The 56,888-nt window shown below is 63.2% G+C and carries 55 protein-coding genes and 2 pseudogenes (1 of these 57 running past the window's edge); 32 read left to right on the forward strand and 25 right to left on the reverse strand.

What is annotated here, in order from left to right:
• The first annotated feature begins 290 nt into the window (after positions 1-290).
• Positions 291-527 carry a DUF6894 family protein gene (locus IVB27_RS30335; protein ID WP_247446548.1) on the forward strand — a complete coding sequence of 79 codons (237 nt, stop codon included), beginning with the start codon at positions 291-293 and terminating at the stop codon, positions 525-527.
• Between the two features lie 51 nt (positions 528-578).
• Here the strand turns inward: IVB27_RS30335 and IVB27_RS30340 are convergent, their stop codons facing one another.
• From IVB27_RS30340 to IVB27_RS30365, 6 genes are all read right to left on the reverse strand, one after another.
• Positions 579-2,051: a DUF8370 family protein gene (locus IVB27_RS30340; RefSeq protein WP_247446549.1), complete on the reverse strand. Its 1,473-nt coding sequence runs from the start codon at positions 2,049-2,051 to the stop codon at positions 579-581.
• Between the two features lie 97 nt (positions 2,052-2,148).
• A complete protein-coding gene (locus IVB27_RS30345; protein ID WP_247446550.1) occupies positions 2,149-2,556 on the reverse strand; it encodes a hypothetical protein in 408 nt (135 codons plus the stop codon).
• Between the two features lie 169 nt (positions 2,557-2,725).
• Positions 2,726-3,073 (reverse strand): hypothetical protein, encoded by a 348-nt coding sequence (locus IVB27_RS30350; RefSeq protein ID WP_247446551.1) that lies wholly within the window; start codon positions 3,071-3,073, stop codon positions 2,726-2,728.
• 6 nt (positions 3,074-3,079) lie between these two features.
• Positions 3,080-3,325, reverse strand: coding sequence for a winged helix-turn-helix domain-containing protein (locus IVB27_RS30355; protein ID WP_247446552.1), 246 nt, complete (start codon positions 3,323-3,325; stop codon positions 3,080-3,082).
• Complete coding sequence (locus IVB27_RS30360) at positions 3,322-3,807, reverse strand: hypothetical protein (protein WP_247446553.1); 486 nt, start codon at positions 3,805-3,807, stop codon at positions 3,322-3,324. The genes IVB27_RS30355 and IVB27_RS30360 overlap by 4 nt, the downstream gene beginning before the upstream one ends.
• A 56-nt stretch (positions 3,808-3,863) precedes the next feature.
• On the reverse strand, positions 3,864-4,151 hold the full coding sequence (locus tag IVB27_RS30365; protein ID WP_247446554.1) for a pyocin activator PrtN family protein: 288 nt from the start codon (positions 4,149-4,151) through the stop codon (positions 3,864-3,866).
• 410 nt (positions 4,152-4,561) lie between these two features.
• On the opposite strand from IVB27_RS30365, the gene IVB27_RS30370 reads away from it, so the two are divergent.
• From IVB27_RS30370 to IVB27_RS30380, 4 genes and pseudogenes are all read left to right on the forward strand, one after another.
• Positions 4,562-4,915 carry a hypothetical protein gene (locus IVB27_RS30370; protein ID WP_247446555.1) on the forward strand — a complete coding sequence of 118 codons (354 nt, stop codon included), beginning with the start codon at positions 4,562-4,564 and terminating at the stop codon, positions 4,913-4,915.
• Positions 4,916-5,178: 263 nt separating this feature from the next.
• A pseudogene (locus tag IVB27_RS43835) lies at positions 5,179-5,334 on the forward strand (excisionase family DNA-binding protein); the annotation flags it as partial.
• 26 nt (positions 5,335-5,360) lie between these two features.
• Positions 5,361-6,494: a tyrosine-type recombinase/integrase gene (locus IVB27_RS43410; RefSeq protein WP_247446557.1), complete on the forward strand. Its 1,134-nt coding sequence runs from the start codon at positions 5,361-5,363 to the stop codon at positions 6,492-6,494.
• A gap of 29 nt (positions 6,495-6,523) precedes the next feature.
• Positions 6,524-7,603, forward strand: a pseudogene (locus IVB27_RS30380) (ComEC/Rec2 family competence protein); the annotation flags it as partial.
• 138 nt (positions 7,604-7,741) lie between these two features.
• Here IVB27_RS30380 and IVB27_RS30385 read toward each other — a convergent pair.
• The 6 genes from IVB27_RS30385 to IVB27_RS30410 form a co-directional block, all read right to left on the reverse strand.
• Positions 7,742-8,176, reverse strand: coding sequence for a hypothetical protein (locus IVB27_RS30385; RefSeq protein WP_247349230.1), 435 nt, complete (start codon positions 8,174-8,176; stop codon positions 7,742-7,744).
• A gap of 390 nt (positions 8,177-8,566) precedes the next feature.
• Positions 8,567-9,268, reverse strand: coding sequence for a transcriptional repressor LexA (gene lexA, locus IVB27_RS30390; RefSeq protein WP_247349229.1), 702 nt, complete (start codon positions 9,266-9,268; stop codon positions 8,567-8,569).
• 176 nt (positions 9,269-9,444) lie between these two features.
• Complete coding sequence (locus IVB27_RS30395; RefSeq protein WP_247446559.1) at positions 9,445-10,656, reverse strand: molybdopterin molybdotransferase MoeA; 1,212 nt, start codon at positions 10,654-10,656, stop codon at positions 9,445-9,447.
• 225 nt (positions 10,657-10,881) lie between these two features.
• Positions 10,882-11,073, reverse strand: a complete 192-nt coding sequence (locus tag IVB27_RS30400; RefSeq protein ID WP_247446561.1) for a hypothetical protein — start codon at positions 11,071-11,073, stop codon at positions 10,882-10,884.
• Positions 11,074-11,242: 169 nt separating this feature from the next.
• A complete protein-coding gene (locus IVB27_RS30405) occupies positions 11,243-11,869 on the reverse strand; it encodes an HAD family hydrolase (RefSeq protein ID WP_247446562.1) in 627 nt (208 codons plus the stop codon).
• Between the two features lie 13 nt (positions 11,870-11,882).
• On the reverse strand, positions 11,883-13,016 hold the full coding sequence (locus tag IVB27_RS30410) for an alpha-hydroxy acid oxidase (protein WP_247446564.1): 1,134 nt from the start codon (positions 13,014-13,016) through the stop codon (positions 11,883-11,885).
• Between the two features lie 299 nt (positions 13,017-13,315).
• Here IVB27_RS30410 and IVB27_RS30415 point away from each other — a divergent pair, with 299 nt between their 5' ends.
• Positions 13,316-14,653, forward strand: a complete 1,338-nt coding sequence (locus tag IVB27_RS30415; protein WP_247446565.1) for a S41 family peptidase — start codon at positions 13,316-13,318, stop codon at positions 14,651-14,653.
• Between the two features lie 100 nt (positions 14,654-14,753).
• On the opposite strand, the gene IVB27_RS30420 is transcribed toward IVB27_RS30415, so the two are convergent.
• The 5 genes from IVB27_RS30420 to IVB27_RS30440 form a co-directional block, all read right to left on the reverse strand.
• Positions 14,754-15,605: a DMT family transporter gene (locus IVB27_RS30420; protein WP_247446566.1), complete on the reverse strand. Its 852-nt coding sequence runs from the start codon at positions 15,603-15,605 to the stop codon at positions 14,754-14,756.
• Between the two features lie 87 nt (positions 15,606-15,692).
• Complete coding sequence (locus tag IVB27_RS30425) at positions 15,693-16,229, reverse strand: TetR/AcrR family transcriptional regulator (RefSeq protein WP_247446567.1); 537 nt, start codon at positions 16,227-16,229, stop codon at positions 15,693-15,695.
• A 150-nt stretch (positions 16,230-16,379) separates the two neighbouring features.
• Positions 16,380-19,100, reverse strand: a complete 2,721-nt coding sequence (locus IVB27_RS30430; RefSeq protein WP_247446568.1) for a bifunctional diguanylate cyclase/phosphodiesterase — start codon at positions 19,098-19,100, stop codon at positions 16,380-16,382.
• Between the two features lie 179 nt (positions 19,101-19,279).
• Positions 19,280-20,536, reverse strand: a complete 1,257-nt coding sequence (locus tag IVB27_RS30435) for an MFS transporter (protein WP_247446569.1) — start codon at positions 20,534-20,536, stop codon at positions 19,280-19,282.
• The gene (locus tag IVB27_RS30440) at positions 20,533-21,948 is read right to left on the reverse strand and encodes an amidase (RefSeq protein WP_247446570.1); all 1,416 of its coding nucleotides are present in this window, start codon (positions 21,946-21,948) and stop codon (positions 20,533-20,535) included. The genes IVB27_RS30435 and IVB27_RS30440 overlap by 4 nt, the downstream gene beginning before the upstream one ends.
• A gap of 138 nt (positions 21,949-22,086) precedes the next feature.
• Between IVB27_RS30440 and IVB27_RS30445 the strand changes: the two genes are divergently transcribed.
• The gene (locus tag IVB27_RS30445) at positions 22,087-22,677 is read left to right on the forward strand and encodes a CGNR zinc finger domain-containing protein (protein WP_247446571.1); all 591 of its coding nucleotides are present in this window, start codon (positions 22,087-22,089) and stop codon (positions 22,675-22,677) included.
• 11 nt (positions 22,678-22,688) lie between these two features.
• Here the strand turns inward: IVB27_RS30445 and moaC are convergent, their stop codons facing one another.
• The 4 genes from moaC to IVB27_RS30465 are packed head-to-tail and all read right to left on the reverse strand — an operon-like array spanning position 22,689 to position 26,957.
• Positions 22,689-23,201, reverse strand: coding sequence for a cyclic pyranopterin monophosphate synthase MoaC (gene moaC / locus IVB27_RS30450; RefSeq protein ID WP_247446572.1), 513 nt, complete (start codon positions 23,199-23,201; stop codon positions 22,689-22,691).
• A complete protein-coding gene (gene trpC, locus IVB27_RS30455) occupies positions 23,201-24,019 on the reverse strand; it encodes an indole-3-glycerol phosphate synthase TrpC (protein ID WP_247446573.1) in 819 nt (272 codons plus the stop codon). Before trpC ends, moaC begins: the two co-directional genes overlap by 1 nt.
• Positions 24,020-24,026: 7 nt before the next feature.
• Positions 24,027-25,040, reverse strand: coding sequence for an anthranilate phosphoribosyltransferase (trpD, locus tag IVB27_RS30460; protein WP_247349214.1), 1,014 nt, complete (start codon positions 25,038-25,040; stop codon positions 24,027-24,029).
• A gap of 18 nt (positions 25,041-25,058) precedes the next feature.
• Positions 25,059-26,957, reverse strand: a complete 1,899-nt coding sequence (locus IVB27_RS30465; RefSeq protein ID WP_247446574.1) for a peptidylprolyl isomerase — start codon at positions 26,955-26,957, stop codon at positions 25,059-25,061.
• A 223-nt stretch (positions 26,958-27,180) separates the two neighbouring features.
• Between IVB27_RS30465 and tpiA the strand changes: the two genes are divergently transcribed.
• The 3 genes from tpiA to pyrG all read left to right on the forward strand — a co-directional run bounded on the left by tpiA (position 27,181) and on the right by pyrG (position 30,309).
• The gene (tpiA, locus tag IVB27_RS30470) at positions 27,181-27,939 is read left to right on the forward strand and encodes a triose-phosphate isomerase (RefSeq protein WP_247446575.1); all 759 of its coding nucleotides are present in this window, start codon (positions 27,181-27,183) and stop codon (positions 27,937-27,939) included.
• Positions 27,940-28,123: 184 nt separating this feature from the next.
• A complete protein-coding gene (gene secG, locus IVB27_RS30475; protein ID WP_247349211.1) occupies positions 28,124-28,510 on the forward strand; it encodes a preprotein translocase subunit SecG in 387 nt (128 codons plus the stop codon).
• Between the two features lie 167 nt (positions 28,511-28,677).
• A complete protein-coding gene (gene pyrG / locus IVB27_RS30480) occupies positions 28,678-30,309 on the forward strand; it encodes a CTP synthase (RefSeq protein WP_247349210.1) in 1,632 nt (543 codons plus the stop codon).
• A 77-nt stretch (positions 30,310-30,386) separates the two neighbouring features.
• On the opposite strand, the gene IVB27_RS30485 is transcribed toward pyrG, so the two are convergent.
• A complete protein-coding gene (locus IVB27_RS30485; protein WP_247446577.1) occupies positions 30,387-31,220 on the reverse strand; it encodes an ArsR/SmtB family transcription factor in 834 nt (277 codons plus the stop codon).
• Positions 31,221-31,267: 47 nt separating this feature from the next.
• Between IVB27_RS30485 and IVB27_RS43415 the strand changes: the two genes are divergently transcribed.
• The 6 genes from IVB27_RS43415 to IVB27_RS30520 all read left to right on the forward strand — a co-directional run bounded on the left by IVB27_RS43415 (position 31,268) and on the right by IVB27_RS30520 (position 36,704).
• Entirely contained in the window at positions 31,268-32,044 is a 777-nt protein-coding gene (locus IVB27_RS43415) for a Rid family hydrolase (protein WP_345946942.1), read from the forward strand.
• A 238-nt stretch (positions 32,045-32,282) separates the two neighbouring features.
• A complete protein-coding gene (locus IVB27_RS30500; protein ID WP_247349208.1) occupies positions 32,283-32,609 on the forward strand; it encodes an NIPSNAP family protein in 327 nt (108 codons plus the stop codon).
• A 123-nt stretch (positions 32,610-32,732) separates the two neighbouring features.
• Complete coding sequence (gene kdsA / locus IVB27_RS30505; RefSeq protein WP_247446578.1) at positions 32,733-33,596, forward strand: 3-deoxy-8-phosphooctulonate synthase; 864 nt, start codon at positions 32,733-32,735, stop codon at positions 33,594-33,596.
• Positions 33,596-34,804, forward strand: a complete 1,209-nt coding sequence (locus IVB27_RS30510) for an MFS transporter (protein ID WP_247446579.1) — start codon at positions 33,596-33,598, stop codon at positions 34,802-34,804. Before kdsA ends, IVB27_RS30510 begins: the two co-directional genes overlap by 1 nt.
• A gap of 219 nt (positions 34,805-35,023) precedes the next feature.
• Positions 35,024-35,479: a hypothetical protein gene (locus IVB27_RS30515; RefSeq protein WP_247446580.1), complete on the forward strand. Its 456-nt coding sequence runs from the start codon at positions 35,024-35,026 to the stop codon at positions 35,477-35,479.
• A complete protein-coding gene (locus tag IVB27_RS30520; protein WP_247446581.1) occupies positions 35,472-36,704 on the forward strand; it encodes an HlyD family secretion protein in 1,233 nt (410 codons plus the stop codon). Before IVB27_RS30515 ends, IVB27_RS30520 begins: the two co-directional genes overlap by 8 nt.
• A gap of 21 nt (positions 36,705-36,725) precedes the next feature.
• Here IVB27_RS30520 and queF read toward each other — a convergent pair whose 3' ends face one another.
• Positions 36,726-37,178 carry a preQ(1) synthase gene (gene queF / locus IVB27_RS30525; RefSeq protein WP_247446582.1) on the reverse strand — a complete coding sequence of 151 codons (453 nt, stop codon included), beginning with the start codon at positions 37,176-37,178 and terminating at the stop codon, positions 36,726-36,728.
• Between the two features lie 51 nt (positions 37,179-37,229).
• Entirely contained in the window at positions 37,230-38,207 is a 978-nt protein-coding gene (locus IVB27_RS30530; protein WP_247446583.1) for a Vgb family protein, read from the reverse strand.
• 174 nt (positions 38,208-38,381) lie between these two features.
• Here IVB27_RS30530 and eno point away from each other — a divergent pair, with 174 nt between their 5' ends.
• The 13 genes from eno to IVB27_RS30595 all read left to right on the forward strand — a co-directional run bounded on the left by eno (position 38,382) and on the right by IVB27_RS30595 (position 51,945).
• Complete coding sequence (eno, locus tag IVB27_RS30535; protein ID WP_247446584.1) at positions 38,382-39,665, forward strand: phosphopyruvate hydratase; 1,284 nt, start codon at positions 38,382-38,384, stop codon at positions 39,663-39,665.
• 33 nt (positions 39,666-39,698) lie between these two features.
• Positions 39,699-40,832 (forward strand): zinc-binding dehydrogenase, encoded by a 1,134-nt coding sequence (locus tag IVB27_RS30540; RefSeq protein WP_247446585.1) that lies wholly within the window; start codon positions 39,699-39,701, stop codon positions 40,830-40,832.
• A gap of 118 nt (positions 40,833-40,950) precedes the next feature.
• Positions 40,951-41,949, forward strand: coding sequence for an MBL fold metallo-hydrolase (locus IVB27_RS30545; RefSeq protein ID WP_247446587.1), 999 nt, complete (start codon positions 40,951-40,953; stop codon positions 41,947-41,949).
• A 176-nt stretch (positions 41,950-42,125) separates the two neighbouring features.
• The gene (locus IVB27_RS30550; RefSeq protein ID WP_247446588.1) at positions 42,126-42,677 is read left to right on the forward strand and encodes an NADPH-dependent FMN reductase; all 552 of its coding nucleotides are present in this window, start codon (positions 42,126-42,128) and stop codon (positions 42,675-42,677) included.
• A 105-nt stretch (positions 42,678-42,782) separates the two neighbouring features.
• Positions 42,783-43,100: an FtsB family cell division protein gene (locus IVB27_RS30555; RefSeq protein WP_247349469.1), complete on the forward strand. Its 318-nt coding sequence runs from the start codon at positions 42,783-42,785 to the stop codon at positions 43,098-43,100.
• A gap of 316 nt (positions 43,101-43,416) precedes the next feature.
• The gene (pdhA, locus tag IVB27_RS30560) at positions 43,417-44,439 is read left to right on the forward strand and encodes a pyruvate dehydrogenase (acetyl-transferring) E1 component subunit alpha (protein ID WP_247349192.1); all 1,023 of its coding nucleotides are present in this window, start codon (positions 43,417-43,419) and stop codon (positions 44,437-44,439) included.
• A gap of 29 nt (positions 44,440-44,468) precedes the next feature.
• On the forward strand, positions 44,469-45,860 hold the full coding sequence (locus IVB27_RS30565) for a pyruvate dehydrogenase complex E1 component subunit beta (protein WP_247446589.1): 1,392 nt from the start codon (positions 44,469-44,471) through the stop codon (positions 45,858-45,860).
• Between the two features lie 3 nt (positions 45,861-45,863).
• Positions 45,864-46,166: a DUF5076 domain-containing protein gene (locus IVB27_RS30570; protein WP_247349190.1), complete on the forward strand. Its 303-nt coding sequence runs from the start codon at positions 45,864-45,866 to the stop codon at positions 46,164-46,166.
• Between the two features lie 2 nt (positions 46,167-46,168).
• A complete protein-coding gene (locus tag IVB27_RS30575; protein WP_247446590.1) occupies positions 46,169-46,621 on the forward strand; it encodes a nucleoside deaminase in 453 nt (150 codons plus the stop codon).
• Positions 46,622-46,683: 62 nt separating this feature from the next.
• Positions 46,684-48,039 (forward strand): pyruvate dehydrogenase complex dihydrolipoamide acetyltransferase, encoded by a 1,356-nt coding sequence (locus tag IVB27_RS30580; protein WP_247446591.1) that lies wholly within the window; start codon positions 46,684-46,686, stop codon positions 48,037-48,039.
• 140 nt (positions 48,040-48,179) lie between these two features.
• Positions 48,180-49,601 carry a dihydrolipoyl dehydrogenase gene (gene lpdA / locus IVB27_RS30585; RefSeq protein ID WP_247446592.1) on the forward strand — a complete coding sequence of 474 codons (1,422 nt, stop codon included), beginning with the start codon at positions 48,180-48,182 and terminating at the stop codon, positions 49,599-49,601.
• Positions 49,602-49,646: 45 nt separating this feature from the next.
• Positions 49,647-50,888 (forward strand): threonine synthase, encoded by a 1,242-nt coding sequence (locus tag IVB27_RS30590; protein ID WP_247446593.1) that lies wholly within the window; start codon positions 49,647-49,649, stop codon positions 50,886-50,888.
• A gap of 88 nt (positions 50,889-50,976) precedes the next feature.
• Positions 50,977-51,945, forward strand: a complete 969-nt coding sequence (locus tag IVB27_RS30595; protein WP_247349185.1) for a tripartite tricarboxylate transporter substrate binding protein BugD — start codon at positions 50,977-50,979, stop codon at positions 51,943-51,945.
• 166 nt (positions 51,946-52,111) lie between these two features.
• Here the strand turns inward: IVB27_RS30595 and IVB27_RS30600 are convergent, their stop codons facing one another.
• Positions 52,112-54,301, reverse strand: a complete 2,190-nt coding sequence (locus IVB27_RS30600; protein ID WP_247446594.1) for a lytic transglycosylase domain-containing protein — start codon at positions 54,299-54,301, stop codon at positions 52,112-52,114.
• 318 nt (positions 54,302-54,619) lie between these two features.
• On the opposite strand from IVB27_RS30600, the gene IVB27_RS30605 reads away from it, so the two are divergent.
• The 3 genes from IVB27_RS30605 to IVB27_RS30615 form a co-directional block, all read left to right on the forward strand.
• Complete coding sequence (locus tag IVB27_RS30605; RefSeq protein ID WP_247446595.1) at positions 54,620-56,356, forward strand: adenylate/guanylate cyclase domain-containing protein; 1,737 nt, start codon at positions 54,620-54,622, stop codon at positions 56,354-56,356.
• Between the two features lie 103 nt (positions 56,357-56,459).
• Positions 56,460-56,636 carry a hypothetical protein gene (locus IVB27_RS30610; protein ID WP_247349180.1) on the forward strand — a complete coding sequence of 59 codons (177 nt, stop codon included), beginning with the start codon at positions 56,460-56,462 and terminating at the stop codon, positions 56,634-56,636.
• Positions 56,637-56,789: 153 nt separating this feature from the next.
• Positions 56,790-56,888, forward strand: partial view of a hypothetical protein gene (locus IVB27_RS30615; protein WP_247446596.1) — the beginning only. The gene runs 114 nt beyond the window's last position; only the first 99 of its 213 coding nucleotides appear in the window; its start codon is at positions 56,790-56,792; the stop codon falls past the right edge of the window.

A 56,888-nucleotide genomic window follows, 5' to 3' on the forward strand; every position in this document is an offset into this window, starting at 1 on the left:
ATCTTCGCCCATTGGGCGTCAGTCAAAACGAATCGGTCCATCCCAAGCTTGAATCACAACCAAGCCCCGATGAGAATCCTGAATCCCAACAGACCCTAGTTACAGGAACTGAATGTGCGGCAGCGTGCACATGGGGACCCTTGCGAAACAGTGACCGACCGTTTGGGCACGCGGGTGTTGTGTGACCTAAGGTGGAAGCGACGCTAGCGCAGCTGTCCCTGTCGTTCCCGACAGGTGCGCGCCGTCCTGACACGTGGGCATGATCGCCGCGCTAAAAGACGAGGGCGGCTATGAGACGTTACTTCTTCCCGATCTTCCACAAGGGAGAGACTCAGGCGGACGATGTGGGGGAGCTATTTGGCTCTGCTGAACTAGCAGTGCAGTACGGTGCGCGGATCGCTCGGGACATCGCCAGCGATCCCGAATGTGACCGCGATGCGGGCACTGTCGTAATCGTGGTTGACGCCTCAGGTGCTAAGGTCGGTCGGCATGTGGTGAACGCGGCAGAACCGCGGCGGTTGTTGTGAAGGTGAGGGGGTGGCGCTTTTAGTGGCTGATGACCTCACTCGCCTGACCAATTAAGCCTTAGAACCCGACGGTTTGTTGTCGTCGCGGGCATCAATTAGAACGATATCTTTGTTGTCTGCCAGATCCAGTTTCTTCAAAATTGTATTCACCTTCCGAAGCTCGGCGACGCTGAAATAGAGGATCACCTTGATTGCATTTTGGGCGTCGCTTGCAGCTTGGTAAATCGGGACTTGCTTCTCAAGGTTTCGCTCTAGCTGCGTATTCTTTGCCAACTTCATCTCGACTAGTGTTTTGTCGTGGGCACCTCGTGAGATTTTGAAATCAACCGGTCCTCTGCCGTCGTTTGCTTCGGTACCAACATCGGAAGGGGTCCCGAACCAGACCAGGCGATAGAGGATCTGAAGGTCTTTTTCTCGCTGAACTGGTGCCCCGTCGTGATAAAATAGCCGGTGTCCACCCTTGTTCTCGATGACATCCTTGAGATACCCGACGCGCGCGTGCGCTTCTTCATAGGCGCCGCCGCTGGTTCCGTAAAAGGCAGTCTCGCGAAGCAGCGTCTTTTGAATATCGGCGATCTGCCGAATGAACATGTATTCAGTTGCAAGCACCTTCTCGGCGCTAAGATCGGCTGCGTCGTCGCCGTGCTGTTCCTTCAGTTTGATGTAATAGTCGATGAGCTGCGGGAATTCTAACAGAGTCCTTCTGGCGGCTTCCGACCGCTCTTTGGCGCTGGAATGGCGACGACGACCAGGCCTATCAAGGATCTTGTGGAAATAATTCTCAACCTGCGCCCGTAACTGTGAATCTGAAATCGCTGTCGGAATGTTCTGAAAATCGCCAACCAGATCGCCCTTGTTGATCCAATTTTCGTCTCTGGTCAGGATGTCCTTTGGAGTCAGGATGACGAAATCACCATTAACCCAAGGCAGAGCATACGTGGCCCGCTCCCATGTCTCCGTCTCGTACTTGAACCGAGTCTTTCCTACGGCCACCTGCCGGACGTCGCTAGGCTTCAGGTGCTGCGCGGCGAACTGCTCAGTATATCGACAAAGATAGTCTTTGATTAGATTAGTCGTGAAATCGCTGATGTTGTCGCGCCCGACTCCATCGGAGATCAAGCACACCTTCTCCAAGTGGCTCCCCTCGGTGATTTTTTCCTCGCCGAAGTCTGAGAACAAGCTGTGCAGATTGCTGTGTAAGGCCCGAGCGAAATCCATCCCGAGCCCGGTACCGCCGTTGCCACTGATAGAGAAACCGAGCCAGTTCTGCTTCACCTCGCCGAAGCAGTACCAACTCGATAGCAGGGCATCGCTGACCGGCCCCCTCGCGGATCGATCGCGAAGAAACACCAGGTAGTCGATCATCGCGTCGTGAAGGGCGCGGTACTCATCCTTCTCGCTGTTAAACAGCAAAAAGGGATCAATAAATAACGGAAGGTCATTGATGATCGAAATGTTCAGGGCGCCATAACTGTCCAACGTCTCCGCATCAATCCCAAAATACTCATTAAAAAAAGTGGCCATGCAAACGTCTCGCGTTCAAAAGTCACCAACACGCCGGGCAGGCAGCGAGCGACACAGCAGCACAAAGGCCAACAGATAAAATGGCGATCTTCATTTGTTAAATCACCGGACAATTCTGATCGCCGCCGGCCCAGCCCAGCAAGAGCGTTTTGTATCGCTCGCTTGCCAAGGTGTTGCCCGAACGAACCGTCAGCTTTGAGCCGGTCGCCTGCTTATCGACGCGGGCTGAAACGTAGTAATTGCGCGTTCCCATGTTGATCAAAGAAAGTGTTAGCTCGCCATAGCCGAGTTCTGAATACAATTCTGAGTCGACCGCAAAGGACGCATAAGCACCGACGTTGCCGGCGAAACAGCGCTTCGCGGTCGTTGAAACTCTCCGATAGATTTCTTGGTAGTTTTCCGGATAGGTCTGGATGATAGGTGGCGCTTTGGCTTCGAGATCGGCGGGAGTTGATGAGCAGGCAGCGAGCAGAAGCGCGGTACTAAGTGCAAATATGATCTTCATGAAAATCCCCCAGACCCGTCACGACCATAAGGCGAGCAAGCCGCAGGGGGCAACTAGTCTTTATGGCGGGGGGCGTGTCGAAGTGATTGTGGTGCATTGCCACCAATGAATCTTTGACCCGCCGCGACTCAGGAGTGCTCTCACGTAGCGCAGAAGGGATGCAGGAGGATCAAGCGCTGGGTAACCGTGCGCGCCTTTGCGGTTTCTTCTCTGCTTTTTTCCTCCGCTCCGCGGCATCGCGAACGGCAACTAGATGATCGTATCCGCCCACCTTTGACATGAGCCCTGCCAGTCGCGCCTTTGCTTTTATGCTCGGCCCTAGACGAGCAGCCTCTAGCTCACGCAAGTGAACCAGCATTCGCTCAACGTCTTTCTTTTCGAACTTCATGCGGTTTCCCATTCGTACATAGAGCGGGGTGCCGGCTGCATCGACCGGATTGTCGACGAGCCAATATTTCAGCCACTGGTGAGACACCGATAGCTCTGCGGCCGCTTGTTTGATTGAGAGCATCGCCATGCCGCGTCACCGAGTCAGTTTCGACGGATCAGGCAACCCATTGTGCTTGTCCAGCCACGCCTTCACGGCGGGCCAGTACCGTCTGGCTCCGAAGAGCGCCTGCTTCCGCGGAAAGCCATATTTGCTTTCGAGGCCCGGCAGCATTGGCCGCATGATCTTTTCCGGCACGCCGAGGCGACGGATCAATTCGGCGTCGGTCAGGAAGAGTTTGTCTCTCTCTCGCTCGAGTGTTTGAGGTGATGGCGTTGTCATAGCTCGTCCGTCTGTGAGGTTTGGCGCAGCCACTCCGCTTCGCCGGCCGGTGTGATGCCATAGAATGGAACGCGCCCTTCGGGCCGGGTTTGAGTAATCTCGACGTACCCCCGAACTGCCAAACGTTCGGTGGTCAGCATGCCTCCACCCTTGACGTAACCTATTGTGCCTTTGGCCTTGAAGTAGGCCTCCAGCGCCGTTCTCTCACGCTTCTGCAAAGGCGACGCCAAGACCTCCGCTTCCCACTCGCCATCAGCGTAAACGCGCATGCCATCCGCATAACGCCCCGGCGGCAACTGCTGCCAGGTGATCTCGCCCCGTTTCCACCGAGCAAGTGCCGCGGCTAACGGATGGGCTTCCATGTCTGTCCGCTGCGCAAGGCGTTCACCGAAGCGGCGGCGAGGTGTTGCTGCCGCTGGCACCGCACCATCGTTTGCTGGATATGGATCAATGGAAATCGTGCCATCGGGCAGGATCCGCACCGATCCGGCGCCCGTTTGCTTGGCCGCGCGGATAGCTCGGCATATTGCAGCTTGCGTTACTTTGGCGGCACTGCGGGGCATCGATTTTTGGTAATTTGTTCCAGTTCTTTGCGCGCCGCGTCCCGGCGCCGGTCGAGGTAGTCCGCCAGATCCTGAAGGTGCACGCCCTTGGCCGACTTCTGGCTCATCTCAGCCCGCACCAGGGGAAGCTTGATTTCGCCCGCGCCGATCTTCCTGAGGAACTGGTCTGGCTTCAGGTGCGGGAAGTAGTCCGCGCAAACCTTGTCGGCCGGGATGATCGCCAAGCCGTCGTATTGGGCCAACAGAAGGAACGCGGTATTCATCCCTCCGGTGTAAGTGCGAAGCGCCGACCATGGCGAATCCCCAGAGGCGGACATCCCCGTAATCCACCGGCAAGCCAAAACGCGCCGAAGCGCCTCGAAAGGAGGGGTGGCTTTTTTACCGAATCAGATGATGATGTCCGTGGGCTTGATAACCCGGACGAAAGCTACAGACCGCATTTCCCTGGCAGGAATTGCCCATTCGCCTGGCAGCGAAGGGGCGGCGGTCGGATGAAGGCAGCGCATTGGCGTGCGCTCCAACCTGGCCATTATGGCCGGGAGGGCCGCGCCATGTCCAGAGGGGAAACCCTTAAAAGCGCGAGCCGCCTGTCGCTTTCGCAGGTTATCAACTCCCGGCTACCGGTCTGACACCGGCTACGGCCTTGATAAGCCGCACCGAAAGCATCACGACAATGAACGCCCATACCCGAATCCATACCGCGACACCCATCACGGTCGGCGCCACCACCCGCGAACTCATTGCAATTCACGACATAGCCCACGCCCTGGCGGCTGTACTGACCGGGTTGGCCTTGGCACCGCGCTGTAGCGGACCGGCCGACGCATGGGCGGCGAGCCTGCTAGAGGGGCTGTACGCGGCTCGTAGCGTGGCCACGGCGGCGCTGCTGACACGCACTGACGAGAACCAGATGCGCGCCGTTGCGCTTGCCCAGAGCTTGGAATGGGCCATGGAGAACGAGGACTCGGCGGCGCTGCTTCGGGTGGTAGAGGACGTGGCATCCCGGCCGGGGATGGTCGCGCTATAATCACCAACGTTGAATCGGCGGCCAGTCGTGGCCTGAAATCTAAAACCGTTTTAGAATTGGCCCGTGCCTCAACCGGCGCGGGCCATCTGCCTTCTGAAAAGCAAGTAACGAATTGTTACGAATGGATTACAGCGTCAGTTTGTGCCGCATTTGTTCTAAAGCGACATGTATAATGTGACTCGTGCGTCGGCTTCGGCTGACGAGGTAAGCAGAGCAATTTTCGTAGGGGCGCGCTCTTGCCCATTCCAGCCAATGACAACCACTTGCTCACACCCGAGCAAGCGGCCTTTCGGCTTAACATCACCGAAGATCATCTCCGCGACCTCGTTAGCGAGGGCGCCCTCGGATACATCAACGTCGGGCTCGGCAAAAAGCGGCCACGCCGCCGATTCACCGACACGGATCTGAACGAGTTCATTGAAGGCCGCCGCAGGAGGGAAGTGCCGTGTCCGTCTACCGTGACAAGCGTTCGCCGTATTACCAATTCGACTTCCAGCACGAAGGTCATCGGTTTCATGGCAGCACGAAATGCACGAGTAGGCGAGATGCAGAAAAGTTCGAGGCTGCAGAGCTAGAGAAAGCCAAGGCTCTGGTGAAGGCGACGCGGCGCACCAAGGCTTCGCTGTCGATTGATGATGTCGCGGACCGGCTCTGGAATGACAGCGCGCAATATGACTCGGAGCCGAAAGCTACTGAGACCAACCTGGCGCGGCTGATCGAATATTTCGGTAAGGAGAAGCCGCTCACCGAGATTGACCACAAGGCGGCCAAGGATCTCGTGGCATGGCGACGGGGGCATCGCGTCTCCCGGCGCGGCAAACGGACCAAGGAAGAAGAGTTGGCCCTGCCGCTGGTCTCGAACGCCACCGTCAACCGGTCGGCGACCAAGGTGCTGCAGCGGCTATTCACCTTCGCCAAGGCCGAGAAGGCAGTGTTTGAGAATGAACCCGAATGGGACAAGCTACTGCTGTCCGAGCCGGTGGAGCGTGTCCGTGAACTAAAGATTGAGGAGGCCGACGCGCTCGATGACGCTATGCGCCCCGATTATGGCCCGTTCTTCGATTTCGTCCGCGCCAGCGGTATGCGGCTGAAGGAGTGCGTGACGCTGCGCTGGTCTGAGGTCGATTTTGGGACCAGACAGATCGTGCGGCTTGGCAAGGGCGGTCGGCGCGTGGTGTTTCCGATCACGCCAGGGGTGCGGGACATCCTATTCCCGTTGCAAGGGCAGCACCCAGAGTTCTGCTTCACCTACGTTGCCGTCTATGGCAACAAGCGCCTGGGCCGGGTTAGGGGACAGCGCTACCGTCTGACCTACACGGGAGCGAAGACCGCCTGGCAGCGCCTCCGCGCGAACTCAGGCATTGCCGACTTTCGTTTTCATGACTTCCGCCACGACTTCGGAACTAAGTTGCTGCGCGACAGCGGCAACCTCAAGCTGGTGCAGAAGGCGCTCAACCACCGAGACATTAAGAGCACGCTGCGATACGCGCATGTCCTCGACGAGGATGTAGCTGTTGCCGTCGAGCGGCTCGCGGAGTCCCGGAAAAAATCCCGGAGTAAGATCAAGAGGGCAAGTTAAGCGTTTGAGTTTACGAATGAATTAGGAATCTGCGTCCCACATTTCAGATGTCGTTCGCCGCGACGCTCGGGCTGGTGGCGCTGGTGCAGATCGGCATGCCGAACCTGTTCGCATCGCCCGATCATTCGGCGACCGCGCGCGTTGCGATGTGGGGCGGGCGCGAGATCGCGATGCTGTTCATGGCTTCGCTGATCGCGGGACTTGCGACCACGCCCTATGCCGCTTTCCACTTCCACCGCGTCACCCCGTTCGGCGTGCTCGCCAATCTCGGTGCGATGCCGGTGGTCTCGGCGCTGGTGATGCCGGCGGGGCTGCTCGGGCTGCTTGCGGCTCCCTTCGGGCTCGATAGCGTGTTCTGGTGGCTGATGGGGATCGGCATCGACTGGATGGTCGTGGTCTCGCGCTGGGTCGCGGCATTGCCGGGCGCGATCGGCCGCATCCCGGCTTTCGGCATCGCGCCGCTGATCGCGGCGAGCCTGGGGATCATCGTGCTGGGCCTGTTGCGCACGCCGCTGCGCTGGTCCGGCGTACTGGTGCTGCTGGTCGCGATTCTCTGGGGGCTGTCGGTGCGGCAGCCCGACATCCTGATTGCCGGGGATGGCCAGAGCGTCGCGGTGCGGGGCAAGGACGGACATCTTCACCTGATCAAGACGAGCAAGGATAGCTTTTTGCTCAAGGAGTGGTTGGCTGCCGACGCCGATCCGCGCGATGCCGCCAGCACCTCGCTGGCGGCCGGCGTGTCTTGCGATGAATCCGGCTGCGTGACGCCGCTCGCCGATGGGCGGCTGGTCGCGCTGGCACTGCGCATCGACGCGCTGGCGGACGATTGCAACCGCGCCGCGCTGGTGGTGACGGCACGTCCCGCGCCGCCCGATTGCGCCGCGATGGTGGTCGATCGACGGCGGCTCGCGAGCCAGAGCGCGCTGGCGCTGACGCAGCGTGGTGACGGCTTTGCAGTTCAGGCGGTGAGGGAAAGAGGCACGAGCCGTCCCTGGTTGCCGGCCGGCGCAGGCGAAGGTGATTTCGACGGCAGTCTTGCGCCGAAAGCGATCCCGCCACGCAGCAAGGACGCAACGCCGGCGGAAATCGATTTGCAAGCCGACGATTAATCGGATCGTGCGGAGAGATGCAGTGGGCTGGTGCATCCGATCGGATTCGCTGGACGCAAACCACACCACCTCGCCGGCCACGGCCGGCGATTGCAAATCAATCCTGGCCTCCGATCCCGTGGCCGGAGGGCGACCGTGTCAGCCGATCGGCAGGCGCGTGATGGTCGGCTGCCTGTTGGCCATGATCTGCGGCTTGTGCTCGCGCTCGCCGGCCGGCAGCGTCACCGGCAGTTGCAGCACGGTCGCGCGCTGTCCTTCGACAAGCTGGGTCACCAGCACGTATTTGCCGTCGGGGAATTCGATCGCGTCATGATGGCGGTCGGGAATGTGCGGATCGATCTTGCCGAACTTGCCGACACGGGAATTGATCGTGCGTGTCCAGATCCAGCGATTGTCGTAGCGGATGTTGTCGGCGAAGGCGAGCTCCGTTCCCGGCAGCAGGCAGACGGCCACAGTCGGATCGGCTGCGGACGCAAAACCACGCGTCGAGGTGCCGCGGAAGGTTGTCGTGACGACCGTCTCGCCGACTTCGGCGGGGCGCGACGCGATGGCATGCAGGCTGTAGTCACACATCGGGTGCTCCTCATTGCTGGGATAGCAACCGGCGTCTCTTATCGAGGCGCAGGCCCCTATCAGAGTGGAAACACACAAGCCTCTGCTTGGTTATGGGCAAATCTGCGGCTGGTTTCCGCACGCCGCGATCACTTTATCTTTCCCGAATCGGCTAGGAACAAAGCCTGCTCCTGGGCATTTCGGTCGCGCACGTCAGCGGCCGGAGATGCCCTTGCGCATGACGTCTCCTCAAACCGGAACGCCGCGAAGCCTCTGGGATGCTTGGCGCGGCGTGTCGAGGACGGACCGCCGGAGAAGCGGCCGGATAATCTGTGCAGAACCAGGATGACTATCCAGCCGGAGCGGGCAATCCGTCCACTCCAATTGGAATTGCGTGACTGCCGTACAGGCTCAGTACTTTCGGTACAGCCCGATCAGCTTGCCCTGAATTTTCACCCGGTTCGGCGGCAGGATGCGCACCTCATAGGCGCCGTTGGCGGGCTCGAGCGCGATCGATGCGCCGCGGCGGCGGAAGCGCTTGAGGGTTGCTTCCTCGTCGTCGATCAGCGCCACCACGATGTCGCCGGTATCGGCGCTCTCGTTGCGCTGGATCAGCGCCATGTCGCCGTCGAGGATGCCGGCCTCGACCATGGAATCGCCGCGCACTTCGAGCGCGTAGTGCTCGCCCGAGCCAAGCATGTCAGGCGGTACGCTGATAGTGTGGCTGCGGGTCTGTAACGCCTCGATCGGTGTGCCGGCCGCGATCCGGCCCATCACCGGCACCGCGACCGGACGTTCACCATCGTCCGCGGGCAGGCTGGAGCTCGCACGCACCTTGCCGAGATTGCCCTCAATGACGCTCGGCGTGAAGCCGCGGCGGCTGCCGGCGGCAGCCTGGAGCTCGGGCAATTTGATGACCTCGATCGCACGGGCGCGATTGGGCAGGCGTCGGATGAAGCCGCGCTCCTCGAGCGCCGTGATCAGGCGATGGATGCCCGACTTCGAGCGCAGGTCGAGCGCATCCTTCATCTCGTCGAAGGAGGGCGGCACGCCGCTTTCCTTCAGACGTTCATTGATGAACCGCAGAAGCTCGTATTGTTTGCGCGTTAACATCTCGACCAAAGTCTCCCGTTTGATGTCGTTCGATTCCGAGACGCTGAATTCAGCAATAAGCCGCTACACGCTCGAAACAAATCATGAACGGACACTATATGTTCGATATGTGTTCCGCAACTGCTTAATTTACCGTGAACAGAGCGAAGTTCGCGGAACATGCGTTGTCGGGGCGCTCACACGGGGAGCCGCAACACCTCGCAAGGTGTGCCTGCTTCGGCTTTCGGCGCGAACGGTGCGCGCACGAGAAGTACCTGTGCCGCAGCGAGATTCGCAAGCAGCGAAGAGTCCTGATGGTTGACGGGAAGGGCAACGCGCGTGCCGTCGTCGCGCTCCTCCAGATGCGCGCGCAGATAGTCCTCCCGCTGGTCGTTGGCGCCGACGTCGCGGCCGAGCACGGCGCGCTCGCGGCGATGGTGAATCACTGAACGGCCCGAGAGAGCGCGAATCAGCGGCACCAAGAACAGGAAAGCGCAGACGTAGGACGACACGGGATTGCCCGGCAGGCCGATCACCTCCATCGCGCCGAGCCGCCCGTGCATCATCGGCTTGCCCGGCCGCATCGCGATCTTCCAGAACGCCATCGTTATGCCTTCGTCCCTCAGCGCCTGCTGGACCAGATCGTGGTCGCCGACCGATGCGCCGCCGGTCGTGATCAGGATGTCGGCTCCGCTCTCGCGGGCGCGTCGAATGCCGACGGTGGTGGCCTCCAGCGTGTCGGCGGCAATACCGAGGTCGATGGTCTCGGCGCCCTCGCTGCGAGCGAGCGCGTGCAGGGCGTAGCCGTTGGAATAGACGATCTGGCCGTGACCGGGCGTGGTGCCCGGCATCACCAGCTCGTCGCCGGTGGCGAGGATCGCGACCTTCGGACGTCGGCAAACGGCGAGGTGCGGGTGATTCATCCCGGCCGCAAGCGCGAGGTCGCGCTCGGTGAGACGGCTTCCCTTGCGCAGGAGCACGTCGCCCTCGCGGAAATCGACACCGGCGGGCCGGATGTGCCGTCCGGCGATCGCGGCTTCCTTGATCGTGATGCGCTTGCCGTCGGCGACCGTGTCCTCCTGGATCACGACGGCGTCGGCGCCGTCGGGAACGACGCCGCCGGTGAAGATCCGCACGGCCTCGCCGGCGCCGACCGTTCCCGCGAACGGCCGACCCGCCGCGACCTCGCCGATGACGGTGAGCTTCGAATCGATCGTCGCGGCATCGGCCGCGCGCACAGCGTAGCCATCCATCGCCGACATCGCTCGCGGCGGCTGCGTACGCCGGGCCGCGACGTCGCGCGCGAGCACGCGATGGTAGGCTTCGTCGATGGCAACCATCTCTTCGGGCAGCGGCTCTGCACCCGCCAGCACCGCGGCAAGCGCGTCAGAAACCGGCATCAAGGCCACGGCGAAAACTCCTGCTCGGCACGTTCGGGCGAATGTTCCGCAAGTCTTCTAGCCGAGCGCGGGCGCAGAGGCAAAAACAGCTGAGCGGGGACAGTCATCCCGCTGCTTCACATTGTTCTGGAAGGCAAGATCAAGCCCGTCGCGGCATGATCCGAGGAACGAGACAGATCGGCAGGAGAGTGACCATGGCAGGGACGAGATGACGACCGCCCCGGCCAGCACCGATCAGGTCGCTGTCTGCTCGGGACTTACGTCGGGCGCCTTCGGCCCCTGATCCTTGTCGGGAAGCGGATCGGCCTGGGATTTCAGGTCGGCGGCCTTGCTCACGAGCTTGGCGGAAAGGTCCGAGTCTGAAGTTGTCCTGGCGAATTCAAGAAGAAGAGAGGCCTGCTTGGTGAGGTAGGTCTTGCCCAACACGATGATGCATCCGTCCGTAGAAGTCCCAACGGACTCAAGAGTCCGGAGGGTGGCATTCCGTTCCTGGAACTCTGTCTAAAAATGCACAAAGTGTTTTGGTTCCTCGTCCCCGGGTGAAATTGTTCCGGATCGGCAGGTCGGCTTGCCTGGCAATGCGCCAGGCCGGCGGTCAGATCCCCAGCGCCTTGAGGGCGATCCCGACGTCACGCGGCGAGGTCACATGCACCGCCGTCATGCCGCGCGCCCGCGCGCCTTCGATGTTCTCGGCAAGATCGTCGAAGAACACGATACGCCCGGCGGGCACGCCGATCGCAGCAACGACGTGGTCGAAGGCCTCCGCATTCGGTTTGCGCAGGCCGATGCTGGACGACAAATACAGCTCGCGGAAATGGCGGAGGACGTCGGCATATTCCTTCGAGAAATAGTCCACGTGCGGCCGGTTGGTATTGGAGAAGACGTAGAGCGGCATCTGCTTCGCTGCCCGCGGCAACAGCTCGGCGATATCAGGCATTTCGCCGGTGAAGATCGCGTTCCAGCCTTCCAGGAACTGCGCGTCCGAAATGCCGATTCCGAGCGAATCTCGCAACGAGGCGAAATAGTCCTCGTCACTGAGCTTGCCCACCTCGTGCAGCCGATAGGCTTCGCTGTCCCGCACGTAGCGCGCGACGATGGCATCGGGCTCGCAGCCAGCATGTCCCGCCCAGCAGGCGATCGCCTTGGAGAAATCGATATCGAGCACCACGCGGCCGAGATCGAACAGAAGCGCATCCGCGCTGCCAGGAGAGAGCGATGTCATAGCGTCCTTTCACTCAGTATCGATATGGCTCGTGGTCGAACAGCGGAAACGCGCTGAACACGCTCGGCGCGTTGGTTGCGGTCGCTGCATGGAGGCAGGATTTGTCGACCTCGGCGAACGAAGTCGCACCCAGCAAGCCGAGGCAACGCAGCACTTCGTCCTCGAGCAGCTCCAGCATGCGCGCCACGCCGGCTTCGCCGGCCGCCGTCAGTGCCCAGCATTGCAGCCGGCCGATGCCGACGAGGTCGGCGCCCGCCGCGATCGCCTTGACGATGTCGGTGCCGCGACAGACACCGCCATCGACCATGATTTTGGCGCGGCCCTTCACGGCATCGACGATCTCGGGCAGCACGTGCATGGCGCCGCGACCGTGATCGAGCTGACGGCCGCCATGGTTGGAAACGTAGATCCACTCGACGCCGTGATCGATCGCGATCAGCGCGTCCTCTGGCGTCGCGATGCCCTTGAGGATCAGCGGGATCTTGAACTTGTCCTTGATCATCTTCACCGTCCGCCACTCCAGGCCCTTCTGGAAATCGCCGCCGGTGGCGCGCAGGCGGCTCTCGCGAACGTACCGCTTGGCGATGTCACGCTCGCGACGGCTGTAATGGGCGGTATCGACGGTCAGGCAGAAGGCGGCATAGGCGTTCTTCTCGGCCCGGCTGACAACGTCGGCGACGAAGGCATCGTCGCCGCGCACATAGAGCTGGTAGAGGCGCAGCGCGCCAGGTGCCGCCTCGGCGGTCTTCTCGAGGCCGGGCTCGGACACCGAACTCAGCATGTGCGCCGCACCGAAAGTGCCGCAGGCGCGTGCCACGCTCGCCGCGCCATCCGGATCGAAGATTTCGAGCGCGCCGACGGGGGCGAGCACCACCGGCAGGCGCATCTTGCGGCCGAATTGCTCGACCGAGCCGACGACCTTGCTGACATCGCGAAGCACGCGCGGGCGGAAGGCGATTTCGTCCAGCGCCATGCGGTTGCGACGCATCGTGGTCTCGGTCTCGGCGGCGCCGACGATGTAGTCCCAGGCGTTCTGGTTCAGATTGGCACGCGCCTTGCGGATGAATTCGTGCAGGTTCTGGAACGGCTCGGCGCTGGCGCCGAGTTCGACGTTCCTCTCCGGCCGGGTGCGGGGCGCGTCATTCATTGTTGTCCTCCCGAGAATTTGAAGTCTTATTGTCATCGCCTATCGTGTCCGGCCCTCCAAAACCATCCTAAAATCGCATAGCTGCGAGGCGTGGGCCGGCGGACCGATTCCCGTCTTGCGCGAAACGGTTTCGGAACGTTGCCAAAAGTTTAGGCCCGGGCGAAGGGATTTTTTACGGTCTAGCCGCCGGCGTGGTATCTCGGCCTTGAAGAAACCAGAATGGTATTGTGAACAGCGGGCTGGATCGCCATTTGCATGGCGCCGCCGAAGCCCAAAGCAACAAAAAGGCCTGTCTATCCATGCGGAAAACCCTGCTGTTCCCCTTGGGCGCTCTCACCGGAGCGTGTCTGACCCTTTTGGTAGCCAGTCCGCACGGCGGCGTATGGGCAGCACGGGCGGCAGCGAGCGCGAATGACGCCTATTCCCAGCTCAATTTGTTTGGCGAAGTATTCGAGCGGGTGAAGGCGAGCTATGTCGAGAAACCCGACAATGCCAAGCTGATCGAAGGCGCGATCACCGGCATGGTGACCGCGCTCGATCCGCATTCGCGCTACATGAACGACAAGGCCTGGACCGAGATGCAGGAGACCACCTCCGGCGAGTTCGGCGGGCTCGGCATCGAGGTCACGATGGAGGAGGGCCTCGTCAAGGTCGTCTCGCCGATCGACGACACGCCGGCGTCCAAGGCCGGCATCATGTCGGGCGACCTCATCAGCAAGATCGACGGCGATGCCGTGCAGGGCATGACACTCGAGCAGGCCGTCAACAAGATGAAGGGCCCGGTCGACACTCAGACAAAGCTCACGATCGTGCGCAAGGGGGCCGACGCCCCGCTCGACGTCGCGATCAAGCGCGAGATCATCCATGTGCGCCCCGTCCGCTTCCACGTCGAGAACGGCGATATCGGCTATATCCGCGTCTCCTCGTTCAACGAGCAGACCACCGACGGCCTGAAGAAGGCAATCGCGTCGATCTCCAAGGACATCCCGCAGGAGAAGCTCGTGGGCTACGTGATGGACCTGCGCAACAATCCGGGCGGATTGCTCGACCAGGCCGTGTCGGTGTCGAGCGCGTTTCTGCAGCGCGGCGAGGTCGTCTCGACCCGCGGCCGCAATGCGGAAGAGACCCAGCGCTTTACCGCGCACGGCGGCGACCTCACCAAGGGCAAGCCGCTCGTGGTTCTGGTCAACGGCGGCTCGGCTTCGGCCTCCGAGATCGTGGCCGGCGCACTGCATGACCACAAGCGCGCGACCATCATCGGCACGCGCTCGTTCGGCAAAGGCTCGGTGCAGACCATCATTCCGCTCGGTGCCCGCAACGGTGCGCTGGCGCTGACCACGGCGCGCTACTACACGCCGTCGGGCCGCTCGATCCAGGCCCAGGGCATCGCGCCCGACATCGAGATCCTCCAGGACGTGCCGCCCGAGCTGAAGGGCCGGATGGACACCATGGCGGAGTCCCAGATGCGCGGCCATCTTCAGGCGGCCGATGGCACGGAGCAGACCGGATCACAGTCCTATGTTCCGCCGGAAGAGAAGGACGACAAGGCGCTGCATACTGCCTATGACTTCCTGCGCGGCCAAACCGCGAATGCTGTCGCGGCCAAGCCTGCGCCGAAGGCTGCGGTGCCGAACTAAGTCTCGCGATTCCAGACATCGATCGCCCGGGAGTGGATGACCGCTCCCGGGCGAATTCGTTTGGGACGCTGCAACGACGCGACTTCCTGGTTCACATTGGTCAAGCGCTCGGTCTCAACTGCGTCATGGCAACGCCGGACATCGCGAGCAGCCCGCCGATGATCAACTTTGAGGTCATGTGTTCGCCAAGAAACAACACGCTCGACATCAGGGCGAACACCGGAAGCAGCAGACCGAAGGGGGCGACGCGACCCATCGAGCAACGCCCGATCAGCCAGAACCAGAGTCCAAACCCGACAATTCCTCCGATGAAAATCGTGTAGGCGAGTGCCAGCCAACCACGTCCATCCGCGGTGACAAGGCTCGCGAGTTGTCCGTGTTCAAGGAGCAACGACATCAACATGACCTGCGGCACCGTGAGCAGCGAGGACCACCCCATCAACATCAGGGGATCAAAAGGGCCGTAGCGCTTCGTCAAGACGTTGGACACGGCGAATGCGAAGGCTGCCCCGACCACGAGCAGCAGGGGAAGCGCGTTTGCCGACAGGCCGGGCTCCGCCGCCAATACGACCACGCCGACAAATGCAAGCACCACTCCGGCGGACGTGGTGAGAGACGGCCTCTCGGCGAGCAGCGGCCACGCCAACAGGACGGTGAAGGGCGGCGCGAGTTGATATGCGACGGCCGACATGCTTCCCGAGCCGAGCCCAAGGCCAACATAGAAGAGCCCGAAGTTCAGCCCACCGAGGAAAATCGAAATAGCTACGATGGGGCCGAACTGTGCACGCGTGGGCCGTTTGACGAACGGAACGAGCAACAGCGCGATGGCCAGGAAGCGCAGTGCGAGGAAGAAGAGAGGCGGAAACTCCGTAACGCCTACCTTGATGGCGACGAACTGATAACCCCAGAGCAAGGGGACGGCCACCGCACAGACGATCTGGATGGCAGACATGGCATTCTTCCTTTCAAGACCGATCAGTCTAGATATCGACGCGCCAATAGCGGAGGCGTCCATGGGTTGTTTACCTAAATGGGTTGTTTACCTAATGAAGCGGTCGAGAAGAGCGTCAACGGCGGCTTGCGACGTGATCCGTGTCGGTGCCGTTTTGGCGACCACTCGTAGCCCCCAAAGGAAGCAGACGAGAATTCGGGCGGCACTGGAAGGCTCGACGCCATCGGCCAATTTGCCCGCCGCCTTCGCACGGGACAGGGCATCAGCCAGCTTGGCCTCCATGGCCTTGAAAAAGCTCCCGATGCGGCGATCAACTTCAGCGTCACGGCCGGCCAGTTCCATGGCCGTGGCCACCAGCAGGCATCCGCGCCGACCATTGGCACCGCTCGTTCGCTCAACGTAGCCGGCAAGGTAGGCCCGCAGGCCGTCGACCGGCTCTCTGCGGGGGTTGAGTTCGACGTTCATCCGCGTCACGGCATCGGCGACGTAGCGATCAAGCGCACGCAAGAACAGCGAGTGCTTGTCCCCGAAAGCGGCGTAGAGGCTGCCACGCGATAGCTTCGTCGCTCGAAGCAGGTCCGGTAGCGCCGTGGCATGATAGCCGCGCGACCAGAACACGCCCATCGCCTGTTCGACAGCGGCTTCCGTGTCGAAACTTCGGGGACGGCCACGGGGCAACTGCACTGGGCTTTGGCGGCGCATCTCCGATATATAGACCAAATGGTCTTGAATTCCAAGCGGTCGCTCGCGCCGATTGGCTGTCCGTCGATGTTTCTAGCCCGCTTCGCGGCGTCGGCTCTCGTTTCCACCGCGCTGGGCGAGCCGGCTGCGATGGAGCGCGAACAGCTCCAGCACCTTGTCGGCAGGCTTCGCGGCGCTGAACAGATAGCCTTGCATCTCGGAGCAGCCGAGCGCGCGAAGCAGCCGCTGCTGCTCCTCGGTCTCGACGCCCTCGGCCGTGGTGGTCATGCGGCGAGCGGCCGCGAGATTGACGACGGCCTGCACGATGCTGGCGGAGCCGTCGGGGCCGGCGATGTCGTTGACGAAGCAGCGGTCGATCTTGATCTTGTCGAACGGGAAGCGGTGCAGATAGCTCAGGGAGGAGTAGCCGGTGCCGAAATCGTCGAGCGCGATGCGCACGCCGATGGCGCGGAGTTGATGCAGGATCGCGAGCGCGGTGTCGTCGTCGCGGATCAGCACCGCCTCGGTGATCTCGAGCTCGAGCCGGCTCGCCGGCAAATTGGAGGCAGCGAGCGCCGCCATGATCTTCAGCGCCAGCGTGCCGCTCTTGAACTGCACCGGTGAGACGTTGACGGCGAGGCGGATGTCGTCGGGCCAGTTGGCGGCGTCCCGGCAGGCGGTCGCCAGCACCCATTCCCCGATCTCGTTGATCAGGCCGGTGTCCTCGGCGATCGGGATGAACTCGGCCGGCGAGACCATGCCGCGCTCGGGATGACGCCAGCGCACCAGCGCCTCGCAGCCAGTGATGCGGTCGTCCTTCAGACTGAGGCAGGGCTGGTAATAGACATCGAGGCCGCCATGGGCGATGGCGTGGCGCAGATCGATCTCGAGCTGCCGCCGCTCGTGGACCTTGGCGTCCATCTCCGGCTCGAAAAAGCGATAGGTGCGGCGTCCGGCGGCTTTGGCGGCGTACATCGCCATGTCCGCGTTCTTCAGGATCTGGTCGAGCGCCGTTCCGTGGTCGGGTGCCAGTGCGATGCCGATGCTGGCGTCGGTGGCAAGATGATGGCCCATGCAGTCAAATGGCGCGCGGATGGCCTCGAACAGCCGCGCGACGAGCTCGTTGACCTGATCCAGCGACGTCACCGCGCTCTGTACGATGGCGAATTCGTCGCCGCCAAGCCGCGCCACGAAGTCCGCCGGGCCTGCGCACCGGCGGAGGCTCTGCGCGACCGACTTCAGGAGTTCGTCGCCGACGAGATGCCCGAGCGCGTCGTTGACGCCCTTGAACTCGTCGATGTCGATATAGTGCACCGCGAGTTGTTCGCCCGCGGCGACGAGAACCAGTTCCTCGCGCAGATGCTCGTGGAACAGGGTGCGGTTGGGCAGGTCGGTCAGCGCGTCGTAATGAGCGAGATGGGTGATGCGCTCCTCGATGCGCCGGCGCTCCGTGATGTCCTCGTGTGTCGCCACCCAGCCGCCGTCCGTGAGCGGTTCGTTGACGATCTGGATCGAGCGACCGTCGGAGGTGTCGACCACCATCGAATTGCGCACATGGATGTCGCGCAGGACCCGTGCGATATACGGGTCCACATCGCCGGTGAAAGAGCCGGTGGCGCTGCGGTGCGCAATGATGTCGTGGAAGCTACAGCCGGGTCTCACGATTTCGGCAGACAGCCCGTACATCTCTATGTAGCGCTGATTGCAGATCACGAGCTGCTGCGAGGCGTCGAACAGCAGCAGGCCCTGGGTCATGTTGTTGACGGCGCGGTCAAGACGCTGCTTTTCCAGCGTCAGCCGTTCCCGCGAAAGGCGGTGCTGCTCCAGGAGCTTGCGCACGATCGCGATCAGCACGCCCGCGATGGCGAGCGCGGAAGAGGCGGCGACCGAGATCAGGATGCCGATCTGCTCGCGCCAGTCCATCAGTGCCGACGCGCGCGTCGTGGTAGCCATCATCAAGATCGGGAAGTGGGGCAGGGCATGCGAGGAGATTAGCCGGTCCTCGCCGTCGACCGGGCTCATGAAGCGGCCGGCGAACTGATCGAGCCCGAAGACCCTCTGGTGCTCGAACGGACCGTTCTTGAAATTTCGTCCCATCAATTCGCCGGAATGGGGATATCGGGCCAGCAGAGTGCCGTCCCGATGCAGCATCGAGATCGTCGCTCCTTCGCCGAGCACGACGGTCTCGAAGAATTTTTCGAAGCCTGCCGGCTCGATGCCGCGTCCGACCACACCCATGAATTCGCCGTTCGGTCCGACGATCTTGCGCACGATGAGGATGGTCCAGGCTCCGGAGATGCGACTGTGCAGTGGTTCGATCAGGACGTCGGGAGCATTGGGATCATATCGAAAGGTCCGGAAATAGGCGCGATCGGCGACGTTCAATTTCGGGACTGGCCATGCCGTCGACGAATTGATCAAATTGCCTTCGGCATCGATGATGTTGACGCCGCCCATGTAGGGCAGTGCCTCGATCTTCGAGCGCAGCATCCGGTGGATGTCCTGGCCGGAGAGGCGTTTGCGATAGTCCGCTGCACTGGTGATGCCGGTGGCGCGAACGTGGTCGACGAAATCCTGCTGGATGACGGCGAAATCCTGCAATTGCTGGTCGAAATGATGGGCGAGCATCAGCACGGTGTTTTCCAGCTCGCGGCCGGAATTGCGAAGCGCACGTTCGCGGAAATTCTGCGCCATCAGCGTCGCGCCGACAGCGATCGCCGCGATCAGCAACATGCCGCCCACCACCAGCCAGCGGATCGGTCCGCTGCGGACGAAGGCATGGTCAAAAAGGCGGCTGCCGAATCTCGTCATCATGATCGATCGTTGTCATGCACACGCCAGGGTCAATTCGCGGCCCCGGAAACATCCGTTGGTTTACGGGAACGGGGTGGAGGTGAAGTTAGGAAGCTGGGTTAATGCGCCGTGAATGGACACGCACAAATACGATCGATGCGCGAAGCCGGGAGGCGTGCAGAACATCAAGTTCGGATCGATCAGCTCTTCATTGCGTTGATCGTCCGCGTGCTGCGGCGCCCCAGGATCGCCACAACGATCAGCGCCGCGACGATGTTCGCGGCGGCGCTGATCAGGATCGGCAGCGCGTAGCTGTGGCTCGCATCATAGGCGAATCCGGCAGCGCTCGGGCCGACCAGCGTCCCGAAGGCAACGCTGGTGTAGAGAACGCCGATGATGCCGCTGACGTTGCGTCCGCCGAAATAGTCCATCACGACCGCTGGTAGCACCGCGACCCAGCCGCCGTAGAACCCGCCGTAGATGAAGGCGAAGGCGGCGAGGGCCCAGACATCAGCCGCAACGGCCCAGATCGCCATCGCGAACGCCATTCCGATCAGGACCATGATCAGCGAGCGGTCGCGGCCCATCCGGTCGGCGACCGCGCCGAGAAAGAAGCGGCCCGCGGTGCTGCCGGCCCCGATCACGCCGAGCAGCAGCACGGCAGAGGACGCCGCGACCCCATGGTCGCGCGCGTAAGGCACGAGATGAACGAATGGAACGAAGGCGCCGAACGAGCAGACCAGACACGATACATAAAGGGCGATAAACCGCGTCGACCGGACGGCCTCGCGCACCGAGGCGCCGCCGGCGTTGTTTGCGTCCGCCGAATCGCAAGGCGGATCGCCGTCGGGTCGGAGGCCGCGGTTCTTCGGATCGTTCTCGATGAGCAGCGACATCCCGCCGCCTAGCACCAGCGCGATCGCGCCCAGCACCAGATAAGCGCCGCGCCAGCCCGTCGATGAGATCAGCAATGAGGCGAGCGGCGGCATTGCCAGCGTACCGAGCCCGATGCCGCTCACCGCGAGCCCAGAGGCAAAGCCGCGGCGCTTCACGAACCAGCGTTGGACCGCGCCGATTGCTGGAACATAGGCGCAGCCGACGCCGAGGCCGACGCCGAGCCCGTAGGCGAGATAGACCTCCATGAGGGAACGTGCAGCGCTCGCGGCCGCTAGTCCAACCGCCATCAGGATCATGCCCGCGACGGCCAGTGGACGCGAACCGAGCCGGTCGGCGAGAGGGCCGCTGACGAGTCCGAGGGCGAAGTACAGAAAGCCCGCAATCGAGAACACCAGCGAGATTGAACCGCGGGAGGCGCCGAAATCGCGCTGGAGCGGCTCCAGAAATGCGCTGAATGTGTAGACAGAACCAAAGCCGACGAACATGACGGCAAATGCCCCCGCGACGACGAACCAGCCGTGGAAGATGCTTCGCCCAGCGGGCTTGAATGGAATGGTCAATGCTGCCTCCGCGAGGTGGGGGAAGGATGGCGACGATGCCAGGACGTGACACGCTGGAACGTTGCGCCAGCGCGAACCAGCGTGGCCTCGTCGAGATGGGCGGCAACAAGCTGGAACGCGATCGGCAGTCCGTCCGCCGATGCACCACCTGGTAGCGTGATCGTGGGATGACCGGTCATGTCGAACGCGCAGGTGTAGCGCTGCAGCTTCGCAATCAGATCCGGCTGCTCGCCGAGCGTCCGGATCATGGTCAGCGTCAACGGCGCGAAAGGGTGTACCGGGATCAGCAGCAGGTCGATGGTCTCGAACAGCGCAGTCACCTGGCCGCGCAGTGCCAGCCGCCGCAGCAGGATCTTCTGATAATCGAGACCGGAGAGCGCGCGACCAGCCTCGAGCAGCGAGGCGAGGATCGGACCATACTCGTTCTTGCGGGCAGGATAGGTTGCCTCGTGCGCGACCGCAGCTTCCACCGCGCAATTAGGGGTCCAGTCGGTGATCGCCTGTCTTACGTCGGGAAATCTGACGTTGACGGTGTGGGCGCCAAGCGCGCGGAAAGCATCGATGGCATCCGCCAACACGTGCTGTGTCGCAACGTCCACGTCCTCGCTGTTCCAGGCAGCGTCGACGCCGATCCGCAAGCCCCGCACGTCCTGTGCGGCCGCGGCAAGATAGTCCGGCACCGGATTGAGCAGCGACGTCGGGTCGTTCGGGTCGTGTCCGGCGATGACCCCAAGCAGCACGCCGGCATCGACAGCGCTGCGGCCGATTGGTCCGATATGGTCGAGCGTCGCGGCCAGCTCGAACGTGCCGTGGCGGCTGACGCGGCCCCAGCTCGGTTTCAGCCCGGTCAGGCCGTTGGCGGCGGAGGGCCAGCGGATCGAGCCGCCGGTGTCGGAGCCGAGCGAGCCGAAGCAAAGTCCGGCGGCCGTCGCAACCGCCGAGCCGCTGGATGAAATACCCGGCCAGTAATCCGGATTCCATGGATTTCGCGGTGGCGTCACCAACGGATGGTGATCGGAATAGGCGCCCTCGGTGAGCTGCAACTTGCCGAGCACCACGGCGCCTGCATCCCTGAGCCTGCGCGCGACGGTCGCATCTTCACCGGGACGAAAATCGCGATGAAGCGTAGTGCCGGTCGCCGTCGGAATGCCCTTGGTCCAAAACAGATCCTTCAGCGCAATCGGTACGCCATGCAGCGGGCCCCGATACTGGCCATTTGCGATTTCGGCATCCGCGGCTTTCGCCTCGTCGATAGCCGTTTCCGCCATCACGTGAACGTAGCTGCCGAGTTCACGGTCCAGGGCGTCGATACGGTCGAGTTGCGCGCGCGTCACATCCAGCGCGGAGATTTCGCGCGCCTTGAGGCGTGCAGCAAGCTCGGTGAGTTCGAGATAGTGCAGGGCTTCGGCCACGGCGTTCTCCATTTTTTGTCATCGCAATGACGCTCGGTCTCAACGAGTAATCGACACCGGTATAAATAAAATACAGGTGTCTATTGCTGTCAACCGGTAAATATGTTTTACTGGTGTTTTAATTCCTCTGGTGTCCTGATGTCGAAAGAGTCACGCAAATTCCAGGTTCCCGACGCGCTGGCGAACGTCTACGATTTCGCCAACACGCTCGATGTTCGCCACTTCACGCATTTCGGTGTGGAGCACCCGCAGAGCGACGAAATTGCCGGGATGAAGCAGATCGCGGACTGGATGCAGGAGCGCGGCCTCGGCGGCGGCGGACGCATCACGCCCGCGATGTTCGCTACCGCGCTGCGGCTGCGCGAAGCGCTACGCGCCTATCTGCAATGCGACCCAGCCGAGCGGCGCCGGAACAAGGAGGTTCTCGGCGCGCTCGGTGACGCGCTCGCGGCGTTTCCGTTGCGGGTGGAGGCGCGGGTTGGCTGCGGCGCAGTATTATCGGCGATGCGCGCGGATGCGCTCGCCGGCCTGTCGACTATCGCTATCGAGATGCACAACGCAACGCTTGTGGGAACGCTGGACCGGCTGAAGATGTGCGCCTCGGAGGAATGCCGCCGGGTGTTCTTCGACCGGTCGAAACCATCGACGCGGCGGTGGTGCATGTCGACGCTGTGCGGCAATCGGATGAAGACGCGGGCCTATCGCGAGCGGCAGCGCGAGGCGAAATAGATCAGCGGCAATCAGGCGCGGTAATGGCCGGACTTGCCGCCGAGCTTCTCGACCAGGTGGATGCCCTCGATGCGCACGCCGCGCTCGACCGCCTTGATCATGTCGTAGATGGTGAGGCAGGCGACCGACACGGCGGTGAGCGCCTCCATCTCGACGCCGGTCGGGCCCTTGACCTTCACGCTGGCGCGGACGAGGCAGCCCGGCAGATTTGCGTCGGGCTCGATGTCGATCGTCACCTTTGACAGCGCGAGCGGATGGCAGAGCGGGATCAGCTCCGAAGTGCGCTTGGCAGCCATGATGCCGGCGATGCGGGCGGTGCCGAGCACGTCGCCCTTCTTGGCGTTGCCGGAGACGATCAGGTCGAGCGTCGCCTTGGTCATGACGACGCGTCCTTCCGCGACCGCGAGCCGCTCGCTCGCGGGCTTGTCGGACACGTCAACCATCCGCGCCTCGCCGGAGGCGCCGATATGGGTGAGGGCGGGGCCGGTCTTCGTCGGATTGGCCTTTGCGGGCTTACGCGCCATCAGCGCGTGCCTGTGGCGCGCGCGGTCTCGCGTGCGAGCAGCGTGCGCGTCGCAGCGGTGACGTCGGCTTGCCGCATCAGGCTCTCGCCGACCAGGAAGGTCGAGATGCCGACGCGCTCGAGCCGGGCGAGATCGGCGGGCGTGAAGATGCCGCTCTCGCCGACCATCAGCCGGTCCCCGGGGATCAACGGCGCCAGCGTCTCGCTGGTCGCTAACGTGGTCTCGAAGGTACGCAGATTGCGGTTGTTGACGCCGATCATCGGCGAACGCAGTTTTAGCGCGCGGTCCAACTCGGCGCGGTCGTGAATCTCGATCAGCACGTCCATGCCGTAGGCGAGGGTGGCGTCCTCGAGGTCCTTTGCCGCGGCATCATCAAGCGCCGCCATGATGATCAGAACACAGTCGGCGCCGTGCGCGCGGGCCTCCGCCACCTGATAGGTGTCGAACATGAAATCCTTGCGCAGCACCGGCAGTGAAGTTGCCGCGCGCGCGGCCACCATGAAGTCGAGATGGCCCTGGAACGAGGGTGTGTCCGTCAGCACCGACAGGCAGGCGGCGCCGCCGGCCTCATAGGCCCTGGCGAGCAGCGGCGGATCGAAATCGGCGCGGATCAGGCCCTTTGACGGCGAGGCCTTCTTGACCTCCGCGATCAGCGCGTAGTCGCCGCTGGCGTGCTTGGCCTTGATTGCGCGCACGAAGCCGCGCGGTGCTGCTTGCGCCTTGGCTTGCGCCTCCACGGCCGACAGCGGCTGCGCGCGCTTGGCGGCCGCGATTTCCTCGCGCTTGTAGGTTTCGATCTTGGTCAGGATGTCCGACATGTCAGGCTCAGCCGTTCGAGACCGCGATCAAATGTTTCAGCCGCGCGCTCGCCGCGCCGCTGTCGAGCGATTTTGCGCCGATCGCGACGCCTTCCTTGAGGTCCCTGGCACGCCCGGCCACGACCAATGCGGCAGCGGCGTTGATCAGCGCGACGTCACGGTAGGGGCTCGGCTTGCCGTCGAGCACGCTTTGGAGCGCGATCGCATTGGCGTCGGCGTCGCCGCCTTTGAGTGCGCCGGCCTCGCAGCGCGGCAGGCCGGCGTCCTCCGGCGTCACCTCGAAATTCCGGATCTCGCCATTGTGGAGCGCGGAGACGAAGGTCGGGCCGGTGAGGGTGATTTCGTCGAGGCCATCGGAGCCGTGCACGACCCAGGCGGATTCGGAGCCGAGGTTCTTGAGCACTTGCGCCAGCGGCTGCACCCATTGCCTGGAGAACACGCCGACCATCTGCCGCTTCACGCCGGCCGGATTGGACAGGGGGCCGAGCAGATTGAAGATCGTGCGTGTCGCAAGCTCCACCCGGGTCGGGCCGACGTTCTTCATGGCAGGATGATGGGCGGGGGCGAACATGAAGCCGATGCCGCATTCGCGCACGCAGCGGCTGACCTGATCCGGCCTCAGATCGATCTTCACCCCGAGCGATGCCAGCACGTCGGCGGCGCCCGAGCGCGACGACAGCGCGCGGTTGCCGTGCTTGGCCACCGGCAGACCTGTGCCCGAAACGACGAAGGAGGCGCAGGTCGAGACATTGACCGAGCCGGAGCCGTCGCCGCCGGTGCCGACGATGTCGACGGCGTCCGCGGGCGCGTCGACCGTGAGCATCTTGGAACGCATCGCCGAGACCGCGCCGGTGATCTCGTCCACGGTCTCGCCGCGTACCCGCAGCGCCATCAGGAGGCCGCCCATTTGCGAGGGCGTAGCCTCGCCGGACATCATGGCGTCGAAGGCGGAAGCCGCTTCATCACGCGACAGGCTGGCGCCGGTCGCCACTTTTCCAATGATCGATTTCAGGTCGTCCATCGCGTGCTTTCAACTGCTCTACTGGTTCGCGCCCGTCACCTGCGCGAAGGCGGCCTGATTAATGGTGGTGCCGATGTCGGTTTCGAGCCTGTTGACGTAGGAAGCGATCTGCTCCTCGGTCTGCGCGCGGTCGAGGCTGTCCTTCAGCTTCTTGACCGCGTCGGAGGCGGCGTCGACCGTGGGATCGATGATGTCGGTGACGCGGAACACGATCACTTCGGTGCCGCCGGTCACCGGCGTCTGCCCGACGCCGTCCTTGGCGGCGCGGAAGGCGGCCGCCACGACGGCTGCGGGCACGCTGGCGGGCGAGTCATCGCGCTTGAAGCCGGTGGCGGTCTCGACCTTGGCGCCGATCGCGGCGGCCTCGTCGGCGAGCTTGCCGCCGGATTCGAGCTTCTGCACCATCTCGGTCGCCTTGGCCTTCAGCTTGGTCGCGATCTGGTCCTGCCGCCAGCGCGCCTCGACCTGGTCGCGAACCTCGTCGAGATTGCGGTCGCGCGAGGGCGTGATGGCAACCACGTCGTACCAGACATAGCCGCCCTTGAACGAGATCGAGTCATTGTCGACACCGACATCGGTGTTGAAGGCCTGCGACACCACGTCGAGGCCCTGCGGGATGTTGGAGACCGGCTGGCCGTTCGGGGTGCGGCCGGAACGGTCGACGGCGTCGATGGTCACGGCGGTGAGGCCGAGCTTCTGCGCCGCGTCGATCACGCTGGCACCTCCGCCGCGCTCGTCTTCCATCTTGTCGCGGAGATCGGCGACCTTGACGCGCGCACGTTCGGTGGCGATCTCGCGCTTGATGTCGGCGGCGACGCTCGCATAGTTCGCCTCATTGCCCGGCTCGATCTTGTCGACCTTGACGATCGACGTGCCGAGACGGCCCTGGATCGGCTGGCTGATTTCACCGGCGGGAAGCCCGAAGACGGCGTCTCCAACCGCGGGATCGAGCGTGGATTTGGTCACGAGCCCGAGATCGACGTCGGATGCGCTCAGTCCGCGCTCCTTGCCGAGGTCCTCGAACGACGTCCCGCTGGTGAGCCGCTCGCGTGCGGCCTGCGCCTCGGCGGCATTGGGGAATACGATCTGTTGGATCTGGCGCTTCTCAGGCGTGCCGAGCCGGTCCTTGCGCTGGTCGAACACTTTCTTGGCGTCCTCGTCCGACACCTCGCTCCACTTGCCGATCTCCTCCGGCGAGACCACGACGAACGCGATCTTGCGATATTCGGGCGCGCGGAACTGGACCTTGTGATCCTCGAAATAGGCGGCGAGCGCCTCGGGCGAGGGCGCGTCGATGGTGCCTGCCTGGGCTGCGTCGAGCCTGACGAATTCAATGGCGCGCTGCTCGTTCTGGAAGCGCGTCAGCACGTCGAGCATCGTCTTTGGCGGCTCGAGGCCGGCGCCGATCGTACCGGTGATCTGCCGGCGCAGTGAAACCTTGCGCTGCTCGGAGACGTAGCGCTGCTCGGTATAGCCGATATTGCGGATCACGGCCTGGAAGCGATTCGGATCGAAGCTGCCGCCGACGCCCTTGAAGTTCGGGTCGTTCATGATGACCTGGCGGATCTGGTCGTCGGACTGGCCGAGCCCGAGCCGACGCGCCTCTTCGTCGAGGGCGGCTTCCGCGATCGTCTGCTGGAGCACCTGACGGTCGAGGCCGAAGGCGCGCGCCTGCTCAGGCGACAGCGGACGGCCGAACTGGCGGCTGATCTGTTGCAGGCGGTCGGTATAGGTCTGGCGGAACTCGTTCAGCGAAATCTCGGTGCCGCCGACCTTGGCCACCGTGGATTGGCCGAAGCCCTTGAAGATGTCGGCGATGCCCCAAACGCCGAAACTGATGATCAACACGCCCATCACGATGGCCATAATGGTCTTGCCGAGCCAGTTTGATGAGGCCTTGCGCATTCCTCGAAGCATTTGGTCCAACTTGTTTGGCAGGAGGGGAACGGGAGCGCGTCTTAATGCAGATTCCGCAAAAGCGCGTCACCAAATTGATAGATCATCATAAAGTGGCGGCTTTCCCCCCGCAACCTCAGGTCCAGCATGCTTTCGATCCCTGCGGTTAAAAGCCCCTGGTCTCTGGAACTGCCACGGGACCTCTGCTAGCGCATGCGCAAACCTCATTTTGCTGGAAATTGACATGACCGACGCCATTCGACCGCTGATCGCCGGCAACTGGAAAATGAACGGGCTGAAGGGCTCGACTGCCGAATTCGACGCCATGCTTAATGTTGCGGCAGAGGTGGCCGGCAAGGCTGATCTGCTGGTTTGCCCGCCGGCGACCCTGATCGCAGCCTTTGCCGAGAAGGCGCGCGGCAAGAAGGTCGCAGTCGGGGCCCAGGATTGCCATCCCAAGGCCTCCGGCGCCCATACCGGCGATATCGCCGCCGAAATGCTGGTGGATGCGGGCGCGACCGCCATCATTGTCGGCCATTCCGAGCGCCGCGCCGACCACGGTGAGGGCGATGCCCTGATCCGGCAGAAGGCCGAGGCTGCCTGGCGCGCGGAGGTGACGGCGATCGTCTGCATCGGCGAGACGCAGGGCCAGCGCGATGCCGGCCAGACCCTGGACATCCTGCGCGGCCAACTCAACGGCTCGCTGCCGGATGGCTCCACCGTCGCCAATCTGGTCGTGGCCTATGAGCCGGTCTGGGCGATCGGCACCGGCCTGACCCCGACGGCCCAGGATGTCGAGCAGATTCATGGCTTTATTCGGGAATTCCTGACCTCCAGGTTTAGAGCCGACGGCGCTAAAATGCGCATCCTCTATGGCGGCTCGGTCAAGCCCTCGAATGCGGCCGAGCTGATGGCGGTGAAGAACGTCAATGGCGCGCTGGTCGGCGGGGCCAGCCTGAAGGCGGCCGATTTCCTTGCGATCGCCCAAGGCTGTCCCAATTAAAGGCTGTCCCAATTAAAGGCTGTTCCAACTAAAGGCTGCCCCTGGCTAATTCCAAACCTTAGGACCCGGCCGATCGGGGGTGGCAATGCCCCTTCCGATCGTGTAACACCGCGCAACTTCAGGAAAACCCGCGAAGCACGATCGGCCGCCTCTCGGCGCTGTCGGCTTGTGACGGAAGGACACTATGCAGACCGTTGTCATCGTCATTCACCTCATGATCGTCAGCGTCATGATCGGCGCCGTGCTGCTCCAGAAGTCGGAAGGCGGCGGCCTCGGCATGGGAGGTGGCGCAGGCTTCATGTCGAGCCGCGGCACCGCGAACCTCCTGTCGCGGACCACCGCGATCTTGGCCGCGGGCTTCTTCCTGACCAGCTTGTTCCTGTCCTGGCACGCGGGCTACGACCGTGCGCCTTCGTCGATCATCGGTACACCGGCGTCGCAGAGCCAGCCGGCCGGCGGCGGGCCGATCGCGCCGCCGACCTCGGGCGGTATCCTGGATTCGCTGAAGAAGGCGGATGAGCAGCAGCAGGCTCCGGCACCGAGCGGCCCGCAGGTACCGCGTTCGCAATAAAGCAGGGGGGCCATGCAGGGCGGCTTCTACCGTCCTGCATCAACAATCCCCATCAAGGCTCTGTCACCACTCTTAGTTTTTGGCTCACCCACAGGCCCGCAGAATCTTTGGGGCGGAATACGAATCGCTTTGGCGAATCGAATTCGAGGGATTAGAGGTTAAGCCCCATGGCGCGGTACATATTCATCACCGGCGGCGTGGTTTCTTCGCTCGGCAAAGGTCTGGCTTCAGCGGCACTCGGTGCCCTGTTGCAAGCCCGAGGCTACAAGGTCCGCCTCCGCAAGCTCGACCCCTATCTCAACCTCGATCCCGGAACGATGTCGCCGTATCAGCACGGCGAAGTGTTCGTGACCGATGACGGCGCGGAAACCGATCTCGATCTCGGTCACTATGAGCGCTTCACCGGACGGCCTGCGACCAAGGCCGACAACATCACGACCGGGCGCATCTACCAGGACATCATCACCAAGGAGCGCCGCGGCGATTATCTCGGCGCGACCATCCAGGTGGTTCCGCACGTCACCAACGCCATCAAGGACTTCGTCCTCCACGGCAACGACGATTACGACTTTGTGCTGGTCGAGATCGGCGGCACCGTCGGCGACATCGAGGGCCTGCCGTTCTTCGAGGCGATCCGCCAGCTCAAGAACGAACTGCCGCGCGATCACGCCATCTACATCCATCTGACGCTGCTGCCTTACATTCCGAGCGCCGGTGAGTTGAAGACGAAGCCGACGCAGCACTCGGTCAAGGAGTTGCGCTCGATCGGCATCCAGCCGGACATCCTGCTCTGCCGTACCGACCGCGAGATCCCGAAGGAGGAGCGGCGCAAGCTCGGGCTGTTCTGTAACGTGCGCGAGAGCGCCGTCATCGAGGCGCGCGACGCCGACAGCATCTACGCCGTCCCTCAGGCCTATCATGCCGCAGGCCTCGACGACGAAGTGCTCGCCGCCTTCGGCATCGGCTCGCGGATTCCGCCGGAGCTGCGGAGCTGGCAGCAGATCAACGAGCGCATCCGCAATCCCGAAGGCGACGTCACCATCGCCATCGTCGGCAAATATACCGGCATGAAGGATGCGTATAAGTCGCTGATCGAGGCGCTCTCGCATGGCGGCATCGCCAACAAGGTGAAGGTCAATCTCGACTGGATCGAGAGCGAGATCTTCGAGAAGGAAGATCCGGCCCCCTTCCTCGAGCACGTCAACGGCATCCTGGTGCCCGGCGGCTTCGGCCAGCGCGGCGCCGAAGGCAAGATCCGCGCGGCGCAGTTCGCGCGCGAGCGCCGCGTGCCCTATTTCGGCATCTGCTTCGGCATGCAGATGGCGGTGATCGAGGCCGCACGAAACCTTGTCGGCATCGAGGACGCCAACTCCACCGAGTTCGGCCCGACCAAGGAGCCGCTCGTCGGCCTGATGACGGAATGGCTGCGCGGCAACGAGCTCGAGAAGCGCTCCAACGCCGGCGATCTCGGCGGCACGATGCGGCTCGGGGCCTATCCGGCCGCGCTCAACCGCGGCAGCCGGGTCTCGCAGGTCTATGACGGCGCGACCGAGATTTCCGAGCGCCACCGCCACCGCTACGAGGTCAACACCGCCTACAAGGACCGCCTCGAGCAGCACGGGCTGAAATTCTCCGGCCTGTCGCCCGATGGCATCTTGCCGGAGATTGTCGAATACGAGGATCACCCCTGGTTCATCGGCGTCCAGTTCCACCCCGAGCTGAAGTCGCGGCCGTTCGAGCCGCATCCTCTCTTCGCCTCCTTCATCCAGGCGGCGATGGTGCAGTCGCGTCTCGTCTAGCAACTGTCACGCGGAACGATTGACCCGTTCTCGCTCGGAATGCCAACCGCTAGCCTGGGTCCAGCGGAGCAGGGTGCTCACACTCCAACCCTGACGTTCGGCGGGTCGATCTGAAGATCCAACTTATCCAAGCCAAAGGTGTCGCGAAGCCCGGTCTGGCCAGCAGTTGTCAATTGCACAGCCCGTGTATCATTCACTCGAACCAGCCAATTCAGCTCCATACAGCATCGTTGGATCTCGGCTCCGACATGGCCGGCGATGTGATATCGGCGCTCGCTCCAGTCGAGGCACGGCTTGCAAAAGATGCGCTTGTTTTGGCGCTTTCGACTCAGGTCGACGCCAAATTCTGTCAGTATCTTTGCGCCGGCATCGGTGACATCTCCACCATCTTCACCCAGAACGATGCAGCCGCTGGCCACCAAAGAGTCCGCAATCGCAACGCCCAATCGACCCGCCAAATGATCGTAGCAGGTCCGACCGAACCGCAACGCAGAGTCACGCGCGGATCGAGGTTGATATCGCTGAGGAACCTCGAGAGCAGCCACCAACTTGATGCTCTCAAGCATGCTGGCGACCAGTGGTGAGGAAATACGGTAGTACCGGTAGCTGCGCTTCCTGGTTACCGAGATAAGCCGGGCGTCGACCATCTTGGACAAGTGCTCGCTGGCCGTCGGTCGCGAGATTCGCGCGAGAAATGCCAGCTCACTTCCGGTCAAGGATTGTCCACCCATGAGGGCTGACAACATGGTCGCGCGCGCCGTATCGCCAACGAGCGCTGCAACCTCGACCATATTCGCCGCTGCAACCATAGCCTCCTCTACCATCGTCCGCATCGGATCAACAAGCGACGTGAGTTCGGCATGCACCAAACTCACGACCGGAGACAATGAGCGCGTCGGATGCGACAGCATGGGAAGTGTTGAGTCCACTTGATCGATATGTCTTGCAGGAGGCGGCCGTGAAACGCGAATCCATCAGAGTTGAACCCATTTCCACGTATTTGGAGCGACGGCGGAAGGGACCGATCTGTCCCATCATTGTCGCCGGTGAGACGGTTTATGTCTCAGGCCTCCCGCCATTTGATCCGGTCACCGGTGAGGTCAAGCGATTGCCGTTCGTGCAGCAAACCGAGATCGTGCTCGACCAAATGAAACTTTGCCTGGAGGTTGCCGGCTCGTCGTTGCAGGAGGTCGTGAAATGCAATGTCTACTGCACGCCTGATAGCTCAAATTTCGATGCGTTCAATGACGTCTACCAACGCTATTTCCCCGTTTCGCCACCTGCGCGCATATTTCTAACGGTGCCCTCCTGGCCGGGTGAATTTGATGTGGAGGTCGATTGTGTTGCGATTAAATGCGACCTGGAAGATCGGTCGGCGTCCGCAAGGGATATGAACGAACTAAAGCATCTCAATGCGGGCTATATGCGCTCGGTTGCCTTGAAGGATGTCGATTGGTTCCGCCAACATCTGAGCGATGACTTCCTCAACAGCAACCCTGACGGATCAGTGGTTGATCGTGCCGGGTTCATTGAACAAATCGCGAAGCCGGCAACCATATCGAATTTGGGATACGAGGACGAGCGGATCCGGATCATGGGTGATATGGCGATTATCCATGCACGGACGACCTATACCAGAGCCGATGGGTCGGCCAGCCTCGGACGATATACCGACAGTTGGGCGCGTCGCGGGGGCGTCTGGGTTTGTGTTGCCGCTCACGTCACCCGGGGATGAGCATAGGCCCGGATTTGGCGGCAACCCGAGTTCGTGGTTGTCGTGCTGCCGAAGATCGCCGAATATGAGGATCACCCAGGTTCATCGGCGTGGACTTGCGCAACGCGGCGTCGACCTTCGACTGCCAGAGTCCGGACCTTGCAGTCAATCGCTCGCAGGGGAGGCATGTGTGCCCTGCTACAAGACAGTCTCAGACGCAGCCGCTATAGATCACGGGAAATGTCAGGGAGGATAACAAATGATCTACGAAATGCGCATCTATCGCTGCGTGCCCGGCCGCCTGCCGGCACTGCTCAAGCGGTTCGAGACCGTCACGCTGAAGCTGTGGGAAAAGCACGGCATCAAGCAGGCCGGGTTCTTCACGACGCTGATCGGTGAATCCAACCAGGAACTGACCTATTTTCTGGCCTGGGACTCGCTTGCCGAGCGCGAGAAGAAGTGGGCCGGCTTCATGACCGATCCGGACTGGATGAAAGCGCGCGCCGAGAGCGAGGCGGACGGCCAGATCGTCGGCAACATCATCAGCCAGATCATGGCGCCGACCGCCTTCTCGGCGGTGAAGTAGCGGCCGCCCGCGAGGGCATCGTGGGGAGCCCGGGCGCAACCCTGATATTCTGGGAGCTCGGGCCGAATGGGGTTGATCCGCCCTTCATCGCGGCTATGGTCGCGCCGAAACGAGGGATTTGCCTTGAGCTCTTCGACGTCAGCGGCGCCGGTCGTCACCATTGGCACGGTCCAATTCGGCAATGATCTGCCGATCTCGATCATTGCCGGGCCGTGCCAGCTCGAAAGCCGCCAGCATGCGCTGGAGGTGGCCTCCGCGCTGAAGGAGATCGCTGCGCGGCTGAAGATCGGCCTCGTCTACAAGACCTCGTTCGACAAGGCCAATCGCACCAGCGCGTCGGCTGCGCGGGGTCTTGGGCTGACGCACTCGCTGCCGATCTTTGCCGAAATCCGATCGTCGCTCGGCCTGCCGGTCCTGACCGACGTGCATGACGCGGCGCAGTGCGCCGAAGTGGCGCAGGCGGTGGACGTGTTGCAGATTCCCGCCTTCCTGTGCCGGCAGACCGATCTGCTGCTGGCGGCCGCCGCGACCGGCAAGGTCGTCAACGTCAAGAAGGGCCAGTTCCTCGCGCCTTGGGACATGGCCAATGTCGTGTCCAAGATCACGAGCGCGAACAATCCGAACGTGCTCGTCACCGAACGCGGTGCGTCCTTCGGCTACAACACGCTGGTCTCCGATATGCGCGCGTTGCCGATTCTTGCGCGTACCACCGGCGCGCCCGTGATCTTCGATGCGACTCATTCGGTGCAGCAGCCGGGCGGGAAGGGGACGTCCTCCGGAGGCGAGCGCGAATTCGTGCCGGTGCTCGCACGCGCGGCTGTCGCTGTCGGTGTTGCCGGCGTCTTCATCGAGACCCATCCCGACCCTGATAGCGCGCCGTCCGACGGACCTAACATGGTGCCGCTGCGCGAGTTCGAAGGGTTGATCCGCAAGCTGATGGCGTTCGACGCGCTCGCCAAGGAATCTGTCAGAACCGGCCCGCACTGATGCAGCAAGGCGAGGCGCGGCCGCACGATCACGGCCTGCCGGCCGCGCTCTACGTCATCTCCGGTGCAAGCTTCGCCGCAGCGCTCTCCGCGCGTGCGCTCGACCCGGTGCTGCCGCACGTCGCCGAGGATTTTGGCGTCAGCATCGCGACCGCAGCCGGATTTGCCGCGGTGTTCGCCTTCACTTTCTCGATCATCCAGCCGATTGTCGGCGCCGCCGCCGATCTGTTCGGCAAGACGCGGCTGATGATCGGCTGCCTCGCGCTGCTCGGCCTTGCCAACATCCTGGGCGCGCTCTCGAGCTCGTTCTCGGTTCTTTTCGCGACCCGTATCCTCGCCGGCATCGGCTCCGGCGGCGTGTTTCCGGTCGCGCTCAGCCTGACCAGCGATCTCGTCGGTCCGGAGAAACGCCAGGTCGCGATCAGCCGCACGCTCGCCGGCGCGATGACCGGCAATCTCCTCGGCGCCTCGGCCTCCGGCCTGATCGGCGACTTCCTCGGCTGGCGCGGCGTGCTGGCGGTGCTCGGCGTGCTCGTGATCGTTGCATCGATCGCGGTCTCCGCCGGTTTTCGCGGCGCCAAGGTCAAGCATCCGCCGAAGACCAGCCTGTCGGCGCTGAAGGCCGGCTATCGCACCATCTTCACCAATCCGAACGCCTATGTCTGCTATTCGGCGGTGTTCATCGAAGGCTGCTGCGTGCTCGGCCTGTTTCCCTACCTCGCTTCGTTCCTGTTCGAACTCGGCCAGACCTCGCTCTCGATCGCGGGCGTTGTCATCGCGGGATTTGCGGTCGGCGGCTTGTTCTACACACTGACGGTGTCGCGTCTGCTGCCATGGCTGGGCATGAAGGGAATGATGATCGCGGGCATGACGCTGGTGGCCTCGCAGCTCGTTGTCCTTGCCTTCGGCCCACGCTGGGAAGTGCAGGCGTTCAATCTCATCGTCATGGGCTGGGGCTTCTACATCGCCCATGGTTGCCTCCAGATGTTCGCCAGCGAGCTCTCGGTCGAGGCACGTGCCACCGCGCTGTCGCTGCATTCGTTCTTCTTCTTCATGGGCCAGACGGTCGGGCCGCTCGCCTATGGCCTTGGCCTCCAGCATGGCGGCAAGATGCCGACCCTGTTCGCGAGCGCCGTGATCATGGTGGTGCTGGGCTTCGTCTGCGCCCGACTGCTCAAGCAGCGCGCGCCATCCGACGCGCCGACCTGACGGAAGTATCGGATGTCCGACTTTCGTAGTTCCGCCACATCAAGCTCCAGCTCGAGCATGCGAGCCGTTCACCAAGCAGGCGGCCGCAAGGTCAAGGATTCCGACACCACCGTTGCGCGCCTCGACGCACAATGCCGGCTTTGCGCTTGCCAAGTTCCCGCAATGTGAAAGAATGAAGTTGGGACGACCAGCGCCCAATGCAATTTCAGGGAGAGGCGCGTGAGTGAATTGCTACATCCCGCGGCCCCCCATCACCTGCCTTCCTTCATCACCGCGCCTGGAGAAACCGACGTCCTGATGGTCGTCGTCGGCATTGTCCTGATCGGCGCCGTTCTCGCGGTCGGGAATCTCTATTTGCACCTGCATACGATGCCGGAGCGGATGGCTCACAAGTCGCAGAAATTCCAGTTTGAAATCGTGGCCGTGCTGGGGCTGCTGGCGTTGTTCACGCATAACCACCTGTTCTGGGTGATCGGCCTGTTCCTCGCCATGATCGATCTGCCGGACTTCAGCACGCCGCTACGCAAGATTGCCGGGTCGGTCGAGAAGATGGCCGGCGTCGCGCCCGGGCAGGATCCGACCGAGCCGCCAGGTGAAACCGTTGCCGCGCAGCCTTCCGCAGGAAGCAATGCCAAGGCCGAGAGCGCCAAGAGCGAAGTGGCCAGCCATGCTTGAGCTGCTTCTCTGTTCCCTCCTGACGATATTTCCGGACTATCTCTATCGTCGTTATCGGCAGGGAAAGCGCATCGGGCACGAAATTACGCTCTATTCGGTCTGGTTCGAGCTGCGATTTGGCATCATCGCGTGCCTGATGCTTACGGTCTCGCTCATCACGATGATCTTCTATTTTCATCCATCGACCTCGTCGGCGACGTTGTTCTATCGAACTGTCCCGATCATGACCGAAGTCAACGGCCGGGTTGCCGAGGTTCATGTCGACGTCAGTGCGGACGTCAAGCAAGGCGAGGTGATTTTCAGGCTGGACAGCGCCAAGCAGGACGCGTCGCTCCTGACGGCCAAGCGCAAGATCGCCGAAATCGACGCCGCCATGCTGGCCGCGCAGGCCGATGTCATGAAGGCGGAAGGCCAGCTTCAGGAGGCAAAGGGTTCGCTGCAGCAGGCTCAGGACGAACTCGATACCAAGACTGAATTGCAGAAGCGCAACCCTGGAATCGTTCCGCAGCGCGACATCGAAAAGCTCGGTGTAGCCGTTGCGGGTCGCCAGGGCACTCTAGACGCGGCGACCGCTTCCAAGCAATCCGCGACGACGCGGCTGAGCGCTCTGCTACCGGCGGAGAAGGCAAGCGCCGAGGCTGCATTGGCCGAAGCGCAGGTCGATCTGGACAAAACCTTCATTCGGGCCGGCGTCGACGGGCGGGTAGAGCAATTTGGACTGAAGCCAGGTGACATCGTTACGCCAAATATGCGCACGGCCGGCGTCCTGATCCCGCAGGGTGCAGGACGCCGTGCTCTCATGGCAGGGTTTGGGCAGATCGAGGCTCAGGTCTTGAAGATCGGAATGGTGGCAGAGGCCACCTGCATTTCCAAGCCGTGGACGATCATCCCGATGGTGATTACCGGTGTGCAGGACTACATCGCGGCCGGCCAGTTCAGGGGCGGTGAACAACTGGTCGAGGCGCAGCAGGTCGTGCGGCCCGGCACCATTCTCGTTTTCATGGAGCCGATCTACAAGGGCGGGCTGGAGGGCGTGACGCCCGGCAGCAGTTGTGTCGCCAACGCCTACACCAGCAATCACGAACTGATCTCGTCGGGGAAGCTCGGTTCGTTCAAGAGCTTCGGATTGCATGTCGTCGATGCGACCGGGCTTGTGCACGCAATGCTGTTGCGGATTCAGGCCCTGCTGTTGCCGATCCAGACGCTGGTGCTGAGCGGGCATTGACCCGCCCGCAACGGCCAAAGATTAGCCCCGCCCGCGATAGGGTGCGACGCCCTGCTCGGGCAGCCACAGGCCCTTCGGCGCGCGGCCGGTCTGCCAGAACACGTCGATCGGGATGCCGCCGCGCGGATACCAGTAGCCGCCGATGCGCAAGAACTTCGGCTTGATCTCGCTCGCGATGCGCTTGCCGATCATCACGCTGCAGTCCTCGTGGAAGGCGCCGTGGTTGCGGAAGCTCGCGATGTAGAGCTTGAGCGACTTCGACTCCAGCAGCCATTGGCCGGGGGCGTAGTCGATCATCAGATGTGCGAAATCCGGTTGTCCCGTGACCGGGCAGAGCGAGGTGAATTCCGGCACGGTGAAGCGCACCAGATAGTCCGTGCCCTTTTGCGGATTGGGCACACGGTCGAGCTGAGCTTCTTCCGGCGTGTGCGGCCATTCGACCGCACGGCCGAGCTGAAGAGATTTTTTCGCCATCGTCGTCACATCCTGTTTCGGATGCCGGGATGGACGCAAACGCCGCGGCCGTCAACCGGCGGCGATCGTCTGGATCATGACGATCCGGTCGTTGCCGGACTCGCAGCCCCAGACCTCGCCAGGCCTGCCGTCGAGCTGGCGCACATTGGCATTGGCCTTGTCGCTGGCGAATAGGTTGAACTTTTCGGTGGCGGGATCGAAGCGGACGATGGCGTTGGCGGAGAAATCGGTCAGCCACACCTTGTCCTTGTCGTCGACATAGACCGCATAGGTGCGGGGACGTTCGCCCGGCAGCTTCCAGGTCTTCCAGGAGGCTCCCGCGGGATCGTGCACCGAGACGTGGCCGCTGTTCCACTCGCTGACCCAGATCCGGCTTTTCGAATCCGACCAGACGCGCCGCGAGCCCTGGCTCGGCGTCGGCGGCTCGACGACAGCGGCATTGCCGGTCGCAAGATCTATCTTCGCGATGTAGTTGCCGGCGAGCGAGGCGTACCAGACGTCGCCCTTGGGCGTGACGGTGATGCCGTAGGGGCCCATGCCCTTCGGCGCCTTGAACACCGTCATCTCGCCGGATTTTGGCGCGAGCCGGCCGTAATAGCCGGACTGTCCGGTGAACCAGTAGATGCCGGCCTTGTCGAACACGCCGGTGTTGAGGTTGGCGGAGGCGAACTTTTCGGGCAGGCGGAACAGCGTGACCTTGAGGTCGGAAGGGTCGACGCGGGCGATCGCATTCTGGCCGCCTTCGGTGATCCAGGGCGCGCCGTCGGGGCCGATGGTCACGCCGTGCGGGGCCGCGCCCTGGCCGAGGCTGACGGTCTTATAGCTGCCATCGTTCGGATCGAGCCTGCCGAGCAGGCCCTTTCCCTGGGCCGTAAACCAGACCGTGCCATCAGGGGCTGGAGCGAGGTCGTGCAGACCGATGCCGGAGCTGACGGGGAAGTATTTTGTCCGGAACGGGCCTTCCTGCGCAAAACTTGGGCGGGCCGCGAATAGGGCGGCGCTCGAGGCAAGAAACTGGCGGCGATTCATGGCGTTACCCCGACTGTTTCAGATTGAGGGTTTGCGCGCGGACCAGGTGCCGTCAAGCTTAGTCCCGGACGCTTCACGCGTCAGTCGAAGCACGCCGTCCAAGCGTTCACATTTGCTTGCGCTCCGTGTAAGACCCGCGGCACCGATCAGCCCTAACGAACGGAAGTGCACATCATGACCGCCATCATCGACATCATCGGCCGCGAAATTCTCGATAGCCGGGGCAATCCCACCGTCGAGGTCGACGTCGTGCTGGAAGATGGCGCGCTTGGCCGTGCTGCCGTGCCGTCCGGCGCCTCCACCGGCGCCCATGAGGCGGTGGAACTGCGCGACGGCGACAAGGCCCGCTATCTCGGCAAGGGCGTCACCAAGGCGGTCGGCGCCGTCAACGGTGAGATCTTCGAAGCCCTGAGCGGTCTCGATGTCGAGCAGCAGGCCCAGCTCGACCAGATCATGATCGACCTCGATGGCACGCCGAACAAGAGCCGATTGGGCGCCAACGCCATCCTCGGCGTCTCGCTCGCCTGCGCCAAGGCGGCCGCGAACTCGCTCGACATGCCGCTCTACCGTTACGTCGGCGGCACCTCGGCGCGCCTCTTGCCGGTGCCGATGATGAACATCATCAATGGCGGCATGCACGCCGACAACCCGATCGACTTCCAGGAGTTCATGATCCTCCCCGTGGGCGCGTCGTCGTTCGCCGAAGGCCTGCGCTACGGCGCCGAGGTCTTCCATACGCTGAAGTCGGAGCTCAAGAAGGCCGGCCACAACACCAATGTCGGCGACGAGGGCGGCTTTGCCCCGAACCTGCCGTCGGCGGACGCCGCGCTCGAATTCGTCATGAATGCGATCGACAAGGCCGGCTACACGGCAGGGACCGACATCGTCATCGGCCTCGACTGCGCCTCGACCGAGTTCTTCAAGGACGGCAAATACGTCTATGAAGGCGAGGGCAAGACCCGTTCGATCTCCGAACAGGCCAAGTACCTTGCCGACCTCGTCTCGCGCTATCCGATCGTGACCATCGAGGACGGCATGTCGGAAGACGACATGGACGGCTGGAAGGAACTCACCGACCTCGTCGGCAAGAAGTGCCAGCTCGTCGGCGACGATCTCTTCGTCACCAACGTCAAGCGCCTCGCCGAAGGCATCAAGGCGGGACGTGCCAACTCGATCCTGATCAAGGTCAACCAGATCGGCACGCTGACCGAGACGCTCGCCGCCGTCGAGATGGCGCACAAGGCCGGCTACACCTCGGTGATGTCGCACCGTTCCGGCGAGACCGAGGATTCCACCATCGCCGATCTCGCGGTCGCCACCAATTGCGGTCAGATCAAGACCGGCTCCCTTGCGCGTTCAGATCGCACCGCCAAATACAACCAGCTCCTGCGCATCGAGCAGCAGCTCGGCAAGCAGGCGCTCTATGGCGGCAAGGCGGCATTGAAGGCGCTGGCATAAGCCAGCGTCTCGACAAAACAGGGGAGGATCGACATGAGCGACGGCAACACCGGCCTGCAACTGCGTTCGCTGATCAAGAAGAGCGGTGAACTCGAGATCTCGCTTCTGGACGTGCCAACCCCCGAACCCGGCCCGGACGAAGTCGTCGTCCGCGTCGAGGCGGCGCCGATCAATCCGTCCGACCTCGGGCTCCTGATCGGGGCAGCCGATATGAGCACGGCGAAGGCTTCTGGCGGCAAGGATGCCCCCGTCATCACCGCGAAGGTGCCGGAAGGCGCGATGCGGGCGATGGCAGGCCGGCTCGACGAGTCCATGCCGGTCGGTAACGAAGGCGCGGGCGTCGTGATCAGGACCGGCTCGTCGGATGCAGCGAAGGCGCTGATGGGCAAGACCGTCGCCATGATCGGCGGCGCGATGTACACTCAGTATCGTACGTTGAAAGTGCGCGAGTGCCTGCCGCTGCCCTCAGGCACCACGCCGGCGGAAGGCGCCTCCTGCTTCGTCAATCCGCTCACGGCGCTCGGCATGACCGAGACTATGCGGCGTGAGGGTCACAAGGCGCTGGTGCATACCGCGGCCGCCTCCAATCTCGGCCAGATGCTGAACAAGATCTGCATCAAGGACGGCATCCCGCTGGTCAACATCGTTCGCAGCAAGGAGCAGGCCGACATCCTGCACAAGATCGGCGCCAAATACGTCGTCGATTCCACCGCGCCGAGCTTCCTCGGCGATCTCACCAATGCGCTGGTCGAGACCGGCGCCACCATTGCCTTCGACGCCATCGGCGGCGGCAAGCTCGCCGGTGACATCCTCAACTGCATGGAAGTCGCGATCAACAAGACCGCGAAGGAATACAGCCGTTACGGCTCCAACGTGCACAAGCAGGTCTATGTCTACGGCGGGCTCGATATCCGCCCGATCGAACTGCCGCGCGGCTTCGGCATGGCCTGGGGCGTCGGCGGCTGGCTGCTGTTTCCGTTCCTGATGAAGATCGGGCAGGCGGACGGGGCCAAGCTGCGCCAGCGCGTGGTCGACGAACTGAAGACCACGTTTGCCAGCCACTACACCAAGGTGGTGTCGCTTCAGGAGGCGCTCGATCCCGCCAATATCGCGGTCTATGCCAAACGCGCCACCGGCGAAAAATTCCTCATCAACCCAAATAAATAATCGCGACGTGCGACGGCACGTCACCGAAAGAAGGTCTTGCCTTCTGAGCGAAGCGGGAGATTATTCCGCCGCCATTTGAAAGCGGAAAACCGCAAGGCGCTCAGAAGGGGACCTCTCCATGACCGATCTCAATCGCCGTCATCTGCTCGCAGGCGCCGCCGCCGTCGGTGCGGCTGCCGTAACCGGCCTCCGGCCGACCATTGCCAATGCCGCAGTGCCGCAAGCCGGGACGCAGGCGCCGGGCTTCTATCGCTACAAGGTCGGCAGCTACGAGTGCACCTCGATCAATGACGGCGCGCGCACGTTCCCGATGCCGGACAAGTTCGTCGTCAACGCGCCGAAGGAGGAAGCGCTGGCCGCAGGCGAGGCTGCCTACATGCCGAAGGGCATGGTCACGGTGCCGTTCAATCCGCAGCTCATCAACACGGGCTCCAAGCTCGTGCTGATCGATACCGGCAACGGCGTTGCCAATCTCGAGCCGAGCAAGGGCGCGGTCGGTCGCACGCTGCAGAACCTCCAGGCCGCCGGCATCGACCCCAAGAGCATCGACGTCGTGCTGCTCTCGCATCTGCATCCTGATCATACCAATGGCATTCGTCTCGCCGACGGCGCGCTCGCTTTCCCGAATGCGGAGATCATGGTGCCGGGCAAGGATTGGGAGTTCTGGACCAGCGAGGACAACGCCGCCAAGGCCGAGTCCAATCCGATGATGAAGAACTACTTCGCCAACGTGAAGAAGACGTTTGCCGGCCTCGAATCCAAGGTGACGAAGTACGATTGGGGCAAGGAGGTCGCGCCCGGCATCACCTCGATCGCGACGCCCGGCCACACGCCGGGTCACACCTCGTTCGCGGTGGCGTCCGGCGATGCCAAGGTGCTGATCCAGTCGGATGTCACCAACATTCCGGAATTCTTCGTTCGCAATCCGGACTGGCATGTCGCGTTCGACACGGATGGCCCGCTGGCACAAGCAACCCGCCACAAATTCTACGACATGGCGGCGGCCGAGAAGGCGACCGTGATCGGCTTCCACTTCACCTTCCCTTCGGTAGGTCATGTCGAGAAGGATGACGCCAAATATCGCCTGATCCCGTCGGCGTGGAACCCGACGATCTGAGCCGGGTTGCAGATTTGTACGAAAGATCAGGCCGCCACTTGGCGGCCTGATTGTTTTGGGCGGCTGTTTCAGAAACTCAGCGTTTCCAAATCGATCTGGTCCATGCACTTGCATCCATCGCGCGAGATGGCTTAAGTGCCGCCCCGGCACTCCCGCTCAAGCTCTGAGGACATTCCATGGCCTACAATATCGTCACGATCGCCGGCAGCCTGCGCAAGGACAGCTTTTCGCTGAAGATCGCCAATGCGCTTGCCAAGCTGGCGCCGGCCTCCCTCAAGCTCGAGGTCATCACGCCGGCTGGCGTCTCGTTCTTCAACCAGGACCTCGAGGGCGCGCCGCCGGCCGACTGGTTGTCTTTCCGCGAAAAGATCCAGAAGTCGGACGGCGTTATCTTCGTCACGCCGGAATACAATCGCGCGATCCCGGGCGTGCTGAAGAACGCGATCGACGTCGCCTCGCGGCCCTATGGCAAGAGCTCGTTCAACGGCAAACCGGTCGGCATCATCTCGAATTCGCCAGGCCCGCTCGGCGGCGTCAGCGCCGCCAAGACGCTCCAGAACATCCTGCCGGGTATTTCCGGCCCGATCATGCAGCAACCGGAAGCCTATTTGAACGCGGTCGGCGACGCCTTCGATGCCGACGGCAATTTGACCAAGGACTCCCTGAAGCCCGTGCTCCAGGCCTATATCGACGCGTTTGCGGTACACGTGGCGAAGCATCACGGCTGAGGCCGCTCGATCCTTGGCATGCCCGGACAGGCCCGGGCATGCCAATTGGCGGTGGGAGTGGCGGCAATTAGCACGCCCTTAACCAACCTGTCCCATCTTCCCAGGATGGTCTCCCGCGCGCGCCTGAAATCGATCCTGACCGGTCTCGCCCTCTATGCGATGGCGGCCGCAATCGTCGGCTATTTCGGCGTCAACGCCTATACCGGCAAATACGGCCTCAACGCCCGCCAGGAGCTCGACCAGGAGATCGTTGCGCTGACCAGCGAGCTGGCGCAGCTCAAGCGCGAGCGTGCCAGGAGCGAGCAGCGCGTTTCGCTGCTGCGCTCTGCGAAGATCGATCCCGACATGCTGGACGAGCGGGCGCGCTTCCAGCTCGACTACGTCAATCCGCGCGATCTCGTCCGGATGATCCCGGCGAACTAACGCACGTCCGCGCTGGCGACGCGCCTTCGCGAGCACGCAGCCTGTTACTGATTCCATCGATCCGGCGCGATCGGGACAAGCGCGAAGCGCGTTGCCGTCGTGCGGATGACGTCAGCATGTCTGCTATCTGGTACTCCACACACCATAGCGTGAGTGACCGGAGCTAATGTTGCCCGATCAGCGCCAAACATTGTGCAATATTTCGACCACGTTGCGGTGCGGCATAACGAAACTTGCGCCGCATCGCCGCGGTGCTTTCCAAGGGCGTTTGAGTTGGGTTAGAGAGGGCTGAAGTTTTCTCTGACCCGGAATTCCCATGGCCGCACCCAAGAAAGCCGCCGCAAGCACTGCACAGGACAAGACCGACGGCGGTTCGCCTCCGGAATTCAGCAGGGAGCAGGAGCTCAAGGCGCTCCGCGACATGCTCCTGATCCGGCGGTTCGAGGAAAAGGCCGGCCAGCTCTACGGCATGGGCGCGATCGGCGGCTTCTGCCATCTCTATATCGGCCAGGAGGCTGTGGTGGTCGGAATGCAGATGGCCCTGAAGCAGGGCGATCAGGTCATCACCGGCTATCGCGATCACGGCCACATGCTCGCCACCGGCATGGAGGCCAACGGCGTCATGGCCGAACTCACGGGCCGCCGCGGCGGCTATTCCAAGGGCAAGGGCGGCTCCATGCACATGTTCAGCAAGGAGAAGCACTTTTACGGCGGTCACGGCATCGTCGGCGCCCAGGTCTCGCTCGGCACCGGGCTTGCTTTCGCCAACAGCTATCGCAGCAACGGCAATGTCAGCGTCGCCTATTTCGGCGATGGCGCGGCCAATCAGGGCCAGGTCTATGAGAGCTTCAACATGGCGGAGCTGTGGAAGCTGCCGGTGATCTATGTCATCGAGAACAACCGCTACGCCATGGGCACTTCGGTCTCGCGCGCCTCGGCGCAGCAGGATTTCTCCAAGCGCGGCGCCTCCTTCAACATTCCCGGCCAGCAGGTCGACGGCATGGACGTCCGTGCCGTCAAGGCCGCCGGCGACGAGGCGGCGGCATGGTGCCGCGCCGGCAAGGGCCCCTTCATTCTGGAGATGCAGACCTACCGCTATCGCGGCCACTCGATGTCCGATCCCGCAAAGTACAGAACGCGCGAGGAGGTCGAGAAAGTCCGCCACGACCAGGATCCGATCGAGCAGGTGCGCAACCGCCTGTTGGCCGCCAAGGTCAGCGAGCAGGATCTGAAGGCGATCGACGCCGAGGTGCGCGACATCGTCAACGCGTCCGCCGATTTCGCCCAGCATGATCCCGAGCCGGATGCCGCCGAGCTCTGGACCGACATTTACCGCTGAACGCGCGCAAGCTTTCTTTTGGAGCCGATATGCCAATTCAAGTGCTGATGCCCGCGTTGTCGCCCACGATGGAGAAGGGCAACCTTTCCAAATGGCTGAAAAAAGAGGGTGAGACGATCAAGTCCGGCGATGTCATCGCCGAGATCGAGACCGATAAAGCGACCATGGAGGTCGAGGCGACCGACGAGGGTACGCTCGGCAAGATCCTGATCCCCGAGGGAACCGCCGACGTTGCCGTGAACACGCCGATCGCGATGATTCTGGCCGATGGCGAGAGTGCCGCCGATCTCGCCAAGGCGCCCGCGCCGGCCCAGCAGCAGAGGGCCGCTGAGTCTGCGCCGCCTGCCGGCGCAAAGGCCGAGGCACCCGCGCCCAAGGCTGCGCCGTCCGCGCCGCAGGCCGTCGCCGAGCCAGATCCCGAAGTGCCCGCCGGTACCGAGATGGTGACGCAGACCATCCGCGAAGCGTTGCGCGACGCCATGGCCGAAGAGATGCGCCGCGACCCCGACGTTTTCGTGATGGGCGAAGAGGTCGCCGAATATCAGGGCGCCTACAAGGTCACCCAGGGCCTGTTGCAGGAATTCGGCGCCAAGCGCGTCATCGACACGCCGATCACCGAGCACGGTTTTGCAGGCGTTGGTGTCGGTGCCGCGATGACCGGCCTGAAGCCGATCGTCGAGTTCATGACCTTCAACTTCGCGATGCAGGCGATGGACCAGATCATCAACTCCGCGGCCAAGACGCTCTACATGTCCGGCGGCCAGATGGGCTGCTCGATTGTGTTCCGCGGGCCCAACGGCGCCGCTGCCCGCGTCGCCGCCCAGCACAGCCAGGATTATGCGTCCTGGTATTCCAATGTCCCGGGCCTCAAGGTCGTCGCGCCGTTCTCGGCCGCTGATTACAAGGGCCTGCTCAAGGCTGCGATCCGCGACCCCAACCCGGTGATCTTTCTCGAGAACGAGATGCTCTACGGGCACACCGGCGAAGTGCCGAAGCTCGACGACTTCGTGATCCCGATCGGCAAGGCGCGCATCGTGCGCTCGGGCAGCCACGTCACGATCATCTCGTGGTCGAACGGCATGAGCTACGCGCTGAAGGCCGCCGACGAGCTCGCCAAGGACGGCATCGAGGCCGAGGTGATCGACCTGCGCACGCTGCGTCCGATGGACACCGAGACCATCATCAATTCCGTCAAGAAGACCGGCCGCGCCGTCACAGTGGAAGAGGGCTGGGCCCAGAGCGGCGTCGGCGCCGAAATCGCCGCGCGCATCATGGAGAACGCCTTCGACTATCTGGATGCGCCGGTTGCCCGCGTCACCGGCAAGGACGTGCCGATGCCCTATGCCGCGAACCTGGAGAAGCTCGCGCTGCCCTCGGCAGCCGAAGTGGTCGAGGCCGCCAAAGCCGTCTGCTACAGGTAGGCCATGGCGGGTCCGAAGGAGCAGCCATTGCCACCCGACGTCCTCGACCGCGACGACGCGGTCGAGATTCTGCGCGTGTTCGTGCTGGACGGCGGGTTGTCGATGGCGTTCCAGCGGGCCTTCGACGAGCCCGACATGTGGGGCCTGCTGCTCGTCGATCTCGCCCGTCACGCCGCGCGCGCCTATGCGCGCGAGAGCGAATACACCGAGGAGGATGCGCTGACCCGGATCATCGAGATGTTCCAGGCCGAGATCGAGCGTCCCACCGACACCGGCACCACGACGCCGCGCGGGAAGGGACACTGACCGTGGCGATCGAATCCTATCATTTCGATTTCATGCTGGAGGCGATCCGCGAGGCGGAAGCCTCGATCGCGCAAGGCGGCCTGCCGATCGGCGCCGTGCTGACCCGCGACAACAAGGTCATCGCCCGCGGCCACAACAACCGCGTGCAGGAAAAGAACGTCATCCTGCACGGCGAGATGAGCTGCCTGCGCCAAGCCGGCGTGATCTCGTTCCACGACACCGTCATGTACACGACGCTGTCGCCGTGCTCGATGTGTGCCGGCGCGCTCGCTCTGTTCAAGGTCCAACTGGTGGTGATCGGGGAATCCGTCACCTTCCCGGGCTCCAAGGACATCCTCGACAAGTTCGGCATCCCCTGGATTGATCTTGCGGACGACCGCTCCATCACCATGATGAAGAATTGGCGTTCCAATCCTGCCAATGAGCGCCTGTGGCAGGGCGACATCGGCAACTAAACCTGGTCTGTTCGTCCTCGCTTCCGGGGACGGCATTTTGAGAAGTTCTTCGTGAGGTCAGCATGCCCATCAACATCCTGATGCCCGCTCTTTCGCCAACGATGGAGAAGGGCAACCTCGCCAAATGGCTGAAGAAGGAAGGCGACAAGGTCAAATCCGGCGACGTCATTGCCGAGATCGAGACCGACAAGGCGACCATGGAGGTCGAGGCCATCGACGAGGGCACGATCGCCAGGATCCTCGTGCCCGAGGGCACGCAGGATGTCCCCGTCAATGACGTGATCGCGGTGCTGGCCGGCGAGGGCGAGGACGTGAAAGCGGCAGGTGCCGCCAAGCCCAGCGCGTCGGCCGCACCTCCGAAAGCTGCCGAAGCACCGGCGCCAGCGCCTGCCGCGCCCAAGTCTGCGCCGCCCAAGGCTGCGCCGCCGCCCGCCGCTACTCCCGCGGCGAAAGCTGCCGCCGCACCGGCTGCGCAGGGCAACGGCCATGGCGGCCGCGTGTTCTCCTCGCCGCTGGCGCGTCGTCTCGCCAAGGACGCCGGCGTCGATGTTGCGATGGTGACCGGCACCGGCCCGCACGGTCGCGTCGTCGCGCGCGACGTCGAGCAGGCCAAGTCCGGCAAGGGCCTCAAGGCACAAGCGGCGACGACGTCCGGCGCGCCCTCGATCGCGCCGACCATGTCGGACAAGCAGATCCTATCGCTGTTCGAACCGGGCTCTTACGAGGTCGTCCCGCATGACGGCATGCGCCGCACGATTGCGCAGCGTCTGACCGCGTCGATCCAGAACGTCCCGCACTTCTACCTCACCATCGACTGCGACATCGGCAAGCTGCTTGCCGCACGCGAGGAGATCAATGCGGCTGCTCCCAAGGACAAGGAGAAGAAGCCGCTCTACAAGATCTCGGTCAACGACTTCGTCATCAAGGCGATGGCGGTCGCGCTCCAGAAAATCCCGAACTGCAATGTGAGCTGGACCGAATCCGGCATGGTCAAGCACCACCATTCCGACGTCGGCGTTGCGGTGGCGATGCCCGGCGGCCTGATCACGCCGATCATCCGCAAGGCCGAGACCAAGACGCTCTCCACCATCTCCAACGAGATGAAGGATTTTGCGACACGCGCCCGCTCGCGCAAGCTGAAGCCCGAGGAGTACCAGGGCGGCACCACGGCTGTCTCCAACCTCGGCATGTTCGGCATCAGCCACTTCACCGCCGTGATCAATCCGCCGCATGCGACCATCCTCGCGGTCGGCACCAGCGAGGAGCGGCCTGTGGTGCGCGGCGGCAAGATCGAGATCGCGAACATGATGAGCGTGACCTTGTCCTGCGATCACCGCGCCATCGACGGCGCGCTCGGCGCCGAGCTGATCGGTGCCTTCAAGCAACTGATCGAAAATCCCGTCATGATGATGGTGTGACGAGAAAATTCGCGTCGTCATTGCGAGCGAAGCGAAGCAATCCAGGGCGTGACCGGCAGACTGGATTGTTTCGTCGCAAGAGCTCCTCGCAATGACGGTCTCGAACATTGAGGCCGGTTGAACGGGAACGAACGCAAAGCATGGCCGATACATCCTTCGACATCATCATCATCGGCTCCGGTCCCGGCGGCTATGTCACCGCGATCCGCGCCGCCCAGCTCGGCTTCAAGGTCGCGATCGTCGAAAAATCCTATCTCGGCGGCATCTGCCTGAACTGGGGCTGCATCCCGACCAAGGCGCTGCTGCGCTCGGCCGAGATTTACCACTACATGCAGCACGCCGGGGATTACGGCCTGTCGGCGGAGAAAGTGTCGTTCGACCCGAAGGCGGTGGTGCAGCGCTCGCGCGGCGTCTCGAAGCGGCTGAACGACGGCGTCGGCTTCCTTATGAAGAAGAACAAGGTGAGCGTGATCTGGGGCGCCGCATCGATCGACGCGCCCGGGAAAGTCACCGTGAAGAAGTCCGACGTCGAGGGCCCGAAGGGTACGCTGGGCGAGGGGACGTATCAGGCCAAGCACATCATCGTCGCGACCGGTGCGCGGCCGCGCGTGCTGCCGGGGCTCGAGCCCGACAAGAAGCTGATCTGGACCTATTTCGAGGCGATGGTGCCCGAGCGGATGCCGAAGTCGCTGCTGGTGGTCGGCTCCGGCGCGATCGGCATCGAGTTCGCCTCGTTCTTCCACACCATGGGCTCCGACGTCACCGTGGTCGAGGTGCTGCCGCAGATCCTGCCCGTCGAGGATGCCGAGATCGCAGGCCTTGCCCGCAAGCGCCTCGAGAAGCAGGGCATCAAGATCATGTCCTCCACCAAGGTCACGAAGCTGGAGAAGAAGGCCGACAGCGTCGTCGCCACCATCGACGACGGCAAGGGCAAGCCTGTCACGACCGAGTTCGAGCGGGTGATCTCGGCAGTCGGCGTCGTCGGCAACATCGAAAATCTCGGTCTGGAAAAGCTCGGCGTCAAAACCGACCGCGGCTGCATCGTGATCGACGGTTACGGCAAGACCAACGTCCCCGGCATCTATGCCATCGGCGACGTCGCGGGGCCTCCGATGCTCGCGCACAAAGCCGAGCATGAAGGCGTGATCTGCGTCGAGGCGATCAAGGGCCTGCACCCGCATCCGATGGACAAGAACCTGATCCCGGGCTGCACCTATTGCCAGCCGCAAGTGGCCTCCGTCGGCCTCACCGAAGCCAAGGCCAAGGAGGGTGGCCGCGAGATCCGCGTCGGCCGCTTCCCCTTCGTCGGTAATGGCAAGGCGATCGCGCTCGGCGAGGACCAGGGCCTGGTCAAGGTGATCTTCGACAAGAAGACCGGCCAGCTCCTCGGCGCCCACATGGTTGGTGCCGAGGTCACCGAGCTGATCCAGGGCTACGTCGTCGCCATGAATCTGGAGACCACGGAAGAAGAGCTGATGCACACGGTATTCCCGCATCCGACGCTGTCGGAGATGATGAAGGAAGCCGTGCTGGATGCCTATGGCAGGGTGTTGAATATCTGACTGCCGCCAAAGAGACCGTTCGCAAAATAAGAAGGAAACCAGCCCATGCAGGACAACGACAACCTCACCATCGAGCGCCCGAGCTTCGTCACCCATCTCGAATGCGCGATGGAAGGCGATCATTACGCCGCCGATCAGGTCCACAATCTCTCCAAGGCCGGCAAGCCGCTGCTCGTGCGTTACGACCTCGCGGGCGTGAAGAAGGCGCTGACCAAGGACGCGCTCGCCCAGCGCCCCGCCGACATGTGGCGCTACCGCGAGCTGCTGCCGGTGCGCAAATGCAAGGACATCGTCTCGCTCGGCGAGGTCACGACGCCGCTGATCCGGCTGCCCAAGCTCGGCGCCAAGCTCGGCGGCGGGGAGATCATCGTCAAGGACGAGGGGCGGCTGCCGACCGGCTCGTTCAAGGCGCGCGGCCTGGTCATGGCAGTGTCGATGGGCAAGGCGCTGGGCATCAAGCACATGGCGATGCCGACCAACGGCAATGCCGGCGCGGCGCTCGCGGCCTATGCGACCTCCTGCGGCATCAAGACCACGATCTTCTGCCCGGCCGATACGCCGGAGGTGAATGTGAGCGAGATCGAGCTTCAGGGCGCGACCGTCTACCGCGTCAACGGCTATATCGACGATTGCGGCAAGATCGTCGGCGAGGGCAAGGCGAAAGTCGGCTGGTTCGACACCTCGACCTTGAAGGAGCCGTACCGCATCGAAGGCAAGAAGACGATGGGCCTCGAGCTCGCCGAGCAGCTCGGCTGGGACGTGCCCGACGTGATCTTCTATCCGACCGGCGGCGGCACCGGCCTGATCGGCATGTGGAAGGCGTTCGACGAGCTCGAGAAGATCGGCTTCATCGATAGCAAGCGCCCGCGCATGGTCGCAGTGCAGGCGTCGGGCTGTGCGCCGATGGTGCGCGCCTACGAGGCCGGTACCGAGCATGCGACGCGCTGGGAGGATGCTCACACCATCGCTTCGGGCATCCGCGTGCCGCAGGCGATCGGCGACTTCCTGATCCTGCGCGCGGTGCGCGCGAGCAAGGGTTTTGCGATCGCGGTCGACGACGACAAGATCTCGTCGGCGCTGAACGAGGTCGCGCGCGAGGAGGGGCTGCTATTGTGCCCCGAAGGCGCCGCGACCTACGCCGCCTACAAGGAGAGCCTCGCCGACGGCCGTGTCAGCAAGACCGACCGCGTGATGCTGTTCAACTGCGCTACCGGCCTGAAATACCCGCTGCCGAAGGTCGACCGCACGCTCGATCGCCACAAGCCGATCGACTATTCGCAGTTCTAGCGCGTCATTTCGTCTCTTTGCGAACGATCCCTCTTCCCGTACGCGGGAAGAGACAAAAAAATAACAATGTCATCGCTGGGAGAACACAATGAAGGCCGCTTGGGCTGCGCTGGTTGCTATTCTCGCTGTTGGAGGCGCCGCGCGCGCCGACGATTATCCTTCACGTCCCATCACCATCATCGTTCCCTTCGCCGCCGGCGGGCCGTCGGATGCGATGGCACGGGTGCTTGCCGAGCGGATGCGAACTTCGCTCGGCCAGGCCCTGGTGATCGAGAACGTCACCGGCGCCGGCGGGTCGATCGGCGTCGGCCGCGCCGTGCAATCGCCGCCGGACGGCTACACGATCTCCTTCGGCCATCTCGGCACCCACGTCGCCAACGGCGCCGTCTACAAGCTCAACTACGATCTCGTCACTGACCTCGAACCCGTGGTGCTGCTGCCGAGCAACCCGATGATCGTCGTCAGCAAGAACGCGGTGCCCGCGACCTCGCTGAAAGAGCTGATTGAATGGCTGAAGTCGCGGCCGTCGCCGGCAACCGCGGGCACGGCCGGCGCGGGGTCCGGCAGTCACATCGCCGGGGTCTATTTCGAGAGCGTCTCCGGTATCAAGCTGCAATACGTGCCGTATCGCGGCACCGCGCCCGCCCTGAACGATCTCATCGCCGGCCAGATCGACGTCATCGTCGACCAGACCTCCAACTCCATCAACCAGGTCCGCGCCGGCACCATTCGCGCCTACGCCATCACCGACGACAAGCGCCTGTCGTCGGCACCCGACATCCCGACCACGGCGGAGGCCGGGCTGAAGGGTTTTAGCATGACGCTGTGGTCCGGCCTGTGGGTGCCGAAGGGTACGCCGAAGGCAATCGTCACCAAGCTCAATGCCGCAGCCGTGGAAGCGCTGAACGATCCCGCCGTGAAGAAGCAGCTGGAAAGTCAGGGCCTGGAGATGACGCCGCAGGATCAGCTCACGCCCGAAGCACTTGGCGCGCGTCAGAAAGCCGAGATCGCGAAATGGTGGCCGATCATCAAGGCCGCGAACATCAAGGTGGATTGAGGGGCGGTGTCTGCGTTCCGAGCGCAACACCCACAGACCTCATCCTGAGGAGGCATCGCGGCCGTCTCGAAGGATGCGCCGCAACCGAGAGCGGGGTCTTCACCCTTCGAGACGCCTGCTTCGCAGGCTCCTCAGGATGAGGGGATAGAGCGGATGCAAACGGATTTCACTCCGTTCCCGTAAATCCCACCGGCGTCGCCACGGCCGCCGCATCCTTGGTCACCACGCGCTGATCGCTCTTGCCGGCGACCATGCCGCTGCCCTCGAACCGGGCGCGATAGACCAGCACGTTTTCAATCACGCGCTGGACGTAGTTGCGCGTCTCCGACAGCGGGATGCGCTCGACCCAGTCGACCGGATCGACCTTGGGATCGCGGGGATCACCGCGTGCCTGCACCCATTCGCGCACGCGGCCACGGCCGGCATTGTAGCCGGCGAAGGTCATGATCTGGTTGCCGCGGTATTCCGAGAGAAGTGCGCTGAGCTCGGCCGCCCCCATCTGCGTGTTGTAGACGGGATCGGAGACCATCTTGTCCCAGTCATAGGTCACGCCGAACCGCTTGGCGGTATCGCGGCCGGCTTCCGGCGTCACCTGCATCAGCCCGACTGCGTTGGCCGCCGACTTGTCGCGCTGGTCGAACGAGCTTTCGGTGCGCGCCACCGAATAGATCACGCTGGTCTCGATCGCAGGCGCCACCTGCTTGTGCTCGGGAATGCCGATGGTGGGGAAGGCGTAGTGGTCGAGCGCAAGCCCGCGCGCCAGCGCTGATTTGCCGACCTCCAGCATGACCCGCGCGTCTTTGTGCCGGCCGGCGAGCTCGCCGAGCGCTTCGAGCGCCGCGACGTCGGTGCTCTCCTTGGCGAAATCCTCGGCGTAGTAATACACCATGTCGCGCTCATTGACGCCGTAGAGCATGTCGGCGGCGCGCACGCGTTCGTCCGTGGGCGGTGTATCAGCCGCGGCCAGCACGGGCGAGGGCGCGCGCAGCTCGATCCGGTCAAGGCCGAGTTTGGCGCGGGCGAGCTGTCCGTAATAGGCGGTCGGATAGCGCGCCGCCGTCTGATAGCTCAGGCGCGCATCGGCCGTTGCGTTCATCGCCTCGGCGGCGCGGCCGCGCCAATAGTTGGCCCGCGACAGCGCGATCGGATTGGCCGAACCTTCGTCGATCGCGGCGAAATGCATCATCGCCGCCCTGGGATCGTCGAGATAGCGCAGCGCGATCCAGCCGCACATGAAGTGATAGTCGACGCGATAGACTTCCATCGCGGGGACGGCCGCCGAGCGCACCACGTCATAGGCGGTTTTGAACTTGCCTTGGTCGAGCAGCTTTCGCGCAAGCAGGCGGCGCTCGCGCCACCAGGCGTCGGTGTCCTGAGCCGCCATCGTATCGGGCGCGGCGGCCAGGATCACCTCGGCGGCGTCGTCGATGCGGTCGTTCTGGAGATGCCATTGCGCGCGGCACAGCACATAGCCGAGATCGCGGCGCGCCTCGGCCGGAACGTCCTCGAGATAGTCCTTGGCCTTGGTGACCTTGCCGGTGACGGCGGCGCAGGCCTTGACGATCGCGAGCGCATCCTCGCCGAGCCGCTTGGCGGCGCGCCGCGCTCCTGCGTAGTCCTTGGCGCCGAGACGCTTGTCCATGCGGGCGCGATGGTCCTCAGCGGTCAGGAGATCGCGGAACGCTTCGTAGGAATCCTCTTCGCTGCGCTCGGACAATTCATCCGTGCGCCAGGCCTCACGCACCAGACGTGCGGCCCTGTCGCTGTCGCCCTCCGTCACCAGCACGCGGGCGAGCGCGAACTTGCCCTTGGCGCTGGTCGGCCGGTCCATCGTGAATTTGTGCACCGTCGCCGCGTCGGCCTTCTCCTGCCACAGCCGGGCCTCGGCACGGCGGCGGAGCAGGGCGCTGCTCGGCCAGGCCGGATTGGCGGCCAGGAAGGCGGCGTAGCGCTTGAAATTCGCGGTGCTCTCGGAATGGCGCAGCATGAACCAGTCGGCGAGTTTCTGTCCGGCGGGGTCAATGATGCGGTCGCGCGCCGCGCTCGCATCGTCGGTCTTGCCCTTTCGCGCGAGGTCGATGGCGTCCTTCAACGCGGCGAGATCGCCGGTCAGCGGCGGGACTGCCTGCTTGTCCGAGGGCTCGTCGTCGGACTTCTTGGACTTGCGCTTGGCCTCGGCATGCTTGCCGTGCCGCGCTTTGCCGGCGGAGGCATGGCGCTGCTTGCCGGCTTTCGCTTCATGCGTCTTCTTCGGCGCGGACGATTTGTGACTGCTCTTCGCTGCCAGCTCATTAGGAATGAAGGCCAAAGCGGCCACGGCAACGACACACGCGAGCGAGCGTAGGCACTGGTTCATTCGATGGTCCCCCCGCGAAACCACTACAAACCAAGGTCCGCGACGACATGCGGCTTGAGAATCAAGGACGACACCAAAACGATGCCACCACATCGTTTCGCATTCCTCACGCTCGTTCAACAATGCGGCAAAATACGGATCGGGAACGCGGGAACTTCCGAAACGCCGGAAAAGGCCGCATTTTTAACCTTCTCGGGGTTCGCGTGACGGTTGCGCACAGCTCACGGCGTCGCGAATGGCCAGATTGCGCGTGTTCCCCCGTCAAATCCGGTGTACTGAGTTCCCTCAAGCCATCCTTTCAGCCTTTGCTCCGTACCCATGCCACTTTTCAACCAGTCGATCCGGCGCAAGATCGTCGGCATCGCCCTCGGATTGATCGTCCTGATGCTGGTCACCTCGATCCTGTCGATGGTGATGTCGAGCCAGGTCGGTGTCCTGCTCAACGAGCTGACCGATCGCTACATCCCGGCCTATGGCCATCTGGCACGCGCCAACATCCGCTCGCTGGAACGGGCACTGGCATTGCGGCGCATGGTCATGACCAAGATGCAGTCGCCGTCGGACGAAGAGGCCTATGCGGCGCGCCTTCGCGACTTCGAGGAAACCGACCGCAGGATCGAGGAGGAGGCCGAAAGCGCGCGCAAGCTCATCAACGCGATTATCGACGATCCCAGAACGGCCTCCGATAATGCCGCGCTGGCGCGGATCGAGACCCGCATCGAGACCGCCGTCGCCGAGCTGCGCCGTGACCTGAACGAGGACCACGCAAAACTCCTTAAGCAGGTCGATGGCAAACAGATGACGGAAGCGCGCGGCACGCTGGAACATCTCGATCTGTTGCGCGATCAGTTCAATCAGCAGATCGATGCGATCCGCGCCGACATGCTGAAGCAGGTATTTGCCAGCACATCGCAGGTGATCGGTCGTCAGCGTCAGGCGATGATCATTTCGGGCATCGTGACCTTGCTCGCGGCGATCGTCGGATTCGCTTTTGCGCTGCTGGTCAGTAGCGGCATCACGCGTCCGGTGCGGCTGTTGCTGGCTGGCACCCGCGAGGTCGAGGCGGGCCGGTTCGACAAGACCATCACTGTCTCGACCCAGGACGAGATCGGCGAGCTCGCCGCCGCCTTCAACCGCATGATCGAGCAGTTGCGGCACAACGAGCGCATCCGCGAGACCTTTGGCCGCTACATCGATCCCAAGGTGGTGCAGGGCCTGATCGACCGGCCGGAAGTCGCCATCGACGGCCAGCGCCGGGTCATGACCATCATGTTCTGCGACATGAGCGGCTTCACCTCGATGAGCGAAGGCATGACCCCGCGCGGCCTGGTCAAGGTGATGAACCACTATTTCACGGTGATGTCCGGCCCGATCAGGAGCAACCGCGGCATCATCGACAAATATATCGGCGACGCCATCATGGCCTATTGGGGCCCACCTTTCATCGAGGAGGACGAGCCGGCGCTGCTCGCAGGCCTTGCTGCCATCGACATGGTCGATCAGGTGCCGGCGCTGCAGCAGCAATTGCCGGATCTGCTCGGCATCCGCGCCATGCCCGGGCTTTGCGATCTGCGCATCGGCATCGCCACCGGCGAAGTCCTGACCGGCAGCATCGGCTCCGAGCTGATGATGAGCTTTACCGTGATGGGCGATGCCGTGAACCTTGCCTCGCGCTTGGAGGCCGTCAACAAGACCTATGGCACCCGCATCCTGATCTCGCAGGCGACGGCGGATGCGATCGGCTCGCATCTCGAGCTGCGCGAGGTCGATCGTCTTGCAGTCGCCGGCCAGAGCGCGCCGCAATCGGTCTTCGAGGTGATGGGCCGCGCAGGCGCGCTCACTGCCGCGCATGAGAGCCTGCGTTCGCACTACGCCGAAGGCCTCGCCGCCTATCGCGCCCGGCGCTTCGACGAGGCGCGTGCCGCCTTCAACGCGGCGCTCGAAGCCGTCCCCGGCGATGGCCCCGCGCGCGCTCTGCTCGCCCGCCTGACGCAGTTCGAGGTCAATCCGCCGGACGAGAGCTGGAACGGCGCCTGGCGGCTGCAGCAGAAATAGCCGGCCGCGGGAAAAATTGTTTCTACTCGATAACGATGTTCGCCGTGACCTATTTCCCGGGCTTAGGTTTGATGTCCTTGAGGCGTTTGATGGGGATACGCCGATGACTGAACTTGAGGACAGGCTGGAGCGGTTCGAGACGCTCACCGCGGAATGCGAGTTGATCGCCAAGCTCGCCACCGACCGCACCAAGCGGGAATTTTATCTGAAGCTTTCGGAGCAGTATCGCCAGTTGGCGCTGGATATGCGTCAGGCGATCGCGACCAAGGCTGCGGCCTGACGCCGGCTGCAATCCGTTCTTAACACTTGGCGCGCATCCTACATGTCGATGCGGGGACGCTTGCTGTGCTTCTCCGCTGTGGGAATGCCGGGGCACGTTGCGATGCAGCGCGCCTTGTAAACATTGTTTTGTCGTGCCTCACAGGGCGATCCCATGCGGCTCCTTGCGATGATGATCCTTGCGCTCATGACGGCAGCCTGCAATCAGGAGCAGGACATCACCGGCTCGACCCCGGTCTGCGCAATGCGGAAC

Origin of the sequence: Bradyrhizobium sp. 197 (assembly GCF_023073375.1) — a bacterium.
In the GTDB taxonomy this organism is placed as follows: domain Bacteria; phylum Pseudomonadota; class Alphaproteobacteria; order Rhizobiales; family Xanthobacteraceae; genus Bradyrhizobium.

Coding starts and splice junctions, on each gene's coding strand:
- IVB27_RS30365 (WP_247446554.1), bottom strand. CDS start 4,151: ATGAATACCGCGTTCCTTCTGTTGGCCCAATACGACGGCTTGGCGATC.
- queF (WP_247446582.1), bottom strand. CDS start 37,178: ATGGCGAAAAAATCTCTTCAGCTCGGCCGTGCGGTCGAATGGCCGCAC.
- IVB27_RS30540 (WP_247446585.1), top strand. CDS start 39,699: ATGAGCGACGGCAACACCGGCCTGCAACTGCGTTCGCTGATCAAGAAG.
- IVB27_RS30500 (WP_247349208.1), top strand. CDS start 32,283: ATGATCTACGAAATGCGCATCTATCGCTGCGTGCCCGGCCGCCTGCCG.
- eno (WP_247446584.1), top strand. CDS start 38,382: ATGACCGCCATCATCGACATCATCGGCCGCGAAATTCTCGATAGCCGG.
- secG (WP_247349211.1), top strand. CDS start 28,124: ATGCAGACCGTTGTCATCGTCATTCACCTCATGATCGTCAGCGTCATG.
- IVB27_RS30385 (WP_247349230.1), bottom strand. CDS start 8,176: ATGTGTGACTACAGCCTGCATGCCATCGCGTCGCGCCCCGCCGAAGTC.
- IVB27_RS30605 (WP_247446595.1), top strand. CDS start 54,620: ATGCCACTTTTCAACCAGTCGATCCGGCGCAAGATCGTCGGCATCGCC.
- pdhA (WP_247349192.1), top strand. CDS start 43,417: ATGGCCGCACCCAAGAAAGCCGCCGCAAGCACTGCACAGGACAAGACC.
- IVB27_RS30370 (WP_247446555.1), top strand. CDS start 4,562: ATGAACGCCCATACCCGAATCCATACCGCGACACCCATCACGGTCGGC.
- trpD (WP_247349214.1), bottom strand. CDS start 25,040: ATGGACGACCTGAAATCGATCATTGGAAAAGTGGCGACCGGCGCCAGC.
- IVB27_RS30355 (WP_247446552.1), bottom strand. CDS start 3,325: ATGACAACGCCATCACCTCAAACACTCGAGCGAGAGAGAGACAAACTC.
- IVB27_RS30410 (WP_247446564.1), bottom strand. CDS start 13,016: ATGAATGACGCGCCCCGCACCCGGCCGGAGAGGAACGTCGAACTCGGC.
- IVB27_RS30420 (WP_247446566.1), bottom strand. CDS start 15,605: ATGTCTGCCATCCAGATCGTCTGTGCGGTGGCCGTCCCCTTGCTCTGG.
- IVB27_RS30425 (WP_247446567.1), bottom strand. CDS start 16,229: ATGGGCGTGTTCTGGTCGCGCGGCTATCATGCCACGGCGCTACCGGAC.
- IVB27_RS30350 (WP_247446551.1), bottom strand. CDS start 3,073: ATGGCGATGCTCTCAATCAAACAAGCGGCCGCAGAGCTATCGGTGTCT.
- IVB27_RS30510 (WP_247446579.1), top strand. CDS start 33,596: ATGCAGCAAGGCGAGGCGCGGCCGCACGATCACGGCCTGCCGGCCGCG.
- IVB27_RS30545 (WP_247446587.1), top strand. CDS start 40,951: ATGACCGATCTCAATCGCCGTCATCTGCTCGCAGGCGCCGCCGCCGTC.
- IVB27_RS30570 (WP_247349190.1), top strand. CDS start 45,864: ATGGCGGGTCCGAAGGAGCAGCCATTGCCACCCGACGTCCTCGACCGC.
- IVB27_RS30590 (WP_247446593.1), top strand. CDS start 49,647: ATGCAGGACAACGACAACCTCACCATCGAGCGCCCGAGCTTCGTCACC.
- lexA (WP_247349229.1), bottom strand. CDS start 9,268: ATGTTAACGCGCAAACAATACGAGCTTCTGCGGTTCATCAATGAACGT.
- IVB27_RS30550 (WP_247446588.1), top strand. CDS start 42,126: ATGGCCTACAATATCGTCACGATCGCCGGCAGCCTGCGCAAGGACAGC.
- IVB27_RS30555 (WP_247349469.1), top strand. CDS start 42,783: ATGGTCTCCCGCGCGCGCCTGAAATCGATCCTGACCGGTCTCGCCCTC.
- IVB27_RS30405 (WP_247446562.1), bottom strand. CDS start 11,869: ATGACATCGCTCTCTCCTGGCAGCGCGGATGCGCTTCTGTTCGATCTC.
- IVB27_RS30465 (WP_247446574.1), bottom strand. CDS start 26,957: ATGCTTCGAGGAATGCGCAAGGCCTCATCAAACTGGCTCGGCAAGACC.
- IVB27_RS30345 (WP_247446550.1), bottom strand. CDS start 2,556: ATGAAGATCATATTTGCACTTAGTACCGCGCTTCTGCTCGCTGCCTGC.
- IVB27_RS30610 (WP_247349180.1), top strand. CDS start 56,460: ATGACTGAACTTGAGGACAGGCTGGAGCGGTTCGAGACGCTCACCGCG.
- IVB27_RS30485 (WP_247446577.1), bottom strand. CDS start 31,220: ATGCTGTCGCATCCGACGCGCTCATTGTCTCCGGTCGTGAGTTTGGTG.
- IVB27_RS30600 (WP_247446594.1), bottom strand. CDS start 54,301: ATGAACCAGTGCCTACGCTCGCTCGCGTGTGTCGTTGCCGTGGCCGCT.
- IVB27_RS30595 (WP_247349185.1), top strand. CDS start 50,977: ATGAAGGCCGCTTGGGCTGCGCTGGTTGCTATTCTCGCTGTTGGAGGC.
- moaC (WP_247446572.1), bottom strand. CDS start 23,201: ATGGCGCGTAAGCCCGCAAAGGCCAATCCGACGAAGACCGGCCCCGCC.
- IVB27_RS30530 (WP_247446583.1), bottom strand. CDS start 38,207: ATGAATCGCCGCCAGTTTCTTGCCTCGAGCGCCGCCCTATTCGCGGCC.
- IVB27_RS30520 (WP_247446581.1), top strand. CDS start 35,472: ATGCTTGAGCTGCTTCTCTGTTCCCTCCTGACGATATTTCCGGACTAT.
- tpiA (WP_247446575.1), top strand. CDS start 27,181: ATGACCGACGCCATTCGACCGCTGATCGCCGGCAACTGGAAAATGAAC.
- IVB27_RS30565 (WP_247446589.1), top strand. CDS start 44,469: ATGCCAATTCAAGTGCTGATGCCCGCGTTGTCGCCCACGATGGAGAAG.
- IVB27_RS30335 (WP_247446548.1), top strand. CDS start 291: ATGAGACGTTACTTCTTCCCGATCTTCCACAAGGGAGAGACTCAGGCG.
- pyrG (WP_247349210.1), top strand. CDS start 28,678: ATGGCGCGGTACATATTCATCACCGGCGGCGTGGTTTCTTCGCTCGGC.
- lpdA (WP_247446592.1), top strand. CDS start 48,180: ATGGCCGATACATCCTTCGACATCATCATCATCGGCTCCGGTCCCGGC.
- IVB27_RS30430 (WP_247446568.1), bottom strand. CDS start 19,100: ATGATGACGAGATTCGGCAGCCGCCTTTTTGACCATGCCTTCGTCCGC.
- IVB27_RS30580 (WP_247446591.1), top strand. CDS start 46,684: ATGCCCATCAACATCCTGATGCCCGCTCTTTCGCCAACGATGGAGAAG.
- IVB27_RS30445 (WP_247446571.1), top strand. CDS start 22,087: ATGTCGAAAGAGTCACGCAAATTCCAGGTTCCCGACGCGCTGGCGAAC.
- IVB27_RS30340 (WP_247446549.1), bottom strand. CDS start 2,051: ATGGCCACTTTTTTTAATGAGTATTTTGGGATTGATGCGGAGACGTTG.
- IVB27_RS30415 (WP_247446565.1), top strand. CDS start 13,316: ATGCGGAAAACCCTGCTGTTCCCCTTGGGCGCTCTCACCGGAGCGTGT.
- trpC (WP_247446573.1), bottom strand. CDS start 24,019: ATGTCGGACATCCTGACCAAGATCGAAACCTACAAGCGCGAGGAAATC.